Below are 57,671 nucleotides of genomic sequence, written 5' to 3'. Positions count from 1 at the left end.
AGGTGTAATTCCGCCAATTTGTGAAACATGGCACCGAATAAAATCAATTCTACGTTGAATGATCAGCTCTTGCCATTCTAATGGATTATTGAATAGTTCACCGGTCGCTAAAGCAACTGAAGTTTGGTTACGAATTTGCTCCAGCCATTGGTTTTGATTAGGCGGTAAAATATCTTCAATAAAATATGGTTGATATTGCTCAACTTGTTTAGCAAAAGCGACTGCTTGATTAGGAAATAATCTTTCATGTACATCATGCAAAAAATGGATTTTATAACCATATTTTTCTCGTAACTTTTTAAACATCTCTAAAGTATTTTGCATATACTGATCTTGATCAAAGTAAACACCACTACTTGACTGTTGTGGACTATGCAATTCTTCTGGTTTGCCACCGTAAAACCCTAACTGACAACGAATATGGCGATAACCTTGACTAATACATTGGTCAACTTGTTTAAAAAGTTCTGACAATGTTTCACCGGTAGCATGAGTATACACTTCTATCGCATCTTTTGATTTACCACCAAATAATTGATAAAGAGGCATATTCGCTAGTTTGGCTTTAATATCCCATAATGCCATATCAATACCAGCAATAGCATTATTAATGATTGGCCCATTACGCCAATAAGCATTAACCATTAACATCTGCCAAATATCTTCAATATGATTAGCATCTCGGCCAATTAGCAACGGTTTTAAATATTCATCAACAATAGTTTTTACGGCTAATGGGCGCTGTTGAAAAGTTGCACAGCCATAACCAATCACATCTTTATCTGTATAAATAATTACGGTAACAAGATTATGTCTATCAGGTTTAGTAATGATACATTCAATATCAGTGATAAGGGTTGGTAACATAGGGTTAGTATCCTCTTTAAAACTTTTTCTTTTTATATAATTACCGATATTTTTCACATCTGTAAAGAGCAAAATATTAGTGAAAAATTATTGGTTCAAATTTGAATTAAAATTGTCGATAAAAAGCATACCAATTGAAAAATATAGTAAATTTCAGTGTTAAAACCCCTTTTTTTGTGATCTAGATCAAACTTTTCATTCTTGTATTGATAATTTAAAGTTTCTATTATTTTAATTAAACCAATTCTAGGGACTATTGAGGTTCTAATGAGTAAACAAGAAAGTATTAAAAAAATTATCGCTAATATTGGTGGTAAGGAAAACATTAAAAATGCTTGGCATTGTATGACACGTTTACGATTTGATTTAGTTGATCAAACCATGGTCAATTGGGATGAAATTAAAAAAATTACCGGGGTAATTGGTGCTCAATTTCAAAGTGATCAATGCCAAATTGTAGTAGGTACTCAAGTTAAAGTTTATTTTGACATTCTGGCTGATGAAATAGGATTACAAACGCCAGAAAATGATCAAGCTAAACAACTATCCAAAGAATCTGCCAAAGAACGTAAAGGCATTGTTTCTTTGTTTATGGATACGGTGTCTGGTGTTTTTGGTCCTATCGTACCGGCGATTGCTGGCGCGGGGATGATTAAAGGGTTACTTGCTGGTCTCATTGCGTTAAAAGTCGTTCCTAAAACCAGTGATACAGTTATTATTATCGATTTAATCGCTAGTGGTGTGTTTTACTTTTTACCATTTTTTTTGGCGGTTTCGGCAGCAAAAATATTTAAAACTAATGAGTATTTAGCCGCTGCAATCGCCGCTTGTTTGATGTATCCAACTTTAATTGATGCGGCAAAATTACTAGTAACTAATCCTGATGCTGCCAGTTTTTATTATTTTTTGGATATGATACCAATATCGATTTTTAACTATGCTGGTAGTGTTATTCCTATTATCTTCTCTGTACTGGCATTAAGTTATATTTATCGATTCGTTGATAAAATTATGCCTAATGTACTCAAAACAGTTTTCACTCCAACGGTAACTTTATTTATTGCTGGTTTATTGGCTCTTACCGTAATTGGTCCTATAGGTATCTATTTAGGTAAATTGTTAGCACTATTTATCCGGTCGCTATTTGATGTTTCTGCTGTGTTTGCTGGCGCTATTGTTGGCGCAATTCGACCGGTCGCTATTTTGACGGGTATGCATCATGCAATGACCCCTATAGCGTTGCAGAATTTTGCTGAATTAGGCTATGATATGTTGATGCCAATGATGTTTATGGCAAATATGGCCATTGCTGGTGCGACTGCTGCTATGTATTTTAAAGCGAAAAATAAGCAAGAAAAAACGGTTATTGTTTCTGCCGCAGTATCTGCATTATTAGGTATCACCGAGCCAGCTCTATTCGGTGTATTAACCAAGTATAAAAAAGCCTTTATTGCCGCAACTGCCGGTAGTGCGATTGCCTCCGCTTTTATTGCTTTATTTGGTGTAAGGTTATATGGCTATATTCTATCGAGTATCTTTAGTTTACCCGCCTATATTGGTCCATACTTTATCTTTGCAATATTGGGGGTATTAATATCAATTTGCTCATCGTTCATAATGGCTTATATTTTTGTTAGCAAAAAATAGGCCTAATTTTTAAATAACCTCATAACAGCCCGTGATATTACGGGCTTTATCGATCAGGTTATATCAAAAGGATGACTTAATATTGCCACCTTTTCTAAAGGTGGTTAAAGAATTTTAATATATAGCAGATCTCCTCTTCAGGAATGATAATTTTATATTTTTCTTCAAAAACAACCAATTCATCTTTAATAATTGAATATTCATTCCTATATTTACGAATATAATTTTGTTTATCAATAAATTTAACTTTGCTCTGCTCGCCATTAATTATTTGCTCAAGCATACAAGCGATATGCATAACAAGTCCAATCAAAGTGTTATTTGATACTCTAATATTAAATTTACGGGTTATATTTTCATTAAAATGCTTAATATCTGTTAGTAAATCGCGCGGTTCAATATTGGATAAAATATTCGAAAGTGTTTTTTCGATTAAAGAGTAAATGGTTTCAATATCAATTAATTGCTGTAATTTCTTAATATTGTCCGGATAAATTAATGATGTTAAATCGAATTGGCTTATTGAAGTATTAAAGTTAAATGGGCTCACTATAGCAACAATAGTATGACTTTGCTGAATTTCTTCGATTTCTTTAAATAATTTATCATCTTCGTGAGATAAACTAAGTGCAATAATGTCTAAGATATTTTGTCGATATGAAAGTACATTATTTAATAAATCTATGGTGATATTGGTACTTTTATTCGGTACATTAATAATTAAAATAGCTAATTTTTTATTAACTAAACTCTCTTCTTGCGGTGCTGATACTAATGGTGCTTGATTAAGCATATGAATTTGTAACACATTCTCATATACTTCTTCTAAGCAATATCCGTTCATTGCATTTTGAATTGCTTCAATAACATGTAAAGTACTAACCAATTGAATTGTTTTGGTTTTAATACTACATTTTGCCTCTATCTCTTCACCAAAATTTTTCAAAGATCCCATATCAACCAGTAATAGCATGTCTGATTTATTTTTAGTTAATTGAATATGGTTAATAATTTTTTCGAGAATTTTTTGTGGCAATTGATCAAGTGGTACATCAAAAGCAAGTGCATATTCAATATTAAGTAAGTCATGTGCTGTTTTCGTGATTGACGTTGCGGTTTTATCTCCGTGAGCAATAACGACAATTTGCACATTATTTGAAGGTAAAATAGGATTATTAGTACCATATATAAAAAACATGGCCAGATAAGCTGCTTCATCGATGGGCAGTGTCGTATCCATAATGTGTTCAATCATTGTAAGACAATCAAGTGCAGCATTAAATTGATTTGGATAATTCGTTCGGATTTTATTTAATTGCGGATGACTAATCTTTTGATTGCTATTTATTCGCTTTAGTGTCTGTTCGATATGGTTAGCTAAACTATAATAAATACGATTATTAAAGCTACACTGTAAACTGTTTTCAGCCTGTTCAATTAAGGCTTCAGTCAAACGTAATACTTTAGTTGAAATTATATTTTTCAACTTATTCTTATCATATTTTTTAGTATTATTATAAATATAAGTATAAAAATAATCCTGAATTTCTTGTTCAATTTCTTCTTCGAGTTCGAAATTTTCCCTACCTTGAGTTTTTAATTCAGCGATTTTTCGATTTACGATATCGTAAATATCATTCGATTTATTATTTTCATATAGGATCTTATTATTTTCTCCCTGAAATATAATATTTTTTCGATTAATACCAATGATTTTATTCCACGTTTGACGATGTTGTGTTTCAATCAATAATGCTTCACTGATGTGATTTGGTAATAGAGCACTATTAATATAAATATACTCTGAATTACTGTAGGAAATATGTTTGGCATAGGCGGCTGCACAAATAAAACGAATATCAGCTTCAAGTTGCCCTATATTATTGGGGCAGTTATAGCCTAACAAAGCGCGAAGGGCATTACTTGATACGACAATTTTTTCTTTTAATTGTGCAGATTCGGTATTAAAGAAATTTTGAATTAGATTAAACCTTTCCTCAAAAGTTCTTGCTCTTAAAGGCGGAATTGTTAAATTCATAGGAAAGCGACGAGTAAATGTACGCAATAATGCTGAATTAGGATCTTCTGTCGTTGCGGCAATAATACGAACTTGTGCGGTTCGTTCTACGGTATCACCTAGTCGTCTAAAAAGGCCTTTATCAATAAAAGTAAAAAATATTTCTTGGCCTTCTGGAGGTAAACGGTGAACTTCATCTAAAAATAACAGCCCGGTGTGCGCTTTTTCAACTAAACCTTCACGATCATCGATTGCACCACTATAGGCACCTTTTTTACAGCCGAATAATTGGGTTAAAAGTAGTTGTGGATTTGAGGCGTAATCAGCACAATTAAAATGGATAAATGGCGCATCAGGACTAATTTTATTGACACTTTTAGCATAGTTATAAATCAGTTCGGCAAACAGTGATTTGCCAACCCCAGTCTCACCAGTAATTAAAATATTCATACCATGAGGAGGGTAAAATATGGCTGCTTTAGCTTGTTCAATCAAGGTATGCAAACTGGTGCTAGACTCGATGAAATTTTTGAATTCACCAAATTTGAAATTTGGTTTGTTTTCGGTTTTTATCGAAGATTTAGCAATAGAATATTTGACTGGTTTTCCTTTATCTTTAACCACTTTTCCTTGCTTAATAAGCTGATTTAATTCGTGGCTAACATTTGCGCGAGAATAATTCAGTAATGTGGCAAGTTCAGAAGTAGTAACTCCTTCACTGTTTTTTAGCGTTAATTCCTGTAATTTTTGGAAAATAATCTCAATTCTTAACATTTCACATCCTAATGTGTTTTAGCAAATCTATTCTTCAATGTGTATTAAAACACATAAAAACACATTAGCAACTTAAAAAATTACTTATTGATTATTTTTAATTTATTTTGTTTTGGCACGGTTATTGCTGTTATTTATTACATGAAATATATCAAACTGAGGAAAAATTAATGAATGAGTATGAAGAGATTGTAATGCAACTAATTACCAATAGCGGTGATGCAAGAAGTCGCTGCCTAAAAGCAATTAGAGCTGCTCGTAAAGGTAATTTTGAACAAGCCGATAGTTTAATTGAAGAAGTAAAAAAATTTTTAGCCATTGCGCATAAAACACAGACTGAATTAATTCAAAACGAGATTCAGGGTAATCATATTCCAGTTTCGTTACTGATTATTCATGCTCAAGATCACTTAATGAATGCAATTTCAATGCGAGATTTAGCCATTGAAATTATAGAAATATTAAAAGATAAATAATTAAAGGGGTAATTAATATGACTTATAACATTATGCTAGCTTGTATGGGTGGATTCTCTACCAGTATGTTAGTCAAAAAAATGAAAGAGTCTGCGGAAAAGATGGGTATTGATGTCAATATTAATGCAGTAAGCGAAACTGAATTAGATCAATATGATGATCTGGACATTATTATGTTAGGACCGCAAATAGAGTATATCTATGAAAACTTAAAAAAACAGCATGACATTCCAATAGTTGTTATTGATTCTCTGGACTATGGAACGATGAATGGTGAAAAGGTGTTAAAAACTGCCTTAGAAATTTTAGACAATGGAATCAGCTAATAAGAGAGATTTTATTATGATAAATAATAAAGAAACGCTAATGAGTTTTAGAGCAAAATTGCAAAAAGTTATTGGCTCTATTCAATCAAGTTATTCTGTGCAAGCTGTTTCAAGTGGCATGATGATGCTATTACCTGTCATGATGGTAGGCTCAATTGTTGCGGTTTTAAATAGTTTAAATATTGAATCTTATCAGGCAGTATTAGTGGCAACAGGATTGAAATCCGCTTTTAAAGTTGCTTCAGTAGTTACCATGAACGTGATTTCACTCTATGTCGTGATAGCTATTGCCTATAAGATGGCAGAATTACATAAAAAAGATGGTATTTTAGCTGCATTAATGGGGCTAATGGCTTTCCTTTTTATCACTCCAATGAAAACCAACGGTATTGCAGCCATTGATCTCTTGTATGTTGGATCAAGAGGAATGATTGTTGCGATGTTAGTAGGATTATTTGCTACACGTTTTTATATTTTCTTACTTAATCGTAAACTAACGATAAAAATGCCTGAGTCAGTACCTGATTTTGTATCAAAATCTTTTTCGAGTCTTATTCCCGCATTTATTATTGCCGTAGTCTTTGCTCTAATTAATGCGTTAGTTGGTCTTACTGAATTTGATAATGTACATAATTTAATTTATTCCATAATTCAAGTACCGCTTCAAGGCTTAGGTGCAAGTTTAGCAGCAGCGTTATTAATTGTATTTTTAGCGGAATTTTTATGGTTCTTTGGTATTCACGGTTCAATGGCGACTTCGGCTATCTTATATGCCTTATTCTATCCTTTTGATATCGCCAATTTAGAAGCATTTCAAGCAGGTCAGGCGTTACCATTTATTGTCACTATGACATTTATTAATGCACAAAAAGGACCGCGTTATTTGGCATTATCTATTTTATTAGTACGCTGTAAGAGCCAACAAATGAAAAGTTTAGGTAAGATTGGCTTTATACCCGGTTGCTTTGGTATTAGTGAGCCTTACAAATTTGGTTTACCTATGGTATTAAATCCAATTTTATTTTTACCTTTAATTTTTGCTGGAACAATTAATGTCGGCTTATCTTATTTTGCTACATTGATTGGTATTATTCCTCGTGTTAATGGTATGCCTCTACCAACGGCTGGAACGCCTGAAATTATTAAAGGATTTATGATTGGTGGTTGGCAAATGGCAATATGGCATGTGGTATTGTTAGTTGTTGCTATGTTAGTTTACTTTCCATTTGTTCGTTACATGGATAAACAAAAACTTAGTATTGAACAAGCGGCAACGGAGAAATAGTAGATGCACAATAATATTATAGTTAATGCAGTTGAACGATTATCATCAAACCGTGTGCGTCTAAGTTGGCAATCACCACCAAAGTCGCATGAGGTAAAAATTTATTTGAGTGATAGTGCTGATATAAAAAATGCAGAAAAAACTATCCTTACCCAAACAACACAATCAAGCATTGATTTAGATATTCTTGATGATAAACGTTGCTATTTTATCATTGATATTAATGGTCAAAATTATGTGACTGCTGAACGTGTTCTACCATTGGAAGGTGCAAATAATTTTCGTGATATTGGTGGCTATAGAACTGGTGATGGTAAAACTGTTAGATGGGGTAATCTTTATCGTTCAGATCATTTACATAATTTGACAGATAAGGATATCGCATATTTAAATACAGCAAATTTTCATACTATTATTGATTATCGTAATGAAAAGGAATACAGCAAACAGCCCAATCTTTTGTGGAATAATCAACTAAATACACTTCGTTTAATTCCCGATGCATCTTCAGCAGAATTAGCTGCTAAGGCTAGTAATGATCATGAAAAAATACAGGAACTCATTAGTTTAAGCCAAATTAAAAATGGCAAGATGGTTATTGATGGTTCTGGACTAATTATGCAAGAACAAAATCGTGATTTTATCCGTAATCCTGAAACCGCCAAAATATATAGAGAACTTATTGATATTATTTTAGATAGCAGAAACTTAGCGATAGTACAACATTGTCGAGGAGGTAAAGATAGAACTGGTTTCGGTATAGCTATTATATTAGCTATTTTAGGTGTTGATGAACAAACTATATTATTAGATTATGCAATGACTAGTGAATTAAGGTATTCGCGTAATATGCGTAGAATGGAGAAATATAAAAAAGAGACTGATAATGCTGAAATTTTAGCTTTTTTGTATTCTATGATGGAAGCGCGTAGTAGTTACCTTGAAGCTGCATTTGATGAAATGCGTACAAGATTCGGGTCAACTGCAGAATATTTAACTAAAGCGTTAAAAATAACAGAAAGTGAAAGAGAAAAAATAAAACAAAATTATCTCTATTAAAAAAATTAACCCAGTATTAAACTGGGTTAATCTAATTTATACTCTGTAAATTACATTTTAGTAGTAAATGTACGAGCAATAACATCACGTTGTTGTTCAGCAGTTAGTGAGTTAAAACGAACTGCATAACCAGAAACACGAATTGTTAATTGTGGGTATTTTTCTGGATGTTGTACTGCATCTTCTAATGTTTCACGACGAAGTACGTTTACATTTAAATGTTGACCACCTTCAACTTTAATTGTTGGTGCTACATCTAATGGAACTTCACGATATTCGAATTGACCAAGTTCCGCAGTTGGGACGATTTGATCTTCTTTGTAAACTGATTTAGCAGCAACACAACGAGCTTCTTTGGTTGAATCATCTAATAACCAGAAAGAGTTAAGTAGTGCTTGATTGTCTGCTTTAGTAATTTGGATACCTGTAATCATTTTTAAATCCTCCTAATGGATCTGGACCTTATTGTCCTAAACTATTTAGGAGTAATATAGCACTTTCAAAATTTGATTAAAATCAAAAAAAGCTATTAATCTAATAAGTTTTACCGTTGATCTTATAATTTTACTCAATTTTTGCAAATAACTTTATATTTATTAAAAGGTAATCTTTTATTGTCACTTGCAATTTAAGTGATATTTTGATGATCTTATATTAAACAAGTTATTTTTATGCGTCTTTTTATTCGTTGAACGCTTATTTACTGTTGAATGAAGAGTACTTTTCTCATCATTGATTATCAGTAGGTTTATTGGTATTTTTAGGTATAATTAATATCATCAATAAATCCAGTGTTGAACTAGATAAAACAATTGTAAAGGTCAAATATGAGTAATCAATTAACATGGAATGATGTTATTGGCTCTGAAAAAGAGAAGCCCTATTTTCAACATATAATGCAGTTTGTGGCAACGCAGCGTGCGCAAGGTAAAATTATTTACCCACCCCAGCACGATGTATTTAATGCTTTTCGTTTCACTGCATTTAGTGACATTAAAGTAGTGATCCTAGGGCAGGATCCTTATCATGGTCCAAATCAAGCTCATGGCTTATCCTTTTCTGTATTACCCGGAATTAAACCGCCACCCTCGCTTATAAATATCTATAAAGAGTTAGCAACTGATATTGAAGGATTCACGATACCTAATCATGGCTATTTAGGTTATTGGGCTACTCAAGGTGTGTTATTACTCAATAACGTATTAACTGTTGAAGCAGGACAAGCTCACTCGCATGCCAAAATAGGTTGGGAAACCTTCACCGATCATGTTATTGCGGCAATTGATAAATATCTAGAGGGTGTTGTTTTTTTACTTTGGGGGTCACCAGCACAAAAGAAAGGTCAATTTATTGATCGTCAAAAACACCATGTGTTAACGGCGGTACACCCATCGCCATTATCGGCTCATCGTGGATTTTTCGGTTGTAAACACTTCTCAAAAGCCAATAATTTTATTTTACAGCATGGTAAAACACCTATCGATTGGCAACCACGATTACCGGAAAAAAGTAAATGAGTAGTAATAAGAAACGCCGTCCAGGCTTACAGGAAATTGCTAATTTAGTTGGGATCAGCAAAATGACAGTAAGTCGCTTTTTGCGAGATCCTAAGCTTGTATCTGAATCACTTCAATTACAAATATCATCGGCTATTGATAAGCTCGGGTATATTCCTAACAAAGCTCCTGATATGTTATCAAATGCCAAAAGTCATGCTATTGGAGTTGTATTTCCCTCATTAACTAACCAAGTTTTTGCTGATATTTTAAAAGGTATTGAGATGGTTTCCGATGTGCAAGGTTATCAAACCATGATCACTCACACCGGATATAACGCTGATAAAGAAGAGTTACGAGTCCGTTCTTTATTGTCTTATAATATTGATGGATTAATTTTGACGGAAAGGATACATAATCCAGCTACCTTAAAGATGATTGAAATTTCAGGTGTCCCAGTAGTGGAAATTATGGACAGCGTGTCGCCTTGCATTGATATGGCGGTTGGATTTGATAATTTCACAGCTACAAAAAATATGATTCATCGCATGATAAATAAAGGACGACGCCACATAGTTTATTTTAGTGCAAGACAAGATCAACGTAGTATCATTCGGCAACAAGGCTATGAAAAAGCTATGCAAGAGGCAGGATTAACGCCTAAAACATTAGCTACTAAAGAAGCCTCATCTTATGATTTGGGGGCGAGATTTTTACACCAGATATTAAAAGAATATCCATGTGTTGATGGTATTTTTAGTACCAATGATGATTTGGCTTTAGGTGTATTACTTGAATGTCAGCGTATTGGCATTGAAATACCTAAACAAATAGCGATTGTTGGTTTTCATGGTCATAAAATTGGTCAGTATATGAATCCTAAATTAGCTTCCATTCATACGCCAAGAATTGAAATGGGAAAAATTGCTACAGAATTACTCTTGAAACGTATAAATGGTGAAAATATTGCTGAAAAGGTCATCGATTTACCTGTTGAATATCTTGATGGTGAAAGTTTGTAATCAATTTTAAAATATTTTCTAAAATTTATATCATTATCACATTATTGATTAAGTTGGGATGGATTTCAGGTTTTCATGATTTGATATCTATGCTACAATCGCCTCTCAGTGGTTATTTACACCTACTAATTAGATCATCAAAGAATAACACTGAGGCCCCCATGAAAATTGTTGAAGTAAAACACCCTCTAGTTCGCCATAAAATTGGCTTAATGCGTGAACACGATATTAGCACAAAAGATTTCCGAAACCTTGCCAGTGAAGTTGGTAGTTTATTAACTTATGAAGCAACCGCTAACTTACCAACAGAAACCGTAACCATTGAAGGTTGGTGTGGCCCTGTGCAAGTAGAACGTATTAAAGGTAAAAAAATTACTGTTGTTCCTATTCTACGTGCTGGTTTAGGTATGATGGATGGCGTATTAGAACACATACCTAGTGCAAGAATTAGTGTTGTTGGTTTTTATCGTAACGAAGAAACACTTGAACCTGTTCCTTATTTCCAAAAACTCACTTCAGATATCGAAGAACGAATGGCGTTAGTGGTTGATCCGATGCTAGCAACCGGTGGTTCAATGGTAGCAACTATTGATCTACTTAAGAAAGCAGGCTGTAAAAATATCAAAGTGTTAGTTTTAGTTGCTGCGCCAGAAGGTATCAAAGTATTAGAACAAGCACATCCTGATGTTGAACTTTATACGGCATCAATTGATGATCGCCTAAATGATAAAGGCTATATTTTACCTGGGCTAGGTGATGCCGGAGACAAAATATTTGGCACTAAATAAAATCTCAATTTTTAGACCGGTTTATCCGGTTTTTTTATGTCTGCTATTTAATAATTAATTTGCTATTAGCAAAAAGAAGTTTAAGAAGAGAGGAAAACGTGTTTAAAATCAATAATGATGAAATTAAAAAGGATACTTCACCATTAAAACCAGCCTGGCAAGATATTTTTACTGGTGCTCAAATGCTATTTGTCGCTTTTGGTGCTTTAGTCTTAGTGCCACTGTTAACTGGTTTAAATCCAAATGTGGCTTTATTTACTGCCGGTGTCGGTACATTGTTATTTCAACTTGCAACTAAAAATAAAGTACCGGTATTTTTAGCCTCTTCTTTTGCTTTTATTGCACCAATTTCTTTTGGAGTAGCTCAATGGGGAATACCGGCAACTTTAGGTGGATTGGTTGCCGCTGGTTTGGTATTTATGTTTTTTGCTTTTCTGGTCAAAATTAATGGTAACAATGTTATCGATCGGATTTTACCACCGGTAGTTACAGGGCCAATTATTATGGTAATTGGTTTATCATTAGCTCCAGTTGCAGTTGGTATGGCTATGGGTAAAGATAGTGGACTTCAAGCCGAAAACTATCAACTTATCATTATTTCGATGGCTTCTTTGTTAACGACTTTAATTGTTGCTATCTGGGCAAAAGGCTTTTTTAGATTAGTTCCGATTATTGCCGGTATTGTGGTTGGATATGCACTTTCATGTGCTTTTGGTATTATCAATTTTCAACCGGTTATTGATGCACCATGGTTTAAAGTGCCTGATTTCACATTTCCAGAGTTTCAGTGGCAAGCTATTTTATATATGATTCCTATTGTGATTGCTCCAACAATTGAGCATGTGGGTGATATTATGGCAATTGGCTCTGTAACAGGTAAAGATTATACTCGTGAACCAGGTTTACAGAGGACATTATTGGGTGATGGATTGGCTACTACAACAGCAGGATTTTTTGGTGGGCCTCCATGTATTACTTATGCCGAAGTTATTGGTGCGGTAACCTTAACCCGCAATTTTAAAACTCAGGTAATGACTTGGGCTGCATTATGGGCAATCTTAATGTCTTTCATTGGTAAAATAGGGGCATTTTTAAGTTCAATTCCAACTGTCGTAATGGGTGGAATCATGGTGTTGTTATTTGGTTCAATTGCTTCGGTTGGTATTAATATTTTAGTCAAACATAAAGTCGATCTTTCTGTATCACGGAATATGTGTATCGTCTCTTTAGTACTAGTATTTGGTATTGGTGGCATGATCTTCGATTTTGGTTCTTATGCATTACAGGGTATTAGTTTATGTGGGATTTTAGCCATTGTGTTAAATTTAATCTTACCGCAACAAACTAAAACAAATAACTAAGATAAACATTCTGGCCGTTAATTATAAAATCGATTAACGGCTAATCATATTTCCTCTTTTTTTACTACTCTATAAGATCTCTACGTTTTACTTAATAAATAATTATTTTAGTCAGCAAGCACTAACTTTTATAAAAAGTATTCATAAATATAATAAGCCAACTCTGATCCAAAGCGTTGAGGATAACTTAATAACTATTATTTCTGCTCAATAAAATAATAAAACATATTTCATTTATAGTATGTTATTTAGAATAAATAAGTGAGTAATAACTTTTAGATAGTAGAGGTATTTTAAAAAAGTTGCGAGAAATTTTTCTGTCTCTATACTACTTTACTCTTTTAAGTAAAAAATTCCGACTGAATATTTGCAAGTTTGCATATAAATTTAAATAAAAAAATATTAATTGGCGAGATCGTCTAGATGTATTGTAATTTCCAAAAGCCAATATGGGCAACATATATTTTAAATTCGTCAAAGTTGAGCTCCCAATATTCATTTTTTACTATATTTTGTTTTTTATCGAAATCAAGCAGAATTCTGCGTTTTTTTACAATCCTTTTGCCGTTCTTTTTTATCTCGGCGAATTTTATTAGGGTTAATAATGGTTGCTTTTATGCAACTATCCTTTTCTAGTCAAGCATTAACATCTTAAACATCAAATCTTATTCATGGTCATGCGCCTCATTTTACCTTTGATGGAGGAGGGACTCGTGTGACTAACACCGATAGCCTGCTCGGGATAACCCTCTCTAATGGAACTAAATACACTCCTACAACAAATAATTCATTTATTAAGCCAATCGAATTACCAAATTTAGGTGAAACGTTCGCTAATATCGACATGTTAGTGCCAACTGATACTTATTCAATAAATTTAAGTTCACTTGTCGCAGAACCATATAATTATTTTGGAGATGATGATGGCGATGAGAATGTTACCGCTACTGGTTCTTTAACATTATCTATCGTAGATAAAAATAATCAATCGGTTGCACGTAATGCAACATTAGATATCTGTAAAGCGCCATACAAATTAACATTATCAAATACTGATGGCGCCTTAACTACTCGTTATGGCTTTCCAAATAGTAATACTTTTAACGCGAGTAATACAACTTATTATATCAATCCTAAAATATCGCCAAAAGTGTGTTTTGCTAAACCCAATTTATTATATGGTTCAAAAGTAACAAATATGGGGCATTTTGCAGGTCCTCCATCCATTTGGGATCCTGAAAATGGGTTTATTACCCAGTCGTTTGATTCGACCACTTATGGTTTAAACTTCCCAACGACAGGCGACGATGGTTTATATTTTGATTTAATTATAGGTGGTGTTGCTCAACCCTTAAAATGGGAAGAGGTTGAACGCGAAGGTATTAAAGCAGATCCCTCCGGTACAAGTGTTCGAGTTAGTTGGTCGAGACAGTAGTGATAATGAAGTGATTAAATATGGTTTTCAGTTAAAACAATGGTTCGTCAATCGAGAGCCTAAAAACTACAACTATGACCAAATATCATGGTGTGAAAAGATTGGTTATCGTATTACTGAAGTAAAGGATTTAACTAATGCAATTTGCCCATCAAATAATTATAGATGTCAAGGTTTTGTTGGTGCAACTCCTTCATCATCTGATGGTTATTATGAACGTAACATCGGTGCAGGTTTATTTGCAGAGTGGGGATCTATGGGTGATTACAATGCCAACTTTAATGACTTCCAAACCTCCCTTTGGTGGTACTGGACAGATGAGGTTCTCAACCAGGGCAATGATTATGATAAGAATTATCGGTATATAGTTTCTGCGAGATATGGTCATGTAGATTTAACAGGAAATTGGGGTGGCGGTGGAGTTAATCTTGTCTGTGTCTCTCATTAGCGGTTTAGTGGTATTGTAATGCGTAATCCATACGCCTAAAATCAAACAGATTTATTTTTGATAAATAAAAAACTCACTTATTTCTCAATAAGTGAGTTTGGTTTAATAGTAATCAACAACCATTATTTTATTGGACGCATTGTCGGGAATAAAATTACATCGCGAATAGTATGACTGTTGGTAAATAACATTACAGTTCTGTCAATACCGATCCCTAAGCCAGCAGTTGGTGGTAGGCCATGTTCTAATGCGGTGATGTAATCTTCATCATAGAACATTGCTTCATCGTCACCGGCATCCTTTTGTGATACTTGATCGGCAAAACGTTGCGCCTGATCTTCTGCATCATTAAGTTCTGAGAAACCATTACCAATTTCTCGTCCACCGATGAAAAATTCAAAGCGGTCAGTGACAAATGGGTTTTCATCATTACGACGAGCCAGTGGTGATACTTCAGCTGGATATTCGGTGATAAAAGTTGGTTGTATTAAGTTAGCTTCAGCAACTTCTTCGAAAATTTCAGTTACAACTCGACCTAATCCCCAACCTTTTTCTACTTTGATTCCCACATCTTTGGCAATTGCACATGCTTTATCAAAATCATCTAAATCCGCATTATTCGTTTCTGGACGATAATGACAAATTGCTTCACGCATCGTCATTTTGATAAATGGTTTTCCAAAATCAAAAGTATGTTCGCCATACTGTACAACTGCATCACCAGTTACTGCGATAGCTAAACGGCGGAATAATGCTTCGGTTAATACAATTAGGTCTTTATAATCGGCATAAGCCATATACATTTCCATCATTGTAAATTCTGGATTATGTCGTGGTGATACCCCTTCATTACGGAAGTTACGATTAATTTCAAATACTCGTTCAAATCCACCAACAACTAAACGTTTTAAGTAAAGTTCTGGCGCAATCCGTAAGTACATATCTAAATCTAGCGCATTATGATGAGTAATAAATGGTTTTGCTGAAGCTCCACCAGGAATCACTTGCATCATTGGTGTTTCAACTTCCATAAAGTGGTTTTCAAGCATAAAGTTGCGAATTTCAGTCACCACTTTTGAACGAGCAATAAAGGTATCTCGAGATTGTTGATTAGTAATTAAATCAAGATAACGTTGACGATAACGCATTTCTTGATCGGCTAAGCCATGGAACTTATCTGGTAATGGGCGTAGTGCTTTTGTTAATAAGCGAATTTCTTGACAATGGATTGAAAGCTCACCAGTTTTGGTTTTGAACAAATAACCTTTAGCACCAACAATATCACCAAGATCCCATTTTTTAAATTGTTCATTATAGTAATTTTCTGGTAGATCATCACGAGTGACATAAAGTTGGATTTGTCCAGTTACATCTTGTAGTGATACAAATGATGCTTTTCCCATAATACGGCGCATCATCATGCGACCAGCAACAGTAACGATAATTTTATTTTCGATTAGCTCTTCGTTAGTTTTATCATCATACAATTTATGAAGATCGCTTGAGATTGCATCACGACGAAAATCGTTTGGGAAAGCAATGCCTTGTTCGCGAATTGCAGCTAGCTTTTCACGACGTATTGTAAGCTCGTTGTTTAACTCTTCAATATGGTTTTGTTGCTCTTGCTGTGTTGACATAATATTACCTTTTATTTATCACCAAACAGGGTTATAAACCTGCTTTTAAGCTTTCTTCAATAAATTGATCTAAATCACCGTCTAAAACGGCTTGAGTATTACGGGTTTCGACGCCGGTACGTAAATCTTTAATTCTCGAGTCGTCAAGTACATATGAACGGATTTGACTACCCCAACCAATATCGGATTTATTTTCTTCCATCTGCTGTTTTTCGGCATTCTTTTTCTGCATTTCCAGCTCATAAAGTTTCGCTTTGAGCTGTTTCATCGCTTGATCTTTATTACTATGCTGAGAGCGATTGTTTTGACATTGAGTCACAATCCCTGTTGGCACATGGGTAATACGAACAGCAGATTCAGTTTTATTAACGTGCTGACCACCGGCACCAGATGCGCGATAAACATCAATACGTAGATCGGCAGGGTTGATATCAATATCAATATTATCATCAATTTCTGGATAGACAAATACCGATGCAAATGATGTATGACGTCGGTTACCTGAATCAAATGGACTTTTACGAACTAAGCGATGAACGCCAGTTTCGGTACGTAACCAACCATAAGCATAATCACCAGATACCTTAATAGTGGCCGATTTAATGCCTGCTACGTCACCATCTGATACTTCCATCACTTCGGTACTAAATCCTTTTGATTCAGCCCAACGGAGATACATTCTAAGTAGCATTTCCGCCCAATCTTGTGCTTCAGTGCCACCAGATCCAGATTGGATATCTAAATAACAATCAGCACTATCATAATCACCTGAGAACATTCGACGGAACTCTAGGCCAGCTAGTTTTTTTTCTAATTGTTCTAGTTCTAGACTTGCTTCATCGAAAGTATCTTGATCTTCAGCTTCAACAGCAAGTTCAAGCAAGCCTTCAACATCGTCAAGTCCTTGATCTAATGAATTAATGGTATTGATGATCTCTTCAAGCATTACTCGTTCTTTACCTAATGCTTGTGCTTTTTCTGGATCAGCCCAAACTTCCGATTGTTCTAATTCAGCATTGACTTCCTCAAGACGTTCTTTCTTGAGATCGTAGTCAAAGATACCCCCGAATCACATCTGTTCGCTCGGTTAATTCGGCTATTTTCGATTTGATAGGATTAATTTCAAACATATTATGTTGTTTTGTTAATTTTTAAGTTTTTTAATTAATCCTACATTGTAACGGATTTAAGTATAACTTAGCAATTACCAATTTGTTCACATCATTGATAATAATGTAAATGAATAATAAATAAAAAATGACGCATATTGCGTCATTTTTATAATGTGATATTTTTAAATGAGCTTATTTTTTCGCTTCTGCGTATAATTCAGCTACTTTATCCCAGTTAATCACATTCCAAAACGCACCAATATAATCAGCACGACGGTTTTGATATTTTAAATAATAAGCGTGTTCCCAAACATCAAGCGCTAAAATTGGTGTGCCAGAAACGCCTGAGAATTTTTCACCCATAACTGGGGAATCTTGATTAGCAGTTGAAACCACTTCTAGCTTATCATTTTTCAATACTAACCATGCCCAACCAGAACCAAAACGAGTTGCCGCAGCAGCTGAGAATTTTTCTTTAAATGCATCAACTGAACCAAAGTCTTTTTCAATAGCAGCTTTCAGTTCACCTTTAAGTTCAGTTCCAACTTTTAATAATTCCCAGAATAGGGTGTGGTTAACATGACCACCAACATTATTTTTAACACCAGTAACTTTGTCTGCAGGGACTTTGTCTAGATTTTTTAGTAATGTTTCGGGGCAAAAGTCTTTAACTTCAGCAGGTAGAGATTCTAATAATGCATTAGCGTTATTTACATAAGTTTGATGATGTTTGTCATGATGAAGATGCATTGTTTCAGTATCAATATAAGGCTCTAAAGCATCATAAGCATAAGGTAAAGGGGGTAATGTATAAGCCATGAAATTGCTCCTTTCATTTATTAAGTATTTTTAACTCATTTATACTATCGAGTATACGGTCTATCTATATATCCCACAAACTATTGTTTAGATAGTTTATGACTATCTAATTTAATATCATTGCTGTATAATTTTTATACTTCGTTTTGTTGTGTTAAATAAGGTGTATACATCATAATTGCATGATTTTCACTAATGAGTTTTTCCTCTATTTGATTATCGAGCAAATGGGTTTTTCGTTGCCATATCTTATTGTGTCTAGTGTATCCGCCCCACCATTGTTGTTCAATAACGTGATCGGTTTCGAATATTTCATAGTGATAAGATAAAGGTGTATTGGCAAGCAGTTCACCATGTAAATATTCATCATCTAACCAAAGATTAAGTCGGTACGTTGTATTGGTTTTATTGAGTAATTGTAAATCGATATAGTTATAAGAAAGCGTTGCACCACAAGCAAATGGAATAGTACGGTTAACATCCGGAAAAACATCAAAACTATGACGCCATCGTTCAATAATGGTTAAATCTGAATGTAATACCATCCAGTAAATCAAATTGCCAAGTTGGCATAAACCACCACCAATATCTTTGCCGATTTGGCCATTATGTAATGAGAGACCTTCTAAAAAGCCGCGTTTCTTAGATGGTCGACCAACTTTTTGCCAAATTGAAAATCGTTGATTGGGCTTAATTATCGAACCGTCGAGCTGTTCAATTGCTAAGCGAAGGTTAGTAATTTTGTTATATTGCAAATACATATCAACATCTTTCAGTTGCCTTAACAATACCGATTGATGTTTTTTATGAGAATAGTTGCAAGTATTATTATTCTTATCAATTACACTATAGGCGTGACGGTTGCGCCACCAATCTAGTTTACGTTTGAGAATAAAATACTCCTTACCTAATTTTAACCTTAAATTACTGCGTTTTTTAGGTTTATCTACAATAGTGTTTTGCATACAACAACCATCCTAACTACTAAATTGCTTATTTTTTTATAAGTGATAAATAATTAAGGCTTAATTTATCTAAAAAGCCAAACAGTTTCTGATTCATTTCAGAATAATCATGGGAACGAAGTTGGCTAGGTGTATCAACAAAACGATATTTTGCTGCTTGATTAAGATCACTTTCTGAGTGAGCAATCAGTTGTTCAACAACATCTAAAGTTAACTCCATATGACATTGAAAACCATATACTAAAGGACCATAAGCAATGATTTGTCGTGGGCAGCCTTCACTATAGGCAATAATTTGTGCTTCTTGGGTTAAACCTGGCATGTCATTGTGCCAATGGCCGACAGCTAAACCCTTGCCAAAATCAACAAATAAAGGATTATTTTTACCTATTTCAGTTAAGGTGATAGGGAACTTACCGATTTCCTTTTCCGGACTATGACCATGTGGGGCTCCTAAAGCTTCACCAATTAATTGTGAACCAAGACAGACGCCAAGTACGATTTTTTTTGAATTGATAGCCGATAATATTACTGCTTGTTCCGCTAGCGAGTCAAAATGAGGGCACTCTTGTTTGGTTGTTGCTGGTGATTGTGGGCCACCCATAATAATCAACATATCAATATTATCTACATTGTTGGGAAGAGGTTCACCAAGATAAACACGAGAATAACTAATGGTATAACGATGTTCTTTAGCCCATTGCTCATAAGCTCCAGGAGCTTCGAAATCTTCATGAATAATAAAATGCAAATGCATTGGTAAATCTCCTTTAACCTAACTATTATCGATCAGAATACTCAATTGCCATTAGATGTGAATATGGAAAATTAAGCGCGATAATTATTATGAATCTTTTATTAAGAAAGACAATAGTAAAGATATCAATAGGCGATAAACAAATAAGTTATAGAGCAGAAGAATAATAGGCATAAAAAAATCTGCTTGAGCAGATTTCAACATTCGGAAAGTTGGCTCCTCCAACAGGACTTGAACCTGTGACATACGGATTAACAGTCCGCCGTTCTACCGACTGAACTATGGAGGAACCGAAATGTAGCGCGCATATTATAGATTTAATGACGCTATGTCAATAGTTAAATTGTTTAAAATGCGTTTTTTGTAGCAGATTATCTCGATTATTATGCTTCAAGTATTCGGATTGTCTTGAATAATGTCTTTTGTCTGAGTAGTTGTTGTGGATGTGATCCTAGTTCTCCTTCAGGGATTGTTTGATTTAATGCTTGATAATATTTGATCCAATAAGGCAAAATTTGGCCTGTGGCTAAATCGCTAAAGTTCATAGGATAACGTTGGAAATAATCTTCACCAGATGGATACTTGAAAGCATAAGTAATCAGTTCACTACAGTAAAACCCTTTATCATCTTCGCGAAAACTATGGTTATAAGACAACCCTAGACAGGTTTGCACCCGCATTAATGCGTTTTTAATGACGGAATCATCATAAATGGTTGCTACTAGATTATATTGAGCGCTAGCTAAAAAGTTGTTAAGGGGCTGTTGGATTACCCCATGTTTTTGAGTGGCTTCAATGACGATATTATTGCCAATATATAAACCAACATGGCTTATCTGATTGATTATCTCATCCGAGCTAAGCTGTGAACCAGAATGCGTAATCGCTTTATTAAATTCGCTTTCTTCATGCTGGGATTGAAAAATAATATCGCCAGATTGCATTGTTATTGATGTTTTTTCGCGTGATGACGCCATAATGAAAACATGACACAAGTTGCGATGATAAATTTAAGTGCATCCACACCAACAAAAGGTAAATAGCCTACTTGTATCGCTTCGCTAAGGGAAATATGTAAATACCCCATTAAATAGACCACACCAAAGACAAATAACAACTGGTGAGCACAAGCAAAGGCAACTAATCCTAACAGAAAACGACGATCGTAACCTTTTTCTGCTGCATATCCAGCTAAATAAGCACTAAATACATAACCATATAAATAACCAGCAGAAGGAGAAGCAAGCGCCATAATGCCACCGCTACCATTGGCGAATAGTGGTAATCCTAATGCACCTAAAAATAGGTATTGAAGAATTGCTAAAGCACCTAATTTACGCCCCAAACAAGCTCCGATCAGAAGCACGCCTAATGATTGTAGACTGAATGGTACCGGATAGGTTGGAATACTGATATTTGCGGCAACGCCTAGCAGCAATGCGGCACAAGTAACTGCGCACAACTTGCGTTGCCAAGAGGATAAGTTGAATATTGTATTAATATAAGTTGGATAGTACGTTGTTAATTGCTGTTTCATTATTTTCTACCATTAAAAGCTAAATAGTAGCGTCATAATAATACAAAAACAAATTATGTAAACTATTTTCTTGTAAAATGGTTTACATTTGTTTAGGGAATTTTTTTTAAACTAAAAAAGGATTTGTCATTCGTTCATTGCCAAAGCTCGACATCGGACCATGGCCAGAAACAAAGATAAAATCATCACCAAGCGGAAATAGTTTATTTGTGATAGAGGAAATTAAATCGGCATGATTTCCTCGAGGAAAGTCGGTACGGCCAATGCTACTTTTGAATAAGACATCACCGACAAAAGCAATTTTATCTTTGGCATTGATAAATACGATATGGCCAGGAGTATGGCCAGGACAGGACAGAACATCAAGTGTAATGTTACCAACTTTAACTTGTTCCCCTTCAGTTAACCAGCGATCAGGTAAAAAACTATCCGTATAAGGAAAGCCAAATTGCATACATTGTTGCGGTAGTCCAGAGAATAAAAACTCATCTTCTTGACTAGGGCCAATGATCTTAACATTATAGTGATTAGCTAACGCTACGGCAGCGCCAACATGATCTAAATGGCCATGAGTAAGCAAGATTTGCTTGATATTTACGCCTAGTTTTTCCACTGCTTTTCTAAGCAGTTCAGGCTCTCCACCAGGATCAATAAAGGCAGCCTCGTTTGTTTCATCACACCAAATAATGCTACAATTTTCTTGAAAAGCTGTAACTGGAATGATCTGATATTGAAACATATAATTCTCCCTTAATTGCTTAGCGCCGATTCGTTAAATTGTTACCATCTTGTGTGTTTAGTTGCGCAAAAATCATGCTTGATAGCATAGTCACAATACCTAGTATAACAAAGGTTAATTGAAATGCGTGAATAGTAGTTGTTGAATTGCTGAATAATCTTACTAATACCGCACCAAAACCAGTGCCAAAGCTAATGGCTAATTGCTGATTAACCGCCATTAAACTATTACCACTGCTGGTGCTTTCACCTTGTAAATTAGCTAATGTTATACTATTCATTGAGGTAAATTGCATTGAATTGATTCCGCCAATGCAAAATAGCAAAATACTTAATATTATTAATGGTGTCGCTAAGTTTATTAATGACATTAAAAGAATCAAAATTCCAGCTAAGATGGTATTAGCAACCAATACAAAACGGTAACCTAAACGAGCAAGAATTCGCGTAATAAAAAATCTGGTACAAATAGAAGCAATCGCCATGGGGACTAACATCATGCCAGCAAAAATTGCTGAATAACCAAAGCCAACTTGTAGAAATAGTGGAATAAGGAAAGGCACGCCAGAAATGCCCAATCGACAAACTAAATTACCGATAATACCAATTTTAAACGTTCGAATATTAAATAATGATAGTGGAAATAGAGGCCCAGATTTTTTTTGCGCATAGGTTCGATAAATAAATAAAAAAATCAGACTGATGATGGCAAGCGTTATTGGTAAATAATATTGTTGACCTTGATTTAAACATTCGACACTAAGGGTAGCACTGATAAAAGTAATAACGATAAAGAGAAAACCAAAGAAATCAAAAGGCATATGTTTGCCTTTAATGTTAGGCATATACTTTAAGCTAATAAATACCCCTAAAACCCCAATTGGTAAGTTAATCAAAAATACCCAATGCCAACTTACCATATCGACTAGATAACCGCCTAAAACCGGTCCTAGTACTGGTCCGATTAATCCTGGTATTGTTGCGGTATTTAATGCTGCTAAAAACTCGTTACGTTTAAATGCTTTAATCAAAACTAAGCGAGAAACTGGTACCATCATTGAACCACCAATACCTTGAATTACTCTGGATATATCTAAGAAAATTAATGAATTGGATAAAGCACACAGTAATGAACCTATTGTAAAGAGTAATACTGCCAGTACAAAGATATTTCGGGTACCAAATTTATCTGAAAGAAAGCCACTTACAGGAATAAACAGTGCTAATGTTAGTGCATAACAGATTACCGCTGACTGCATGTTCAGGGGGGATTCATTAAGATCTTTGGCCATAGTTGGCAAAGCAGTATTTAGAATTGAGGTATCGAGTGATTGCATAAAAAAAGCAAATGCAGCAATCCAAGGTAATATACGATAGACAAAAGGTGGTAATTGTAGTTCGCTATTCATTTTGTTCAGCCTAAAATTGATTGATATGCTGGAAGCAGAGGAATTTTATTAATCCTAAGATTATACTCTCATACTCATCGGGTATGATTGAGTAAGAGAGCTAATGAATGCTATTTTACAATATTCACTGTTAATTACTGGATTTTTTCTTATTTTTAACGGGTTTTCCTTGCCAATAACCAGCCAATAGTGAACCAGAAATATTGTGCCAAACAGAAAAGACCGCAGCAGGCAGTGCCGATAATGCTGAAAAGTAGGTTGTACCTAATGTTGCAGCTAACGCAGAGTTTTGCATACCTACTTCTAAAGACATAGTTCGACAAGTGGACTCGTCAAAACCAAATAAACGACCGCCCCAATAACCACCAAGTAAACCAACACCATTATGAATAATGACGGCAAAGATAACGGTTATACCTACTTGAGCAATGAGAGCATGACTACCAGCAACAACTATACAAATAATTAATAAAATGCAAAGCATCGACAACAATGGCAAGAAGCGTTCACATTTTTTTACCACAGGATATAAAAAGTGGTGGACAATCAAGCCTAAAAGAATAGGGACGAGCACAATTTGAACAATATGTACCAACATATCCCAAACCGGAACTTCAACGGTAGTACCCACTAACAATAATGTGAGTAATGGGGTGACTACAACGCCAACCAGTGTTGATACCGATGAAATAGTAACTGATAATGCTACATCACCTTTAGCTAGATAAATCATTACATTAGAGGCGGTACCACTAGCAACACTCCCCACAAGAACCATGCCGACTAATAGCTCAGGTCGCATAGTGAATAGTTTAGATAAGATTAACGCAGTCACTGGCATTACAATATAATGCAGTAAAGTACAAATTATGACTGCTTTCGGTTTGGTGACGACGCGTTTAAAATCATCAATACTTAACGTTACCCCCATGGTAAACATGACAAACATTAATAATTGTGATGTATGTGGTCGCATAGGCAGAAAGGTATCAGGTGAAAAATAGGCAGCTATTGCACAAAGAATTGCCCATAAAGGAAATAATCGAGTTAATGAAATAATGGATTGTACAAAAAGTTGACTATAGCGCTGCGACATAAAATATCACCTTTTCTTGATAAATCATTAATAATTAAATGGTTATCTTTTGATTGGATTTGTAATTTCCATTCTATTAATTCTACTAAATAGCGTCAAGGTATTTGTTAAGATAGCGTTAATTATTTGTGAAGGCTGTTCTGTTCGCAATTGACTAAGAATATTAAAAATATCGACAATGTTTTCGGGGCGATTTATTTGTCCTTGGCGACCGCTTAACGGCATATCTGGAGCATCAGTTTCCAACACTAAACTTTCCAGCGGTAATTTTGCAATGGTTTGGCGAGTTTTATTGGCTCTGGTATAACTTATTACTCCACCAACACCAATATAATAGCCTAATTTAATAAATTGCAGTGCTTGTTGATAGCTACCAGAAAAGCCATGGATCACCCCATGACATGGCAAATTAGCTTGATGTAATTCATGATAGATAATGTCGTGTGTTTTGCGTGAATGGATTAAAACGGGTAAATCATAGCGCTTGGCTAATACTAATTGAGCTCGAAAATAATCTAGTTGCTGTTGCCAATCAACAGATTGGTCATAACGGTCTAAGCCAATTTCACCAATGGCAACTAATTTTGTAGGGTGAGTACTAACTATATCTGATAGTTGTTCAAGATCAGCCGGCGAGTGTTGATAGATAGGGTGTAAACCGAGTGCAGCATAAAGTTCACTATATTGCTCGGTGAGTTGTAATATTTGACTAAAATGTGTTGCTGATACAGCAGGAATAATTAAGCTATTAATTTTAGCTTGGCGAATATTATTGATTGAATTCTCGAGATCGGTAACAAAAGCAGGAAAATTGAAATGGCAATGCGTATCGATAAACATAGTGCCTCCTATTCTTCGACTTGATGTAATAATATCGGCAATAAATATCGCTGAGCAAACTGTATTATTTGTTCTATTAGATCATCGGTTAATTCGGGATAAAGCCTTGCGTAATAACTATCACATTCTGCGGTAAGAAATTGGCCACCTTGCCAAGTGGTTAATAATTTGCTTATTGCTTTTTCACTGAGTTCAATTTGTCCAGTTTTTGGATTATATGCAGCAAGCAACCAGCTCCATGCGCTTTGTAATGGCATTAATAGTGGTTGGTTGACACCTTTTATAAAACCTTCAACGAGATCCGTTAATAGGGTTAACGCTTGTGGGGCATCAATGTGTAAAAATCGCCATTGGCTGTCTTCTCGGCCATATAAGCGACTTTGGCTGTCGGTTTTATCCCAATTCAAAATACAATAAATTAAGTGATCAATCCATAATGAAATACCATCACGAATCGAGAGTTTAGCTGGGCGCCAAGTTAAAATACCATCTGCTTGAATGTGGGTTAGCCAACCTTGTAATTGATAATGTTGTTCATCTATTGAAATAGTTAAATTTACCTCTAAGGTTGATAGATTAGTTCTCTCTTCAATGATTTTATTGGCTAAAGGTTGCAGTGCTTCACACAGCTCATCATAAATAATCTCACCAAAGGCACCATCTGGTAATTCACCAGTTAACTTAAGCCGTTGGTAAAAGTTATCACAACCTTGCGAGTCTTTAGCAATCATTTCATTTAAAATTTGTAGATTAATTTGATAGCGTTTTAAGTTATCTAGGCTAAAGTTTTCAGCATCGGGCAAGGTGTCATCTAAATAATTGACGTAAAAATTAAAGCGTTTTTGTAAGAAAAACCGAATAGAGTGTTGATAAAAACGTTTTAATTCATCTAGATTGATATTATCTACAATGACTTTGGTAATATCGCTGATAAATGATTGGGTTTCTCCCGCTTTTAACGCGGCAGGTAACCACTCATCAGCATAACTTTTAGGTTCATTTAAGAAATTTTGTGGATTAAATGGTGTGCGAGTATGCAACGTTCTTAAGTTATCAATTAAAGAATTGTTTTTATCTGAATCTTTATCAGTAGCATCATGATAATACTGCACAATATAATCCCAAAGCTCATCGACTAATACTGATGGATAACGTTCGCTATCATCTTTCATATCTCGACCTATATAACTGATATAGAGTTGATCTTGTGCAGATAAAATAGCTTCTAAAAACAGATAGCGGTCGTCAATACGTCGACTACGATCACCTCGACGCGGGTTTTGAGCAATTAAGTCAAAATCTAGAGGTAAAGATGTTCTTGGATAATCACCATCATTCATGCCTAATAAACATACTAATTTAAAAGGAATCGAGCGCATTGGCATCATAGTACAAAAGTTTATCTTACCGACTAAAAAACGATGGGCTAAGTGATTTTGCTCCAATCGTGATTGCATCGCATCATGTAAAATAGTTATTGAAATTTGATCGGTAAAATTAGCATTTAAACCACTGCTAATCAGTTTTTGCCACTCTTCTTGAATCATTAATAAAATTGATTCACGTGAGTCATTACTAACAAAAAAATCATTAATCAGTTCAATACAGCAGCCTTGCCATTCAGTTAATGGCTTGTCTTCACTGAGAATGGTTAACCATTTACGTACGGATTTTATAAATTCTGCTAACTGACCAATTAATTCAGCATCTAAGCCAGTAGCACCATCATAAGCTAGTATCTGTTGCCAACCACCTTGTTCACTATTCATGGTATAACCAAGTAATAACCGTTCAAGGCCAAATAGCCAGCTGTGAGCATTTTCTAGACCAAAACGAATACCTGATTCAATAATCCAAGTATGTAATAAAGTTAGTTGTGACTCACTTATGGCAAACTTTTCGGCAATGGCTGGAATTTCAAGTAGATTAAATAATTCTTCAGCGGTAAAGCGGCTTTCAGTAAAGTTTAAAATAGCAAAAAATCCTTGCACCATTGGATCAATGTTGCGAGCTTTTTGATCGGAAATTGTGAATGGTAAATAGCGTTGTCCTTCAGCGTTACCGAATACTGATCGAATATAGGGTACATATTTATCAATATCTGAAACCATGATAATACAATCACGTAATTCAAGTGTTGGATCGGCATCAAATGCAGATAATAGATAATCATAAAGTACTTCGACCTCACGCTGTTCGCTATGGCAAGCGTGGAAGGTTACTGATCTATCTGTTTTATCTATAGGTGCTTTTACATCACTGTTTTGATAAAGTTCTAAAATATCTTGCTGAATTGAATCTAATAAACATTTTCGCTCATGATCGACAAAAATATCAATATCTTGTTTATTATTGAATTCCTGCAATAAAAATAGGTTATCTCGTCCTAATTTACCCCAAGATGTTAATAATGGGTTAGGAATATTATCAGGTGTATTTTGGATCTCTGATAGCTGTTTTTCTACAATATCGCCCCAATACCATTTGCAAGGATTATTAAACATTAAATGGACATCAATGTGTTGACCAAGTGCTGATAATAATGATAAATAAATTGGTGGTAGTGAGGTAATACCAAAAATATAGACTCGTTTTGGTAACGATTTTAATCTTGTGCGATCGAAATCATTATCTAACAAAATGTCTAACATTTGCTGATAGATATTGGCACGATGATAAGGTTGACTAATTGCAATTAGTTGTCGCCATAATTCAGATTGCCAGATTTCATCTGGATGATTATTTAGTTCAGCTACCGTTTGCTTGCTTTCCCATTTGGCTAACCAGTCAGGGCGATAAACTAAATATTGGTCAAATAATTGTGCGATTCGAGTCGCTAGTTGATACTGTTTTCGTTCTTCTTTATCAATATTAAGATAATGTTTAATGGTATCAAATTCAGGTCGCTCGATAATTTTTGGCAATAGATAATACAAACGCCAAGTCATTGATTCGACATTATAACTATTTTCCTGAGGTGAATTAGGTAACAGAGTTTGGTATAACTGCCAGATAAATTGGCTTGGAAAAAGAAAATCAACATTAGCAACTATCCCTAGATCATTGGCTAATTCAATTTGTAACCATTGTGCCATACCTTGACTTTGCACCATAACCATATCAGGCATAAAAACCTGTTCTAGCGGATCTCTGCGCATTAATTCGCTAACGAGTGATTTGAGTAAATCGACTTGATTAGAATGATAAATGGTGAACATAGTTACATTAATATTAATAGAATTAATCAGATTATCGCTGATTGCTATTAATAAATCTAGCCATGTTTAAATAGTAACTTTTTATAAGTAAATAACTATATAAAATACCAATGGTTTATAAAAATTTTGAGGAAAGGGGTTTTTTAGAGGTAAAAATTGTGTCTTTTAGATAGTGATAATTTAAATAGTCGTTCAGCAAATAATAAAAAAGGCCACAATTTATTAATTTGTAGCCTTTTATTGCCTAGTTTAGTGATCAATATCTTTATTGACCTAAACGACGAGTTAATTCTATAACTCGTATTTTTGCTAAGGCTTTTGAAAGTTCAGCAGATGCTTGAGCAAAAGACATATCATCGCTAGGATGATTAATGTGTTCTTGCGCTTGTCTTACTGCTTCTTGAGCCCTTGCTTCATCCAAGTCTTCACCACGAATGGCGGTGTCAGCTAAGATTGTTACCATAGTTGGTTGTACTTCTAAAATACCGCCAGATAGATAAATAAACTCTTCTTCACCATCGGCTTTAACAATCCCGACCATTCCCGGCTTAATGGTTGTCAGTAAAGGCGTGTGACCAGGATAAATCCCAAGTTCACCTTCTCGTCCTGTGACTCTGATTCGCTGAACATCACCTGAAAAAAGGTGAGATTCAGCACTAACAACTTCTAATTGATAGGAAGTTAGTGCCATAATGCTCTCTCCGTTCTATAAATCTCTTAGAGAGATTTCGCTTTCTCAATCGCTTCGTCGATTGAACCAACCATATAAAATGCTTGTTCAGGAATATGATCATAATCACCATTCATAATACCTTTAAAAGCGCTAATTGTGTCTTTTAATGGTACATATTTACCTGGTGAACCGGTGAACACTTCCGCAACGAAGAATGGTTGAGATAAGAAACGTTGAATCTTACGTGCACGAGCAACAGTTAATTTATCATCTTCTGATAATTCATCCATACCAAGAATTGCAATGATATCTTTTAATTCTTGATAACGTTGAAGGATTGACTGTACGCCACGAGCACAATCGTAATGTTCTTGACCAACTACAAGTGGATCTAATTGACGACTGGTTGAGTCAAGTGGGTCAACCGCTGGGTAGATACCTAATGATGCGATTTGACGACTTAATACGATTGTTGCATCCAAGTGAGCAAAGGTTGTTGCTGGCGATGGGTCAGTTAAGTCATCGGCAGGTACATATACTGCTTGGATTGAGGTAATTGAACCTGTTTTAGTTGAGGTGATACGTTCTTGTAATAACCCCATTTCTTCTGCTAATGTCGGTTGGTAACCTACCGCAGATGGCATACGACCTAATAGTGCAGATACTTCGGTACCGGCTAAGGTATAACGGTAAATATTATCGATAAATAATAGTACGTCTTTACCTTCATCACGGAATTTTTCTGCCATTGTTAAACCAGTTAACGCTACGCGTAAACGATTTCCTGGTGGCTCATTCATCTGACCATAAACCAATGATACTTTGTCAAGTACGTTTGATTCTTTCATTTCATGATAGAAGTCGTTACCTTCACGAGTACGTTCACCTACACCAGTAAACACTGAGTAGCCTGAGTGCTCGATAGCGATGTTACGAATTAATTCCATCATGTTTACAGTTTTACCAACACCTGCACCACCAAATAGACCAACTTTACCACCTTTTGCAAATGGACAAATTAAGTCGATAACTTTGATACCAGTTTCAAGTAATTCTGTTGAGTTAGCCAACTCTTCGTATGTTGGTGCTGCACGGTGAATTGCCCAACGCTCTTCTTCACCAATTGGACCTGCTTTATCAACAGGATCACCTAGTACGTTCATTATACGGCCAAGTGTTTTTGTTCCTACAGGAACTTCAATGCCGTGACCTGTATTTACTACTTTAAGTCCACGTCTTAAACCATCAGATGAGCCCATTGCGATACAACATACAACGCCACCACCTAATTGTTGCTGAACTTCCAGAACTAATTTATCAGTGCCAGTTTCCACTTCTAATGCATCATATACCTTTGGTACTGCATCTTCTGGGAATTCGACATCAACCACCGCACCGATGATCTGGACAATCTTTCCAGTAGCCATTTTTAATCCTCTACGTCTTTTTCTTAACTATAAGCCAATATTTAGCACTAACCTGAAACAGCAGCTGCACCAGATACAATATCAATTAATTCATTTGTGATCGCACCTTGACGGGCTTTGTTATACACAATTTGTAATTCATTAATTAAATTTGCACCGTTATCGGTTGCTGCTTTCATGGCCACCATTCTTGCTGCTTGTTCACTCGCTAAATTGTCAACCACCGCTTGATAGACTTGTGATTCAATATAACGACGTAAAATCACATCTAATAATGATTTTGCATCAGGCTCATAAATATAATCCCATGATGAAGCTTTAAGTTCTTTATCTTCTGAAGCCGGTAATGGTAATAATTGCTGTATTGTTGGTTTTTGCGACATAGTATTAATAAACTTATTGGTTACAATATATAGTTTATCAATTTTACCGTTGTCATATGCCTCAAGCATTGTTTTTACCGGACCAATTAAATCAGATAAAGTTGGTTCATCACCTAAATTGGTTACTTGGGTTAAAATGTTGGTTTTTACTGAAGAGAAAAACGAAACACCCCGAGAACCAATTAAAGCAACATCTGCTTCAACGCCTTTCTCTTGCCATGCTGACATATCAGCAATAACAGTTTTGAAAAGATTGATATTTAATCCACCACATAAGCCACGATCGGTTGAAATGATAAGATAGCCAACTCGCTTAACATCCCTTTCTTCCAGATAAGGATGCTTAGTGCCTATTTGAGCTAACGCTAAATGTCCAATTACTTCACGAATCATTTCAGCGTATGGACGACTAGCCGCCATTCTATCTTGCGTTTTACGCATTTTAGAATTAGCTACCATTTCCATCGCTTTGGTGATTTTTTGCGTACTTTGGATACTGGCAATTTTCGTTCTAATTTCTTTTGCATTAGCCATTTGTTACCTCACCCTTACCAAGTTTGAGTTGATTTAAAGCTTTCAAGCATTGCTTTTAACTTGTTTTCAATCTCATCATTGTAATTGCCTGTTTCGTCGATTTGCTTAACAAAATCGGCATATTGACTATGGGCATAAGCAAGAAGTGCTGTTTCAAATGATAATACTTTAGCAAGTTCAACATCTTCAAGATAACCACGCTCTGCAGCGTAAAGTACAATTGATTGCTCAGCAACAGTCATTGGCGAGTATTGCTTTTGTTTGAGTAATTCAGTTACTTTTTCACCATGGCTTAATTGATTTCTTGTTGCTTCATCTAAGTCAGAGGCAAATTGTGAGAATGCTGCTAATTCACGATATTGTGCAAGTGCAGTACGAATACCTCCAGATAATTTTTTCATTATCTTAGTTTGTGCAGCACCACCAACACGAGAAACCGAAATACCAGGGTTTACCGCTGGACGAATACCTGAGTTAAATAAACTAGTTTCAAGGAAGATCTGACCATCAGTAATCGAAATTACGTTTGTTGGTACGAACGCCGAAACGTCACCAGCTTGAGTTTCGATAATTGGTAATGCAGTTAATGAACCAGTTTTACCTTTTACTTCACCTTTAGTGAATTCCTCAACATAAGCTTCGTTAACACGAGCTGCACGTTCAAGTAAACGAGAGTGAAGATAGAATACATCACCAGGGTAAGCTTCACGTCCAGGTGGACGACGAAGTAATAATGAAATTTGACGATAAGCAACCGCTTGTTTTGATAAATCATCATAAACAATTAATGCATCTTGACCGCGATCACGGAAGTATTCTCCCATGGCGCAACCAGCGTAAGGTGCTAAGTATTGTAATGCTGCAGATTCAGATGCTGATGCCACAACCACAATTGTGTTTTTAAGTGCACCATGCTCTTCAAGTTTACGCACTACGTTAGCAATAGTTGATTGTTTTTGACCGATTGCAACATAAATACATTTAACACCAGAATCACGTTGATTAATAATGGCGTCAATTGCTAATGCGGTTTTACCTGTTTGACGGTCACCGATGATAAGTTCACGTTGACCACGACCAATTGGAATCATTGAGTCAACCGCTTTATAACCAGTTTGTAATGCTTGGTCAACTGATTGACGGTCGATAACACCTGGAGCAACCACTTCTACTGGTGAAAATCCATCATGTTGAATAGAACCTTTACCATCAATTGGTTCACCGAGGGTATTAATAACACGGCCTAATAAACCATCACCTACTGGTACCTGCAAAATACGGCCAGTACATTGCACTTTCATCCCTTCAGATAAGTCTTCGTATGGTCCCATGACCACAGCACCAACAGAATCTCTTTCAAGGTTTAATGCCATTGCATAACGGTTGCCTGGTAATGCAATCATTTCACCTTGCATTACATCAGTTAATCCGTGGATTCGAAGAATACCATCACTTACAGATATGATAGTTCCTTCATTGTGAGCATCACTCACAATATTGAACTGAGCTATCCGCTCTTTAATTAGTTCACTTATTTCAGTTGAATTTAGCTGCATTATCAGTCCCCTTAAGACTGTAGAGCGTCATTTAGTCGATTTAGACGCCCTCTGATACTACTATCAATAACCATATCGCCCGTACGAATAATAAAACCAGAAATGAGCGATTTATCAATATGACATTTTAGTTTTACTTTTCGTGATAAACGTTTTTCGACTGCGACAGAAATTTTATCAAGTTGTTCACTGGTAAGCTCATTAGCAGAAATAACCTCAACATCTGCTTGTGCTTCTTTGTCTAAACAGTATTGCTCAAACAAACTTAACACTTCAGGAAGAAGAGATAAACGTTTGTTTTCAGCCATAACTTTAATAAAATTAGTGCTAAACTCATCTAATACATCTTTACAGATATTGATGAGTAAGTTAGCCACTGAATCAGTTTTCATGTCAGATGTTAAGATACTTCTTATTTGAGCATCTTTGCTCACTTCAGATGTTAACACCAACATTTTGTGCCATGATTCGATGCTATTTTTTTCAACAGCAAAGTCGAAAGCGGCTTTAGCATAAGGGCGAGCAATCGTAATTAAGTCAGCCATTGCTCTATTCTCCTTATAGTTCAGCTACGAGTTTATCAATGATGTCGCTGTTAGCGGCTTCATTAACAGAACGTTCAATAATTTTTTCTGCACCGGCAATAGCGAGTGTAGCGACTTGTTGTTTAAGCTCTTCTCTAGCGCGTTTGCGCTCAGCTTCAACTTCAGCAAGTCCTTGAGCAACAATCCTTTCTTTTTCACGAGAAGCTTCTTGTTGTGCTTCTTCAAGAATGGCTGCTTTGCGTTTATTCGCTTGCTCAATAATTGCATTAGCCTCAACCTTAGCCTGTTGCATTATGTCAGATGTATTTGCTTTGGCTAATTCCAAATCTTTTTTTGCTGTTTCTGCTGAAGCAAGTCCATCTGCTATCTCTTTTTGGCGTTTTTCAATCGCTCGGATAACGGGTGGCCAAACAAACTTCATACAGAACCAAACAAACAATACAAATGTAATTGCTTGGCCGAGGAGAGTTGCGTTCATATTCATGAGACAATTCCTCTTAAATTATTATTAGCCTGCAACAGCAAAAATGACATATAACGCAATACCTACACAAATCATAGGGATCGCATCAACTAAGCCCATAACGATAAAGAATTGGGTACGTAACATAGGCATTAATTCTGGTTGGCGAGCAGCACCTTCTAAGAATTTACCACCTAATAAACCAATACCAACTGCACCACCGATTGCAGCTAATCCCATCATTAAGCCTGCGGCTACATATAAAATTTCCATTATATACTCCAGTTTATTATCAAAAAAATTTAAAAATTAATGATCTTCTGTTGCCGAAGCCATCGCTAAATAGACAATCGTCAACACCATAAAAATAAATGCTTGTAAGGTAATTATCAGAATATGGAAAATAGCCCATGGTAATGATAATACCCATTGTGACCACCAAGGTAATAGTGCTGCAATTAAGATGAAGATAAGTTCACCTGCATACATGTTACCGAAAAGTCGTAATCCTAATGAGACAGGTTTAGCTAATAAACTAACAAGTTCTAGGACTAAGTTAATTGGTGCAAATGCCCAATGATTAAAAGGATGTAAAGTATATTCTTTAATAAAACCTGTAATCCCTTTATATTTGATTGAATAGAAGATGATAAGTGCAAAGACACCTAAAGACATTGACATGGTAATACTAACGTCAGCTGTCGGTACGACTCTTAAATGTGATAAACCTAAATATTGCCCAGCGTAAGGTAGGAAATCAACGGGGATCAGATCTAGTAAGTTCATTAAAAATACCCAAATAAACACAGTAAGCGCTAAAGGAGCAATAAGTTTATTTTGGCCAGTAAACATGTCTTTGACGGTATTATTGACAAATTCAAAGATCATCTCGACTGCACATTGAAGTTTACCTGGTACGCCACTCGTTGCTTTCCTTGCAACACGATGGAAAATCCATAAAAACAGCACACCAAGTAAAATTGAAAAGAACAATGAATCAAGATTAAAGGTCCAAAAACCAGAACCGACTTGCAAGTTCTCTAGATGGTGTTTTATATAAGCTTGCGGTGAAGCTGGAGAGGAAACTGCCATATAACCCTCTTACCTATTTCTAAAAATAAAAACTACAGCTTGTTATATTTTTTACCTTAAAAGGTATAAACAATTACTGCAATAACCGAAGCTGTTATTTTAAACCTAATTGCCTATATTAAGTCAACAACTGATTAAAAAAATAAAGAATTTAGACACTTTTTACTAATTTTGCGTAAAGAATAACAGCTTTAATAGTCACTTTATTAGAAATAATTTTCACCAATAGCCTAATTAATGAAGAAAAAATAGGCTAATTTGATTGTTTAACCGCATCAGCAATTTTTTCAGCAAGTTGCTGAACTTGTGATTGATTGCTACCTTCAACCATCACTCTAATAAGAGGCTCTGTACCTGACTTACGTATGAGTACTCGTCCATTATTACCGAGTTGTTGTTCTGCCTGTGCAATAGCTGATTTGACCTCAGGGTTCATTAATGGATCATCTTTACCAGAGAAACGGACATTAATTAATATTTGTGGTAGCATTGTCATACCACTACATAAATCAGCTAATGACATATTATTGCGTACCATGGCAGCTAAAACTTGTAAGCCAGCAACAATACCATCACCGGTAGTCGTTTTATCTAGCAGTAGAACATGACCTGAATTTTCAGCGCCTAATCGCCAATTTTTTTCAACTAGCATTTCAAGGACATATCTATCGCCGACTTTTGCTCTTACAAATGGAATTCCAAGATTTTTAAGGGCGATTTCCAGTCCCATATTACTCATTAGCGTACCGACCACACCACCTTTAAGCTGACCCTGTCTTAATGCTTCTCGAGCGATGATATAAATAATTAAGTCACCATCAATTTTATTACCTTTATGGTCAACCATAATAATACGGTCGCCATCGCCATCAAGAGCGAAACCTAAATCGGCTTTTTCATTGATAACTTGCTCAGTTAACGCTTTTACATCAGTGGCACCACAATTTTCATTGATGTTAACGCCATCAGGATCACAGCCAATTTTGATCACTTTGGCGCCAAGCTCACGCAATACTTTCGGGGCAATGTGGTAAGTGGCTCCATTTGCACAATCCACCACAATTTTTAGGCCTGATAAACTTAAATCGTGATCAAAAGTACTTTTACAAAATTCAATATATCGACCAGCAGCATCGGTTATTCGACTGGCTCGACCTAACTGTTTTGATTCGACGCAATCGATCTCTTTTTCTAGTTGTGCTTCGATTTCTAACTCAATTGCATCATCAAGTTTGCGTCCTTCGTTTGAGAAAAATTTAATGCCATTATCATAGAAAGGATTATGTGAGGCAGAAATGACTACACCTGCATCAGCACGAAATGTGCGAGTTAAATAAGCAATCGCTGGTGTTGGCATTGGCCCAGTAAATGCAGCTGCAACACCAGCCGAAGCAAATCCTGCCTCTAATGCTGATTCTAGCATATAGCCTGAAATGCGAGTATCTTTACCGATGATGACTTTTTTTACACCATCTTTAGCCAGTACTCGCCCAGCAGCCCAACCTAATTTGAGAGCAAAATCAGGCGTTATAGGATATTCTCCAACTTTTCCACGAATACCATCTGTCCCAAAATATTTCCGATTAGACATGTTATTTCCTCATACAGAATTTTTATTTAACTCATTGCCAGCGTTATAATGTTAACGTTACTGCTATTTTATAAAAGTGCTTAGCTAAACTATTCTCGATTATCGTTAGCAAACTTCAATAATACTTGGCTTTCTTTAATAAAACGTTCGGCATAATTACCAAACCATTTGGTTACTTCATTAAAATTCTCAATGAATTTTGTTTTATCTCTTTGTTCGATTAATTCAACCATTTGCCCAAAACATTGATAGTAGCGTTTAATTAATTCAATGTTGGCATCTGACGCCATGATGATATCGGCATAAAGCACTGGATCTTGAGCAAATAATCGGCCTACCATCATTAACTCAAGTCGATAAATAGGTGATGATAGGGTAACTAATTGCTCTAAATCAGCGTGTTCTCGTTGTAAATTTACACCATATGAGAATGAAGTAAAATGACGCAATGCTTGAATAAATGACATGCATTTATCATGTTCTTTAGCATCAATTGCACATAAATTTGCTCCCCAAATCCGCATTTGTTCAATTAACCATTGGTATTGTTCTGGGTAACGTCCTTGACAGTAAACAATAACTTGTTTAGCTAAATTAGGTACATCAGGGCCGAACATAGGATGTAAGCCAACTACAGGGCCAGCATGTTTAGTTAACATCGCTTGTAATGGTTTGACTTTGATTGAAGTAAAATCAGTTAAAATGCAATCTTTAGGTAGTGGTGGTAATTGTTCAATTATTTCACAAGTTTTGTTGATAGGCACTGTCACAATAACTGCAGCTGCATCAGCGACTACTTCTGCAGCTTGATGCATCGTTTTTGAGCCTAGTGTTTTGACTTGGTAACCAGATAAGGTAAATAATCTGGCGAATAGTCGGCCCATTTGGCCATTACCGCCAATAATAACAATTGATCCTTTACCGGAGTAAACTTTTTTAAATCCTTTATCATTTTCACTAATATAAGACTCACGCATTAAACGACGTAAAATATCTTCAATTAGCGCAGGCGATATACCTAAATCTTCGGCTTCTTGTTTCCGTTTAGCTAACATATCCGCTTCACGTTTTGGATCGTAAATTGGAATTCCATGCTCGCTTTTCACCTCACCAACTTCGGCAACTAATGCTAGTCGCTGACTAATTAAAGATAAAATCGATTTATCTACTTCATCAATTTTATTGCGCAATGCAAGTAATTCCTTTGACATATTTGCTGGATCCTTTATCACAAGTTATAGCTTTTACTGTAATTGCTTAACAGTATAACGTATTTTTGGTAGCATGGGTTAATAGCAAAATTAAATCAAATACAATAAATTTATGATTAAAGTTATCTCATTTAACATTAATAGCCTTCGGGCAAGAATTCACCAATTAGCTGCGATTATTGATAAACATCAGCCTGATATCATTGGCTTGCAAGAGACCAAAGTTCATAACGATCAATTTCCAATTGAGGAACTAGCACAGTTCGGTTATCACTTACATTTTCATGGTCAAAAAGGGCATTATGGCGTGGCATTATTGACTAAGCAAAAACCATTATCAGTTCAATGTGGTTTTCCAACTGATGAGGAAGGTGCTCAATGTCGATTAATTATGGCTGAATTACCGACTAGCCAAGGTAATTTAATCGTTATCAATGGCTATTTTCCTCAGGGAGAAAGTTTACACCATGAAATCAAATACCCTGCTAAACGTAAATTTTATCAGGATTTAAATCAGTACATACAAAGCCAGCAACTTAATAGTCAATTATCCTTAATTATGGGGGATATGAATATTTGTCCAACTGATTTAGATATCGGTATTTCTGATGAAAGTCGTAAACGATGGCTGCGTACTGGTAAATGTTCTTTTTTGCCTGAAGAGCGTGAATGGATAAATAATTTAATGTCTCTTGGTTATACTGATACTTATCGTCATGCTAATCCTGAATCGCAACGATATTCATGGTTTGATTATCGCTCTAAAGGGTTTGATAGTGAAACAGGATTAAGAATTGATTTAATATTAGCCAGCGAAAAGTTACAGCAATATTGTCAGCAAACCGGTATCGATTATGATATTCGCGGCATGGAAAAGCCATCTGACCATGCACCGATCTGGGCACAATTTGATTTAGATTAAACTTCAACCATAAGGATAATAGTATGCAAAGCAGTTCGATTTTATCGGTCAAAGATCTTAACCAAATGGTTAAAGATCTGCTTTCTGATGCTATTGGACAAATTTGGTTAGTGGGGGAAATTTCTAATTTTTCTCGCCCTTCTTCTGGCCATTGGTATTTCACACTAAAAGATGAAGTTGCTCAAGTGCGTTGTGCTATGTTTCGTAATAGTAATTTTCGCACCGGATTTACTCCACAAAATGGTCAACAAGTGTTGGTAAATGCTTCGGTAACGCTTTATGAAGCACGTGGCGAATATCAATTGGTCATTAATAAAATGCAACCCGCGGGTGCCGGATTGTTACAACAAAAGTTTGAGCAGTTAAAACAAAAACTGTCAGAAGAAGGATTGTTTGATCCTATTTATAAACAAACATTACCCGATAATATTCGTACGGTTGGAATTATTACTTCAGCAACTGGAGCTGCGTTGCATGATATTTGTCAGATATTAAATCGACGCGATCCTAGTTTGCATTTGATTATCTATCCAACTCAGGTACAAGGTAATGAAGCGGCTGCCCAAATAGCAAGGATGATTGAAATTGCCAATGTACGCCAAGAATGTGATGTGCTAATAGTTGGGCGGGGCGGGGGCTCACTTGAGGATCTTTGGGCATTTAATGAAGAAGTGGTTGCAAGAGCAATTTTTGCTAGCCGAATACCGATTGTCAGTGCTGTTGGTCATGAAGTCGATTTTACGATTGCCGATTTTGTTGCTGATGTTCGTGCAGCAACGCCATCCGCAGCGGCCGAGCTGGTAAGTCGAGACAAACTAGAGCAAATTAAGCGTTTGCAAGTTCAAGAACAATATTTATGCATGGCGATGGATTACTATTTAATGCGCCGACGAGAACGCTTAAATAAATGGCGCCATCAATTACAAACACAGCACCCTCAAGCAAAATTATCGAAACAATTAAATCGTTTATTAACTGGCCGTCATGCCTTGTTTGAAAATATGCAGCAATATTTATTAAGGCAATCTTATCGCCATAACCTACTTGATAAACGTTTAGTTCGTGTTTCACCACAACATAAAATTCTTTATTATGGGCAAAGCCTTGAGCAAAAACAGCAACAAATCATTAATTTGATTCAAAACAAGCTGACAGATGCTAAGCATCAGTTTGTATTACAAACATCTCAGCTGAATAGTGTTAGTCCACTAGCAACCCTAGAACGAGGTTATTCAGTAACAACTAATCAGCAACACAAAGTGATACGCTCAGTTGAACAAGTCGTTATTGGAGAAATTATTGAAACACAGTTAAAAAGTGGCAAAGTAACTAGTCAAATTATTGAGATTAATAAAAAATCTAATTCACAATAGTTTTGTTAAGATTTGAAAAATTAACTTATTATAGCTTAATTGAAAATTAACTTTTTATTTAGCTATTTTGTTTTTATTAATAGTCTATCTTATTTAATAAATTTAATGTGCGAAATTGGATAAAATTGTATCTTAAATAGTATTAAGGATATAATATTCAGCAAATTTATTAAAAAATACTAAGAGAATAAAGTGGTTATGCATCCTCCAATAGGTATTGATTTAGGTACTACCAATAGTTTGATTTGTGTTTGGCAAAATGGTCAATCAACGCTTATTCCCAACGCTATCGGCGAAGTTGTTACGCCATCGGTGGTCAGCATTGATGAAGATAACTCTATTTTAGTTGGTCATGCTGCTTTATCACGTTTAACCACTCATCCTAGCCGTAGTGCTGCGGCATTCAAACGTTTTTTAGGCTCAAGTAAAGTTTTTGAATTAGGTGAGCAAAAATTCACTCCAACTGAACTTTCCGCATTGGTTTTAAAATCATTAAAAGCCGATGCTGAAGCTTTTTTAAAACAAGAGATTCGTGATGTAGTAATATCTGTACCTGCTTATTTTAATGATGAACAGCGTAAACAGACTCGCTTTGCTGCTGAGCTAGCTGGCTTAAATGCTGTGCGTTTAATTAATGAACCTACAGCTGCCGCCATGGCGTATGGATTACATGAAGAACAATCTGGAAATACCTTAGTTTTTGATTTAGGTGGTGGTACATTTGATGTTACTGTGTTGGAATATAGCATGCCAATCATTGAGGTTCATGCTTCAGCTGGTGATAATTACTTAGGTGGTGAAGATTTTACTCATGAACTTGTTAAAGCTTGTTTAAGCGAATGGGAAATCAAACAAGCCGACATACCTATTGATGATTATGCTCGTTTGCTAGATTTAGCCGAACAACTAAAATGTAAACTAAGTGGTGAACAAATACATAATTTGACTTGGTCGTGGCAAGATAAGTTGTGGCAATTTTCATTAAATGAAGTAAGAGCTAAATCAATTTGGTTACCTTTACTTAATCGCTTACGAGCACCTGTTGAACAGGCTCTAAGTGATGCTCGCTTAAAACCTAATGAACTTGAGCATATTGTCTTAGTTGGTGGTTCATCACAGTTAGGTGTAGTGCGAGAGTTAGTAACCAAATTATTTGCCAAATTACCTTACCGACACATTAATCCAACGACTATTGTTGCACAAGGGGCAGCAGTGCAAGCGGCATGTCGTTTACGTGATGTTGATGTTGAAGAAGTGATTCTTACCGATGTGTGCCCATATACGCTAGGCATTGAAAGTAGCTCTGGTAATATAAATGGTTTATTTACGCCGATTATTGAACGTAATACAATTGTTCCAACGTCAAAAGTAAAAACCTTTTCTACGACACACCCACAACAAAAAAGCATTATGCTTTCAGTTTATCAAGGTGAAAACCCTCGGGTAGAAAATAATGTTCTAATTGATGAATTTGAAGTTCCTTTAAAGCCAATGGAAAAAATACAAGGGATTGATGTTCGTTTTAGTTATGATTTAAATGGTTTGCTCGAAGTTGATGTAGTATTGCTTGAAACTGGCGTATTGCATGGCAAAGTGATTGATCATAGTCCAATAGGATTAACAGATAAGCAAAAACAAGAGAGCCATGAACGTCTGGCTGCCCTTAAGATTCATCCGCGTGATGAAATGCCAAATCGTACTTTATTAGCGCGACTAGAACGAGCATGGGCACAGTCATTGGGTGATGAACGAATATTAATTGGAGCATATATTGAAGCTTTTATGCAAGTACTTGATCAGCAGAATCCTGAAGAAATCGAGCAAGTACGCAGTGAGATCGAGGTAAATCTTAGCGAGCTTAATCGATAATCATTACCTTTTATAAAATTCCCCCCTTTGCTAATCAGAAAATAGTCTTTCAAAGGGAGGGATATTCAGATGATTTATTTTTGAGGTTATTCTTCTATTGGTGGTCCGTAGCGGTTGGTCTCATTAACAGTTGAAAGCCAACACGGCAATAATAGCAATGGTAATAAAATTGTGGCTGATACAAAATAATAGATACCTCCATTAGAATAACAGTCATTTAAGCGTCGTTTTATTGCCAAAATACTATTGATTGTTGCTAATCCGCATAATACAAGCATAATAGGATGATCTAAATTAGTTTTTTTTGCTGCCTCAATTATTAATAAAAATAAAGGTAAACTAAAAAAGCCTATTTGTTTTAAGAAACCAATTAAATTGGTTCGGCCTCTCCAACGCCAAATTTGCCACCATTCATTTGGTGGAAATGATTTTGATTGAAGCTTTTTCTGGTGATCCATATTTTTGGCTAATAGCAATGCTGAGGATAATTTAATTATGCTATTATTATCATTATTTTGTCCAATTTCTTCTAGTACTTCGATATCCTCTTCTTCGCATAGCGAATCATCTTTGTTTAACTTTTTATTTATAGCATATAATTTATCTATGTTTTGCAATTCATCATTATGTTTTTTAAGGGATGATGGAATAGATAATTTGTCACAAAATGCGTTAGCAAGTTTTTTTAACTGTAGATCATCGCCAGCAAGTTTTTGTAGTATTTGGTGTAGTTTTGTTTTTTGATTTGGTTTATCAAAAACAATCATATACAGTAACATTAAACAACTTACTGATTTGTTGGCTAGTTTATGTGCCCATCTTTGTTCAACTATTTGTTCAATTTCATCCCAATTAACCTCTTCTGGCGAGTCGGTAAACGCCTCAATCGAATTGGGATAATTAACCAACATACTGCCAATCAACTGGTTATCAGTATCGATTAAATTATATAATTCTGTATCATTTTGCCATTCGTTAGACTTAAAGGTATTGATCAGCGGCACTAGCGGATCATTTTCTGGAAGTAAAAATAAGTTATCTTTTTCACGAATAAAGTCCGCGGCTTTAATTGGTGAATTGGCAATAGTAATGGCTAATAAACAGTAACGATACCATTGCCAATAAGCATTTTTATCAGCCTCAATAATTGATTGTTCAGGTGATTTAGGTAAATTATTAACCCCCCTAAATTGATAATATATCGGCCAATCAAACATTTCCATATTTCGATAAGTTACATTGCGGTATAAATGTAATTTGGCGACAAACGGGATATCATCAAATCTATCTAACCATAATCGACCATATAAAAACTGATTGCCTTTTTCGTTATCTGGATCAAATTTAGTCGGGATAGTTGCATTTTCATCACTTTGGTACAACCATTGTTTAAACTCCTGAACAGGTGGCAAATTAGTGAGCCATTCAAGGTGTTGTCTAGCTTGACGCTGTAAATTTTGTAAAATAAATTGTTCAAACTCATCTTCACTTGAGTCAGCTAAGATTTCTTGCAAAAGAGTTTTATTACCGTGTCGTAGCATGATTGCATGTCGGTATAAACGATATAACCGATTGTTTCCATCATCGCATAATAAAGTGTGTAGAACTTGACGATAATTCCAATGATTATCCAGAGCCCAGGTTATAACAGCCGCAATTTCATTGCTGTAGTTTTGTTTCCTAAATTTCAGTAGTCGGGAAATTGTTGATGGCGTAAATTGCGGAATACTATATATATAAGTTTCCTGATCTTCTGCCGTTAAACAATAAGATTTGTTTAATGCCAGAATTAATAATGGTAGATAATCAAACAGATTCTTGGAACACCATAACATTAACCAGCTGGTGGCCTTTTCTTGATATTGTGGTAAACGATAAAGTTCTAACCAAAGTGATAAGGCGTTTTGTTCGTCTTCAAGCAGTGAATACTGCATTGCGGCGACAGATTTCCATTGTTCCTGAATTTGCTGTTCTTGATTAGGATCGGCAATACAAGTTAAGGCATAGTCTAATAATCCTCTATTTGGCGATTTAGCAAAATAATACCAATCGGCTAATTCTTGCATGAACTCTGGATTATCAGGTAGGTAAACTACAGTATGAATAGATAAATATTCTGCTAACTCTACTGCTGGTTTTTCCCAGAAAAGCCATCTAGCACAACGAGCATAGTCGATGGTTACATTTTGTATGGCTTTGTTCGTTCTTGGTAAGCTGTCGTAATCAAAAAAATCACCACGATCAATATGATCAAAAAAGTTCTCATACATATCAGCGTCGTTGGGCGAATAACTTTTTATTTGCTGACGCCAGCGTAGATTATCAGCTAATATTTTCACACATGATAGTGATATCGTCACAGTGTCATAACTGATATCTAACAGTTTCCATTTAGCAATTTCCAGTATAGACATTGGGTAATCATAAAATGAAGCAACAAATTTATGCCACTCATTCACATCATGGCATCGAGCCGGATCCTCGAGTAATGCTTGATAGTTATCACTGATTTCTTTGATTTGTCGCTCTTCTTCGGTGAGGGGTTTAATGACCTCTTCAGCGAGATTTTCTTGATTTAATTCTTCAGTTATTGATTCTGGTGATTTTGCATACTGCATTGCTAATTCATAGGCTTCGCGTAGCGCTTTAAAACCATCAGGATCTGTTTCAGGATGATATTCAGGTAGTTTTGCCCGATATGCTTGTCGAATCACGGCGATATCGGTAGTTTTATCAATTGCTAATAATTGCCAAAAATTGTTATTCATGACCAAGCATACTCCATTAATGATTCAGATTTTTCCAATTCTTCTATCTCAATATGCCAAGGCAGGTGATGATAAGGGGAATCTTCGTCGGTATATAATTTAGTCATGGTCCATGTTTGGGATGAACGGCATAAGTCACAACGTAATCTTTCTAAATCTTCTTTATTAGTCAATGATTCCCAATATTGATAACCGACAAACCAACCAGAAAAATAACTTTGCCATGATGAATAATAATATTGTGCTCGCAGTCCAATTCTATACAAAATCCAAAGGGCTTCTTCTTCAGTAATAAATTTATTGGTGATGCCATTACGTAATATATAACCCATACGTGCGTAATCCCAACTACGGATGCCTCCAGTACCACATTCAGAATAAGTCTGTTCAACAAATTCGAGCAAAACTTTATCATAATCGCTCTGTTTCTCGGTGTAATTTAACCAATCTAATGCCGATAGACGAGGATACATAAAGTAATGTTTAGATAAGGCTGTTGCATGACCATCATCGACCATATTAAAAACCATTGCTAATAGTGTTTCTCGAGAGTGGATGCCCCAGTCTTTTTGCATATCAATATATTCATAACCTGGGAAAAAAAATGGTGAGGTATAACTTGCACCACTCTCTTTATTTAAGGCAACCATTGGTGCTGATAGACCATATAACCAATCGATATAATCTTGATTCATCGCTTTATTCCATTAATTTTTTATACAACCTTTTTATAAACGATAACAGATTTTATAAAAAAATAAATGTTTGTTATAACAATTAAATTAATTCCTTTTTTGCTATAGATTAGCTAAAAAAATCGAAAGATTTTATTTTTTAGAACAATAAAATTATTTTGCAAAACTATATCTACAAGGCATAATAAAAGCTATTCATCAGTATTTGAATTCTACTGAGTAGTAAATAAAAGGAGTGATAATGAAAAAATTTTTCTTAGTAACAGCATTAGTAACGAGCGCATTAATGCTACAAGGTTGTGTTGCTGCTGTTATTGGCGTCGGTGCTGGAGCTACCGCAAAAGTGGCTACTGATCCACGTACCACCGGAACACAAGTTGATGATACGACCCTGAACACTCGAATGAATAATAAGTTAAGTGAAAATGGGCCTTTCTTTATTGGTTCACGTATCTCTTCAAGTACTTATGATGGCAATATTGTTTTGACAGGCCAAGCCAATGCTGAACAAATTGAAAAAGCTGAACGTTTAGCTTATCAAGTTGAAGGTGTAAAAAAAGTTTATAACCAAATTCGCGCAGGAGAGCCAGTTGGGGCAGGAACTATTACCAATGATATGTGGATAACCACCAAAGTTAAATCTCAACTTGTAATGAATTCTAAAACCAAAGCACGTAATATCAAAGTTGTTACTGAAAATGGCGAGGTATTTTTAATCGGTATTGTCAGCAACGAAGAGGGAAAACAAGCCGCTACCATTGCTAGTAAAGTTGCTGGTGTGAGAAAGGTGGTTACATTATTTACCCTTCGTTAATTACGAATGTAAAAGCTAAAAGGCTTCAAAAAGGGAGAAATTATTCTCCCCTTTTTTAGTTAACAACCTGCTAATTTAATACGTTCAATTATTTTTTCAATCCCTTGTAGCCGAGACAGGCTTAATTCATCAGTAATTTTTAATTGCTTTAATATTGCAAGGAAATCGATGGCTTTGATTTGTTCTGCTGTTTTATGATTGGCAATAATGATTAAAATAGCTAGCAAGCCTTTTACGATTCTACCTTCACTATCACCTTGAAAGGTAAAAGTATTATCTAATTGTTTTTCATTAGTTAACCATACCCGATTTTCACAACCATAAATTTGGTTGGATTCTATTTTTTTTAAATCCGGAAAATCAGGTAATTGTTTTGCTAAGGCAATTAATTGTCTATAACGATCTTGCCAGTTATGTTGTTTAGAAAATAATTCAAATAAAGTTTGTTGTGATAGCATAATTAAAACCGATTAGTAATTGAACAAGTCATTAACGTTTCTTTGATTAACTACATATATAGCTTAAGTGAGTAATTCAATGGCATTTTGTAATGCTGTAATAAAATGATCAATATCGTGCTGATTATTATATGGCATAAGTGAAATACGAATAACACCATGACAACCAAGTTTATCCATAAGTGGTTTAGCACACAATTCACCGGTTCGGATGGCAATATTTTGTTCGCTTAATAAAATAGCGATATCATTATGATGAATGTTTTGTATATTAAAGCTAATGATAGGGCTATTGCTAACGCTATAAAATTGTATATTAGTTAACTGGCTTAATTTTGATTCAGTATAGCTTGCTAATTGTTTTATATAATTTTCTAATTGTGCTTCATTCCACTTTGTTAACCAGTCTAAGGTTGCTTTAAAACCAATAATGCCCGCTATATTTTGTGTACCAGCTTCAAATTTATAGGGAAGATCTTCAACTGTAAATCCGGTAAATGAAGCCGCTTTTAACATTTTACCGCCGCCATGCCAAACATCCATTTGATTGAGTAAATGTTGTTTTCCATATAGTATCCCCAATCCAGTTGGGCCATATAACTTATGAGCAGAAAAGGCATAAAAATCAATATTTAATTTTTCAACATCAATCGGATGATGTACAACGCCTTGAGCGCCATCCACGACTAATACCGCATTGGTTTGATGAACTAGTTGACTAATTTGGGCTAAATCTGGACAAAAACCAGTAACGTTAGACATTTGAGTTATGGCAACAATTTTGGTTTTCGCTGAGAGTAATCTTGAAAGCTCATCAATATCTGCTGACCACTTAATGATCTTTGCGCCAGTTTGTTTCGCTACAATAAGCCAAGGTAACAAGTTGCTGTGATGTTCTAACTCACTAACAATGATCTCATCACCTATATGTAATTGTGCTCTAGCATAACTTTGAGCAATTAGGTTGATTGATTCGGTTGTGCCACGAGTCCAAATTATTTCACAATTTGACTTAGCATGAAGTAGATCAGCAATATTTTGCCTAGTTTGATCAATCGTTGCGGTGACTTGTAGCGCATCTTGATGCAAACTACGTTGCGCTGTTGCAGTGTTATGCCCGTAATACTCAACGGTTGCATCGATCATGGCTTGCGGTTTCAGCGCGGTAGCAGCTGAATCAAGATACACATTATGGCTAGTTAGGGCAGGGAAATCTGCCCTAAATTTTTCGAGTAGTAGCATATTATTGTGTAAGTTCAAGTCCTGCAATTCCATTCCAATAACCGTTACAGTCTCGTTTATGTTCAATGTGTAAAGGATTTAGTCCTTCTTCATTAGCTCTAAATTGCTTAACTACCTCGAGTGTTTCAATTCCAAGCGGAGAAATACGCACGATATCAACTAATCCTTTCATCTCTTTTAGATTATTACCTAAGTTATAACAATAACCACTTTGTGTTTGAATACCGTTAAGAACAAATACTTTTTGTTGTTCTTGAGAAAATACTTCTCGACCAACGGGATATTTAATACAGCAAGTCTCACATTTATCTTTTGGTTTATCTTCCGATCTAGCAGTAAAACAGCGGGCGGAATAGGCTAATGGTAAATAACCATAACTAAATACTTCAACTTCAAAATTGCGCTCAATTTTCAATGCATCAAATTGTTTTAAAACATTGCTTAACCAATCGCGAGAAAGTTCAACTGGCATACACCAACGCACCATACCTTGTTTTTGTAATAATTTTAGGGTTAATGCGTTATAACAGTTAATAGCCGGACCAGCGACAAAAGGTAAATTATTGTCATGAGCGACATTAATTGCTGCTAAATCATTAGCTTCAATTAAAAAATCACCATTATTAACTAGTTGTTTTAAATCAATTAGTTCTGATGGAGCTTCAAGCAGTGCTAGGGTAGAAAGTACGACTTGTTTACCAGATTTGGCAATTTCTTTGGCTAAATCTAACCAATTAGGTACTTTCATTTCCCGACGCTTGGTGCATACCGTTTCGCCCATATAAATAATATCTGCGTCACTATCTTTTGCTGCTTGGTAAAAAGCTTCGGTTTCAATTTTAGGCCAATAATAAAGCACAGGGCCTAACGCATATTTCATAGTCTTGCTCACTATATCTGTATTTAATTATTTTAAATAGTCAATGTTTGATAGCTATTTTCTAGCGCTAATATCAAAAGTCATCTAGATTAGTATCATATTTATTTTATTGGTAAATATGAGTAAATATGTTTACGCTTTATTGCCATTTACGATGGTAAGCACCTAATGTTGTTTGTGTGCCTTCTGATACTGATCCTAATGTATCCATCCAGTTCTTTTCTGCTTGGAATGTTTGAGGATTAGCTTTATAACGATCAATAGCTTGTCGCCAAACTTTGGTTACTTGTTCCACATAAGCTGGACTACGCTGCCGACCCTCAATTTTTACTGAGGCAATATTAGCAGCAAATAGTTCTGGTAACAGTTCAATGGTATTTAAACTTGTTGGTTCTTCAATCGGGTGATACAGTTCATCGCCAACAAAATAGCGTCCTTTACATAAGGTTGGGTAACCCGCATTTTCACCTTTCTTATGGCAATCGATTAATACATTATTCAATCTAGATTCAAGCCCTTTATCGGTCTCTTCCCAACGGACAAATTTTGCTGGTGAACAAGCTCCTACTGTATTGGGGGATTCGCCGGTTAAATATGAAGATAAATAACAGCGACCTTCTGCCATAATACATAAACTACCGAATGCAAATACTTCCAATGGTACTGGAGAGACTTGTGATAACTGTTTTACTTGATGCATGGATAACACTCGCGGTAAAACAATACGATGTACCTGAAAGTTATTATGATAAAACTTAATTGATTCTTCATTGGTTGATGATGCTTGAACCGAGACATGGCGCTCAAGATTAGGATGTTTTTCAGCTGCATAATCAAGCATGGCTAAATCAGCAATGATTAGGGCATCGGCGCCAATATTCGCCGCTGTATCGACTGCATATTGCCAGCGTTCAAAGTTTTCCGGATGAGCGAAGGTATTAATTGCGATGTGTAACTTTTTACCATGCTTATGTACATATTCAGATGCTTCAATTAAACGCTTTTCATTAAAATTTAATCCCGCAAAATGGCGAGCATTGGTATCATCTTTCAAACCAATATAAACGGCATCAGCACCGTTATCGATTGCTATTTTTAATGATGGTAACGAGCCAGCAGGGCAAAGAAGTTCCATATTTATACCTTTAGATTCTGCATTTTATTCGCCGTGTATTATGCAATAATTCTGGCTGTAATGCGAATAGAAAGCAGGCAAAGTCACTAAAATCATAACAAATGATAGCTCAATAGTGTCATGTAAAAAGACTAAAAAAGATAATTAATGGTGAAATTGTTTCTGATATCAACTACCTAGGCATAATCTTTGCTATACCTAGGTAAAAGTTAGTGACTTGCGCATGCGACTTAGAAATGTTTATTTTATATTATTCCCCAATAAAATATAGCAACATGATTAATTCACCATTGCTTATTGTTGAATGAATGATATTCGATACTTCATCGTTGTGGTAATAAACGAGGTTATCCACCAATCGGTGAAAAACTGTCATTACCAGTAACAGTTCTAATTGGTGATTATATTTTTTAGATTATGGTTATTTTGGGATGATTTATTGAGTTTGGCTTTGTAAAAATAATTGAGAAGTGTATACCGTCTTATTGATATTAGGATATGAATGAAATGGTAGAGTTTGCGAGAATTATGTGTAATAGAGCTAACTATGTCTAAAGTATATTCTAAGCTAAAATAAACCATATGCAAAGAATCGACACCGCTACCCACCGAGCGGTTTTATACTATTGGTTACACACCTAACGGCGGATTTAGCAACCCCCAGCCGCAGCTCACTATTAAGGAGCGCTGGCTTGAGCAGATAGGCTTCTTTGCTGGGCACCCGGTCATCATTAAGGTTGAGCAGGATAAGTTAATTATTGAACTTGCTATGCAGATCTAGAAATGGATAAAAATAAGATCCCCACAGCGTGGGGATCTTATTTTTATAGGGTTTATCGGGTCAATCTAAGAGCATTAAATGCCCCGCACTTGTTACATAACATCTGACGCTCAATTTCAGAAGGATTATTTTCATTTGAAATATCCGTTACCTGCAAATAAGTTTTTTGGCACACAGGGCAAAGTACTTTTATTGTTGGATCTGTAGCAATACTTTTTCCTGCTTCAATCCATTTCATAACTGTTTCACTACTCATATTATTTGTTCCCTAAAATATTTGATGCTTTTTCTGCAAAATCAAATGCAGCTTTTGCTTCTTGTGCTGCTAGCTCCAGATACGCCACCTGCGGAGGATGATGTATATAAGCGATGTAATTCATGCAATATTGTTTTTTGTAATTCAGCTTGTGACTTAAACGCTGCTTTACCAATTAGAAAACCATTTTCACCAAACATTGTCATTCCAGAAGCTGGTAGATTCGGTTCGTATTGTATGGTTCTACCATTAATAACAACTGTAACGGGTTGACCAGTTACATGAGCTTGCTGGATTTGAGTCATCGCTTTTGAATCTAAAATACCTTGAGCCTCATTAATAATCTTGGTCTCTGTTTGATTAAATCCCTTGATTACATTATCAGTTTGTCCACTCATCCCTTTTCCAGCAGTATTACTAGCTTTATTTAGTGAGCTTACGTCAAGAGCGTTTAGTTTATTCTGAGCTTCTTTAACCAACTGACTAGCTTTTTTTGTATCGCCTACTTTTAATGCCGCTTTTGCTTCTTTTAAGAGCTTACCAACTTCATCACCTATTATTGGAGTAAAATCAAGGAGTGTATTTTCTATATCAGCTAAAAGTTCACCGGCCTCTTTATAGAGCTCTATAATTTCTTTCTGAATTTCAGCTGATTGCTCAAGTTTAGCGAGTTCACGTGTATTGTCATCTAAATTATTACAAACATCATCTGTATAGCAATTGTATTCAGCTATCTTTTTTGATTCTGTGAAAAAGAAATCAAAAACACGATTCTCTTCATTATTCTCAACCGCATTTTTACTACTAATAGCTGCACTGGCATCACCAAAATTACCTCCTGTAGCGGCAGTAGCAAGACCTGCTGCTAACTGCGATAGTGCACTGATGGTTTCTTTATTTAATTGGGTTCCCTAGTAAGCTAATTATTTTATTTTTATCATAAGATAAATCTATTCCTGAAGGTAATTCACTAATATAAGGAGAATAATTAGGTTGATTATTAGTTAAATACAAATGTATTCGTTTTAAATTATTGTTGATTAATATAAGTCCAATTCCCTAGCGTAAGAATTTATAATATTTGAATTTTTCATGGCCGCTATATTCTTTAGAATCTTCTGATATCACTAGTTTTTCTCCTATAGAATTCATCAAAACAACAAATTTATCGGGTGTTTCGGATGTACTTAAAGCTTCAATAAACTCTTTCCATTCTAACATAATGAATAAATCCCCTTTTCTTTGTTACGTGTTTTTATCTTATTAATACAGCCAATGTTATCAAACAAAGAGTCCCATTTTTATTAAACTCAAAATGTAATGAATAATGTGTCATATGATATAATATCCAACGATTCACATATCCCAAAAAAGGACTTTGTTCATTTCCACCCACTTTTAATGGTTTCCCTAATAACTCAATGACCATTTTTTCAGTATATTGAAAATCGATCCCATTCAATAATTTTCCATGATATATAGAATAATTATCCTTTTCCTTACAAAAGAATTGAATATGATTCAGATATTTTTTTCGAAAACCGATAAGCATACCTGTTTGAAAAAACTCATAATATTTAGTTCTATCAGGATCATTATATTCAATAAGATCTTCTGATATTTCAGGATTTTCACCAATTTCATCTTTTAGCGTATAAAACTCTGAAGAATTTTCAGATTTACCTAATACATTAACTAATTGCTGCCATTTAATCATGATCAATAGATCCCCTTTTCTTTGTTACGTGTTTTTATCTTATTTATGGCATCTTCTATTAATTTCGGATCATACCCTTTTTCAATCATATTTTTTCGTAATGCGTCTGTATCTCTTTTAACTGCTTCATAAAGGTTTTCTGCATCTTTCATGATTTGTTCTGCAGTGTTTTTACCTCCATATGTTGGTCCTGCTTGATGAACATCTCTAGGAACTTCAACAGCTGTTGCTTCTGCATATAGTTTTTTCGTTTCTGTTGGAGTTAAAGGTCGTCCAAGCCTGGTTTCTTCAGCCTTTTTTAATGCAGCAAATGATGGAATATGATCATGCTCTAGTCCATCACCAACTTTTGCCTTTGCTTTAAGTTCCCTAAAAGTGCCGACATCAAGAGCTTTTACTTTATCCTGAGCTTCTTGAACCAACTCACTGGCTTTTTTTGTATCGCCTAATTTTAATGCGGCTTTTGCTTCTTTTAATACCTTACCAACAGCATCACCTAAACCAGGTATTAATCCAACTGTTGCAATGGCATAATCAATACTATCTTCAGCTTCTGCATAAGCTTTAACATCCCCAACCACTGGCGTAAAATCAACAATTAAACCACCTATCGTTTTCAAATTCTCAATAACTAGTTCTTGTCTTTTCTGAGTACAAGCTGCATCATCAACTCCACCACAATGATTATTGATAAATCCTTGTTTTATCCTTTCTGAAGCTTCTTTTTTCTCTTGTTCTGTCCAATATGGATCTTTATTCAACAAGTTATTCTCAACCGCATTTTTACTGCTACTAATAGCCGCGCTAGCATCACCAAAATTACCTCCTGTAGCGGCAGCAGCAAGACCCGTCGCTAATTGAGATAAAGCACTAACGGTTTGCTTTTCCTCTTCGCTTAACTCACTTATTTTTTTATCACCGTAAAGTATACCAATAATTGCTTTATTTGCTAGTTCACCAGCTACCGCTCCAGCACCACCGGCTAACCCCGAATTACCTTGCAGTTCAGCTACTACCGCGCCAAGTATTGCATGAGAGATTAAGTTACCGGCAAGGTTATCAGTGACCCATTCACCATCCTTGTCTAGGTGCCCAGTGTGCAGTTTTATCTGTTCAGCAAGCCATGGTGCACTGGCGCCAGCAAGGCCACCAGCAATATCGCCAGTGATAATGCTGGTAATAATTGCCACCGCTGAGTCAACGCCTTTACTAAAGTCATTGCCCATTTTACCATCTTTTGAGTCTTTACCGGCATCTTTATGAATGGTGCGCTCAAGCTCTTTAACCTGTGACGCTAACTCTTGTAAGCTAGTGACAATGTTTAATCTGGTCTGCTCATCCTCGTTATTCAAGATAGAAAACTTGATGACTTCCTTCTAAACTATTATAGAGATCAACCGCCTCTTGCCCTTCGGCAATAAACTCTACATCTATCGGAGCGGGTGGATTATTAGGATCTTCATAGTTCCCTTCTAAAAAGGCTTTATATTGTTCCAGAATATATAAAAGCTGTTCCCTAGTAAGGAGCACCTGTTGCTCTTCAACATATTCAGTACCAATAAAAACGTAATCACCGGTAATTAATACCCAATGAGCATTACCAACACCAAACATGCCGTCCGGTGCTCGACTATTCGCTAAATCGGTTAGATTATTAATCCAGATATTGACTGAGTTAACTGAGTATTGGATTTCATCTGATAGAAAACATGCAATCTCACATACACCGTAACCTTGTTTAGGTGTATATCGAATATTTTCCTCAGGCAACATTCCTGATGGACAGAATTCATCATAAAAATCCGTCCAATATAAATATATTTTTCTATTTTTCATACATTATTTACCTTTATTATAAATCGGCCACGCTGTTGCGCCTGTACCACCAGGTTTTTTATAGAAACCTTGCATTTTTATTCCACTTGAAGATATTCCTATCCACCTGTCTTTATTATTAGGATCTGGTTTTGAATTTTCAAAAGCACTTTTTATTTCCATTTCCGTTTGACGTTTAGACCAATGCTTAGGGAAGAATGTGGTTTCACCCTGCTTTTCATACCACTTACCTGTAGCAGGATCTCTGACCGATATATACCCTTTCGTGACACCATTTGCATCGGCTTCACCTGTCCACTTATCTACTTTAATATTTGGATCTTTTAAATAATGTCCTCCTGTACCAACCTTTTTGCCGTTTTTATAAGTCTTAATCTCACCATTTAAAATGTGATCGGTATTGATTGTTACCTGAGTACCTTTACCTGCTTGTTGTTGAACTAACTCGGTCGGTGTTGGTGATGGTTTAAAGTCTTCGAGATACTCTCCTACTTTACTTTCTGTACTCGTCGTGCCTTTTCCAGCATTCTCCAAGCCTTTCTCATTTACTACAACCTTATTTGTAGCGGAAGATCCTTTGGTGACAATATTTGTTTCAGGTGTTTTATTAAGAAACTCTTTTAGTTTTTTAGCTAGTCCAGGCGTAAGTTCTCCACTTTTTTCCATTGCCATTAACGCTGATAGTTCTTTTAATTGCGCTTTAGATAATGACTTAGCCAATTCAGCCGCACTCATTCCTAACCCTGCAGCAGGCATTGCTTCTGCGCCAATAGTTTCCATCACCCAAATTGCTACTTGATTTGCGCATAATACTGGATTAACGGAACAAGCAGCCATTCCCGCTTCTGCTGCTGCAATAGCGGCTGGAGCGACAATAAGCGTTCCCAAAACTATTACTTGTAGCGTACCACCTTCTATTATCATTTCATTATAACTATCTATTCCCTCCTTGATAACCTGCTGTTCACAGGCTTTATCTCCGTTACATACCGCTTCTGCGGCTTTAACCATAGCTAAACCAACATTAACGTAATTATTCTCAACTGCATTTTTACTGCTGCTAATAGCTGCACTAGCATCGCCAATATTACCACCTCCGGCAGCTACCGCAAGGCCGGAGGTTAGTTGAGATAGTGCACTTATGGTTTCTTTTTCCTCTTCGGTTAATTCTTTGACGTCTTTGCCATACAGCTGTTTTCGGATGATATCTGCTGCTATTTCTCCGACCACAGCACCAGCTCCACCGGCAAGTCCTGAGTTACCTTGTAGTTCCGCAACCACTGCGCCGAGTATGGAATGCGCAATTAACCTTGCAGCTTCATTATCGCCTGTATGCAGTTTTATCTGCTCAGCCAGCCATGGAGCGTTGGCGCCGGCTAGGCCGCCGGTGAACTTACGAAGTAAATTGTAGATATAAAAAATCCCAGTTTTTTGGCTGGGACAATATTAATACTAGCAATTATTTCTTTCTTCATATCTTAATCTGATATTAGTAGATGATAAAAGTTCATTTACTTTGTCTAGAAAATTGTTACATTCTTGTGGTATTTTATACTGGAAAAAAATTTCTATCAGAAAATCAATTTTTCCTTTAGCTGCAGGGAAACTTTCATATATTTCACCACTTTCAATGAATCTTAAATAACTATTTATCTTTTCTTGTAATAAAAATAAATGATTATTTATTTCATCATTCCATGATAAATGATCTGTTATACCCAAACTAATTACTGATTCATTGTTCTTGAGTATCCCAATCATATCAATTTTATTTGTATCTTCTATTGACATATTATTGATTGCCTTTTATTCATTTGGTCTTATTATTTCAACTTTTGTTGGTGGAATTATTGTTCCACCTTCAAACCCCGGTTTACCTTCTCCAACGATTACTCCTCCACTTTTTTCTAATTCAGGAAAACCTACTTTCTGATTCTTAGTTAATGGAGCTGTTTGTGAACTTTTGCATTCAATACATATTATATTTCCTTGTTCATCTTTTAACATTATATCGACTCTAAATGAGGTGTCACTTTCAGTTTTAACTGTTATTTCTCTAGCTGATTCAGTGGTTCTATCCGTTTTATATTCATTGTAAATAGTCTGTTCAAATTCTTTTCCATTTTGATAATTTTGTTGTATTTGAGAACCAGTGTTTGTATTTGGTGAGGTTGTTTTCGTTTTTACCCCATTTTCAAAAGTATAATAACTCCCATTGTTGCTATAAACAGCGTTCCCCGCAGCATCAACTTGACCTGTATTTGTATAAACGCCACCTCTAGGTCCAACTATATTATCGCCTTGTTTGCTATAACCAGTAG

Annotated in this window: 55 protein-coding genes, 1 tRNA gene and 2 pseudogenes (1 of these 58 running past the window's edge); 16 read left to right on the top strand and 42 right to left on the bottom strand. The window is 35.5% G+C overall.

Annotated features, from left to right (window positions below; genetic code table 11):
* A protein-coding gene (locus H3T80_RS11860) for an enolase C-terminal domain-like protein (protein ID WP_110446913.1) crosses the window boundary here: on the bottom strand, nucleotides 1-867 show its 5' portion. Its footprint begins 333 nt before the window's first position; the window shows 867 of its 1,200 coding nt (coding positions 1-867); it begins with the start codon at nucleotides 865-867; its stop codon lies off the left edge, out of view.
* A 267-nt stretch (nucleotides 868-1,134) separates the two neighbouring features.
* Here H3T80_RS11860 and H3T80_RS11855 point away from each other — a divergent pair, with 267 nt between their 5' ends.
* Nucleotides 1,135-2,514, top strand: coding sequence for a PTS transporter subunit EIIC (locus H3T80_RS11855; protein ID WP_198201820.1), 1,380 nt, complete (start codon nucleotides 1,135-1,137; stop codon nucleotides 2,512-2,514).
* A gap of 94 nt (nucleotides 2,515-2,608) precedes the next feature.
* On the opposite strand, the gene H3T80_RS11850 is transcribed toward H3T80_RS11855, so the two are convergent.
* On the bottom strand, nucleotides 2,609-5,305 hold the full coding sequence (locus H3T80_RS11850) for a sigma 54-interacting transcriptional regulator (RefSeq protein ID WP_198201819.1): 2,697 nt from the start codon (nucleotides 5,303-5,305) through the stop codon (nucleotides 2,609-2,611).
* A gap of 170 nt (nucleotides 5,306-5,475) precedes the next feature.
* Between H3T80_RS11850 and H3T80_RS11845 the strand changes: the two genes are divergently transcribed.
* The 4 genes from H3T80_RS11845 to H3T80_RS11830 are packed head-to-tail and all read left to right on the top strand — an operon-like array spanning nucleotide 5,476 to nucleotide 8,451.
* On the top strand, nucleotides 5,476-5,781 hold the full coding sequence (locus H3T80_RS11845; RefSeq protein ID WP_034902898.1) for a PTS lactose/cellobiose transporter subunit IIA: 306 nt from the start codon (nucleotides 5,476-5,478) through the stop codon (nucleotides 5,779-5,781).
* Between the two features lie 17 nt (nucleotides 5,782-5,798).
* Complete coding sequence (locus tag H3T80_RS11840; protein ID WP_110446916.1) at nucleotides 5,799-6,107, top strand: PTS sugar transporter subunit IIB; 309 nt, start codon at nucleotides 5,799-5,801, stop codon at nucleotides 6,105-6,107.
* A gap of 16 nt (nucleotides 6,108-6,123) precedes the next feature.
* Nucleotides 6,124-7,392, top strand: a complete 1,269-nt coding sequence (locus tag H3T80_RS11835) for a PTS sugar transporter subunit IIC (RefSeq protein ID WP_198201818.1) — start codon at nucleotides 6,124-6,126, stop codon at nucleotides 7,390-7,392.
* A 3-nt stretch (nucleotides 7,393-7,395) separates the two neighbouring features.
* The gene (locus H3T80_RS11830; RefSeq protein WP_198201817.1) at nucleotides 7,396-8,451 is read left to right on the top strand and encodes a tyrosine-protein phosphatase; all 1,056 of its coding nucleotides are present in this window, start codon (nucleotides 7,396-7,398) and stop codon (nucleotides 8,449-8,451) included.
* Between the two features lie 50 nt (nucleotides 8,452-8,501).
* Here H3T80_RS11830 and grcA read toward each other — a convergent pair whose 3' ends face one another.
* Nucleotides 8,502-8,885, bottom strand: a complete 384-nt coding sequence (gene grcA, locus H3T80_RS11825) for an autonomous glycyl radical cofactor GrcA (RefSeq protein ID WP_034902904.1) — start codon at nucleotides 8,883-8,885, stop codon at nucleotides 8,502-8,504.
* A gap of 393 nt (nucleotides 8,886-9,278) precedes the next feature.
* Here grcA and ung point away from each other — a divergent pair, with 393 nt between their 5' ends.
* The 6 genes from ung (at nucleotide 9,279) to H3T80_RS11795 (ending at nucleotide 15,001) form a co-directional block, all read left to right on the top strand.
* Complete coding sequence (gene ung / locus H3T80_RS11820) at nucleotides 9,279-9,968, top strand: uracil-DNA glycosylase (RefSeq protein WP_198201816.1); 690 nt, start codon at nucleotides 9,279-9,281, stop codon at nucleotides 9,966-9,968.
* The gene (gntR, locus tag H3T80_RS11815) at nucleotides 9,965-10,969 is read left to right on the top strand and encodes a gluconate operon transcriptional repressor GntR (RefSeq protein WP_086363211.1); all 1,005 of its coding nucleotides are present in this window, start codon (nucleotides 9,965-9,967) and stop codon (nucleotides 10,967-10,969) included. Before ung ends, gntR begins: the two co-directional genes overlap by 4 nt.
* A 161-nt stretch (nucleotides 10,970-11,130) precedes the next feature.
* Nucleotides 11,131-11,757 carry a uracil phosphoribosyltransferase gene (gene upp / locus H3T80_RS11810; protein WP_086363210.1) on the top strand — a complete coding sequence of 209 codons (627 nt, stop codon included), beginning with the start codon at nucleotides 11,131-11,133 and terminating at the stop codon, nucleotides 11,755-11,757.
* A 107-nt stretch (nucleotides 11,758-11,864) separates the two neighbouring features.
* The gene (locus H3T80_RS11805; protein WP_370527379.1) at nucleotides 11,865-13,118 is read left to right on the top strand and encodes a uracil-xanthine permease family protein; all 1,254 of its coding nucleotides are present in this window, start codon (nucleotides 11,865-11,867) and stop codon (nucleotides 13,116-13,118) included.
* A gap of 715 nt (nucleotides 13,119-13,833) precedes the next feature.
* Entirely contained in the window at nucleotides 13,834-14,553 is a 720-nt protein-coding gene (locus H3T80_RS11800; RefSeq protein ID WP_198201814.1) for a hypothetical protein, read from the top strand.
* Complete coding sequence (locus tag H3T80_RS11795) at nucleotides 14,525-15,001, top strand: hypothetical protein (protein WP_198201813.1); 477 nt, start codon at nucleotides 14,525-14,527, stop codon at nucleotides 14,999-15,001. The genes H3T80_RS11800 and H3T80_RS11795 overlap by 29 nt, the downstream gene beginning before the upstream one ends.
* Nucleotides 15,002-15,123: 122 nt before the next feature.
* On the opposite strand, the gene lysS is transcribed toward H3T80_RS11795, so the two are convergent.
* The 23 genes from lysS to tyrA form a co-directional block, all read right to left on the bottom strand.
* A complete protein-coding gene (lysS, locus tag H3T80_RS11790; RefSeq protein WP_086353725.1) occupies nucleotides 15,124-16,638 on the bottom strand; it encodes a lysine--tRNA ligase in 1,515 nt (504 codons plus the stop codon).
* 31 nt (nucleotides 16,639-16,669) lie between these two features.
* Nucleotides 16,670-17,768, bottom strand: a protein-coding gene (gene prfB, locus H3T80_RS11785; protein WP_108720836.1) for a peptide chain release factor 2 whose coding sequence is annotated in 2 segments (ribosomal slippage) — nucleotides 16,670-17,692 and nucleotides 17,694-17,768 — 1,098 coding nt in all. Because the reading frame shifts where the segments join, the coding sequence is not laid out codon by codon here.
* Between the two features lie 174 nt (nucleotides 17,769-17,942).
* Complete coding sequence (locus H3T80_RS11780; RefSeq protein WP_198201812.1) at nucleotides 17,943-18,569, bottom strand: Fe-Mn family superoxide dismutase; 627 nt, start codon at nucleotides 18,567-18,569, stop codon at nucleotides 17,943-17,945.
* A gap of 134 nt (nucleotides 18,570-18,703) precedes the next feature.
* Complete coding sequence (locus H3T80_RS11775; RefSeq protein ID WP_198201811.1) at nucleotides 18,704-19,534, bottom strand: VanW family protein; 831 nt, start codon at nucleotides 19,532-19,534, stop codon at nucleotides 18,704-18,706.
* A gap of 28 nt (nucleotides 19,535-19,562) precedes the next feature.
* Nucleotides 19,563-20,291: a type 1 glutamine amidotransferase gene (locus H3T80_RS11770; RefSeq protein WP_086359650.1), complete on the bottom strand. Its 729-nt coding sequence runs from the start codon at nucleotides 20,289-20,291 to the stop codon at nucleotides 19,563-19,565.
* Between the two features lie 213 nt (nucleotides 20,292-20,504).
* A tRNA-Asn gene (locus tag H3T80_RS11765) sits at nucleotides 20,505-20,580 on the bottom strand.
* Nucleotides 20,581-20,674: 94 nt separating this feature from the next.
* The gene (locus tag H3T80_RS11760; protein WP_198201810.1) at nucleotides 20,675-21,268 is read right to left on the bottom strand and encodes a YiiX/YebB-like N1pC/P60 family cysteine hydrolase; all 594 of its coding nucleotides are present in this window, start codon (nucleotides 21,266-21,268) and stop codon (nucleotides 20,675-20,677) included.
* Nucleotides 21,238-21,828 (bottom strand): biotin transporter BioY, encoded by a 591-nt coding sequence (locus tag H3T80_RS11755; protein ID WP_198201809.1) that lies wholly within the window; start codon nucleotides 21,826-21,828, stop codon nucleotides 21,238-21,240. Before H3T80_RS11755 ends, H3T80_RS11760 begins: the two co-directional genes overlap by 31 nt.
* A 106-nt stretch (nucleotides 21,829-21,934) precedes the next feature.
* A complete protein-coding gene (locus tag H3T80_RS11750; RefSeq protein WP_198201808.1) occupies nucleotides 21,935-22,567 on the bottom strand; it encodes an MBL fold metallo-hydrolase in 633 nt (210 codons plus the stop codon).
* Between the two features lie 19 nt (nucleotides 22,568-22,586).
* Nucleotides 22,587-23,975 (bottom strand): MFS transporter, encoded by a 1,389-nt coding sequence (locus H3T80_RS11745; RefSeq protein WP_198201807.1) that lies wholly within the window; start codon nucleotides 23,973-23,975, stop codon nucleotides 22,587-22,589.
* Nucleotides 23,976-24,105: 130 nt separating this feature from the next.
* Nucleotides 24,106-25,071 carry a bile acid:sodium symporter family protein gene (locus tag H3T80_RS11740; RefSeq protein ID WP_198201806.1) on the bottom strand — a complete coding sequence of 322 codons (966 nt, stop codon included), beginning with the start codon at nucleotides 25,069-25,071 and terminating at the stop codon, nucleotides 24,106-24,108.
* A gap of 42 nt (nucleotides 25,072-25,113) precedes the next feature.
* The gene (locus H3T80_RS11735) at nucleotides 25,114-25,911 is read right to left on the bottom strand and encodes a TatD family hydrolase (protein ID WP_198201805.1); all 798 of its coding nucleotides are present in this window, start codon (nucleotides 25,909-25,911) and stop codon (nucleotides 25,114-25,116) included.
* A gap of 8 nt (nucleotides 25,912-25,919) precedes the next feature.
* Nucleotides 25,920-29,129 (bottom strand): exodeoxyribonuclease V subunit gamma, encoded by a 3,210-nt coding sequence (gene recC, locus H3T80_RS11730; protein WP_198201804.1) that lies wholly within the window; start codon nucleotides 29,127-29,129, stop codon nucleotides 25,920-25,922.
* Nucleotides 29,130-29,394: 265 nt separating this feature from the next.
* Entirely contained in the window at nucleotides 29,395-29,820 is a 426-nt protein-coding gene (locus H3T80_RS11725; protein WP_034901523.1) for a F0F1 ATP synthase subunit epsilon, read from the bottom strand.
* Nucleotides 29,821-29,846: 26 nt separating this feature from the next.
* Nucleotides 29,847-31,229: a F0F1 ATP synthase subunit beta gene (atpD, locus tag H3T80_RS11720; protein ID WP_034901521.1), complete on the bottom strand. Its 1,383-nt coding sequence runs from the start codon at nucleotides 31,227-31,229 to the stop codon at nucleotides 29,847-29,849.
* 47 nt (nucleotides 31,230-31,276) lie between these two features.
* Entirely contained in the window at nucleotides 31,277-32,146 is an 870-nt protein-coding gene (gene atpG, locus H3T80_RS11715) for a F0F1 ATP synthase subunit gamma (protein WP_065614742.1), read from the bottom strand.
* Between the two features lie 14 nt (nucleotides 32,147-32,160).
* Nucleotides 32,161-33,702, bottom strand: a complete 1,542-nt coding sequence (gene atpA, locus H3T80_RS11710; protein WP_034901516.1) for a F0F1 ATP synthase subunit alpha — start codon at nucleotides 33,700-33,702, stop codon at nucleotides 32,161-32,163.
* An 11-nt stretch (nucleotides 33,703-33,713) separates the two neighbouring features.
* Nucleotides 33,714-34,247, bottom strand: a complete 534-nt coding sequence (atpH, locus tag H3T80_RS11705) for a F0F1 ATP synthase subunit delta (RefSeq protein ID WP_065614741.1) — start codon at nucleotides 34,245-34,247, stop codon at nucleotides 33,714-33,716.
* A gap of 13 nt (nucleotides 34,248-34,260) precedes the next feature.
* Complete coding sequence (atpF, locus tag H3T80_RS11700; RefSeq protein WP_034901512.1) at nucleotides 34,261-34,731, bottom strand: F0F1 ATP synthase subunit B; 471 nt, start codon at nucleotides 34,729-34,731, stop codon at nucleotides 34,261-34,263.
* Nucleotides 34,732-34,755: 24 nt separating this feature from the next.
* Complete coding sequence (atpE, locus tag H3T80_RS11695) at nucleotides 34,756-34,983, bottom strand: F0F1 ATP synthase subunit C (RefSeq protein ID WP_370527378.1); 228 nt, start codon at nucleotides 34,981-34,983, stop codon at nucleotides 34,756-34,758.
* 36 nt (nucleotides 34,984-35,019) lie between these two features.
* The gene (gene atpB, locus H3T80_RS11690) at nucleotides 35,020-35,802 is read right to left on the bottom strand and encodes a F0F1 ATP synthase subunit A (RefSeq protein ID WP_110446932.1); all 783 of its coding nucleotides are present in this window, start codon (nucleotides 35,800-35,802) and stop codon (nucleotides 35,020-35,022) included.
* A gap of 253 nt (nucleotides 35,803-36,055) precedes the next feature.
* Nucleotides 36,056-37,393 (bottom strand): phosphoglucosamine mutase, encoded by a 1,338-nt coding sequence (glmM, locus tag H3T80_RS11685; protein ID WP_198201803.1) that lies wholly within the window; start codon nucleotides 37,391-37,393, stop codon nucleotides 36,056-36,058.
* Nucleotides 37,394-37,482: 89 nt separating this feature from the next.
* Nucleotides 37,483-38,604 carry a bifunctional chorismate mutase/prephenate dehydrogenase gene (gene tyrA, locus H3T80_RS11680; protein WP_110446934.1) on the bottom strand — a complete coding sequence of 374 codons (1,122 nt, stop codon included), beginning with the start codon at nucleotides 38,602-38,604 and terminating at the stop codon, nucleotides 37,483-37,485.
* A gap of 115 nt (nucleotides 38,605-38,719) precedes the next feature.
* On the opposite strand from tyrA, the gene xthA reads away from it, so the two are divergent.
* From xthA to H3T80_RS11665, 3 genes are all read left to right on the top strand, one after another.
* Entirely contained in the window at nucleotides 38,720-39,526 is an 807-nt protein-coding gene (gene xthA, locus H3T80_RS11675) for an exodeoxyribonuclease III (RefSeq protein WP_110446946.1), read from the top strand.
* Nucleotides 39,527-39,549: 23 nt separating this feature from the next.
* Nucleotides 39,550-40,899 (top strand): exodeoxyribonuclease VII large subunit, encoded by a 1,350-nt coding sequence (gene xseA / locus H3T80_RS11670; RefSeq protein ID WP_198201802.1) that lies wholly within the window; start codon nucleotides 39,550-39,552, stop codon nucleotides 40,897-40,899.
* Between the two features lie 198 nt (nucleotides 40,900-41,097).
* Nucleotides 41,098-42,768, top strand: a complete 1,671-nt coding sequence (locus H3T80_RS11665; protein WP_232350203.1) for a molecular chaperone HscC — start codon at nucleotides 41,098-41,100, stop codon at nucleotides 42,766-42,768.
* 86 nt (nucleotides 42,769-42,854) lie between these two features.
* Here the strand turns inward: H3T80_RS11665 and H3T80_RS11660 are convergent, their stop codons facing one another.
* Nucleotides 42,855-45,536, bottom strand: coding sequence for a J domain-containing protein (locus H3T80_RS11660; RefSeq protein ID WP_198201800.1), 2,682 nt, complete (start codon nucleotides 45,534-45,536; stop codon nucleotides 42,855-42,857).
* A complete protein-coding gene (locus H3T80_RS11655) occupies nucleotides 45,533-46,231 on the bottom strand; it encodes a DUF1266 domain-containing protein (protein WP_198201799.1) in 699 nt (232 codons plus the stop codon). Before H3T80_RS11655 ends, H3T80_RS11660 begins: the two co-directional genes overlap by 4 nt.
* 241 nt (nucleotides 46,232-46,472) lie before the next feature.
* Here H3T80_RS11655 and dolP point away from each other — a divergent pair, with 241 nt between their 5' ends.
* Entirely contained in the window at nucleotides 46,473-47,045 is a 573-nt protein-coding gene (gene dolP, locus H3T80_RS11650) for a division/outer membrane stress-associated lipid-binding lipoprotein (protein WP_110446938.1), read from the top strand.
* A gap of 59 nt (nucleotides 47,046-47,104) precedes the next feature.
* Here dolP and csdE read toward each other — a convergent pair whose 3' ends face one another.
* From csdE to H3T80_RS11630, 4 genes are all read right to left on the bottom strand, one after another.
* On the bottom strand, nucleotides 47,105-47,503 hold the full coding sequence (csdE, locus tag H3T80_RS11645) for a cysteine desulfurase sulfur acceptor subunit CsdE (protein WP_110446939.1): 399 nt from the start codon (nucleotides 47,501-47,503) through the stop codon (nucleotides 47,105-47,107).
* A 63-nt stretch (nucleotides 47,504-47,566) separates the two neighbouring features.
* On the bottom strand, nucleotides 47,567-48,778 hold the full coding sequence (csdA, locus tag H3T80_RS11640; RefSeq protein ID WP_198201798.1) for a cysteine desulfurase CsdA: 1,212 nt from the start codon (nucleotides 48,776-48,778) through the stop codon (nucleotides 47,567-47,569).
* The gene (locus H3T80_RS11635) at nucleotides 48,747-49,625 is read right to left on the bottom strand and encodes a U32 family peptidase (RefSeq protein ID WP_086362690.1); all 879 of its coding nucleotides are present in this window, start codon (nucleotides 49,623-49,625) and stop codon (nucleotides 48,747-48,749) included. Before H3T80_RS11635 ends, csdA begins: the two co-directional genes overlap by 32 nt.
* Nucleotides 49,626-49,764: 139 nt before the next feature.
* Nucleotides 49,765-50,760 (bottom strand): peptidase U32 family protein, encoded by a 996-nt coding sequence (locus H3T80_RS11630; RefSeq protein WP_065651370.1) that lies wholly within the window; start codon nucleotides 50,758-50,760, stop codon nucleotides 49,765-49,767.
* A 580-nt stretch (nucleotides 50,761-51,340) separates the two neighbouring features.
* Here H3T80_RS11630 and H3T80_RS12450 point away from each other — a divergent pair.
* Complete coding sequence (locus H3T80_RS12450; RefSeq protein WP_198201843.1) at nucleotides 51,341-51,541, top strand: SymE family type I addiction module toxin; 201 nt, start codon at nucleotides 51,341-51,343, stop codon at nucleotides 51,539-51,541.
* 52 nt (nucleotides 51,542-51,593) lie between these two features.
* Here H3T80_RS12450 and H3T80_RS11620 read toward each other — a convergent pair whose 3' ends face one another.
* The 10 genes and pseudogenes from H3T80_RS11620 to H3T80_RS11580 form a co-directional block, all read right to left on the bottom strand.
* On the bottom strand, nucleotides 51,594-51,797 hold the full coding sequence (locus H3T80_RS11620) for a hypothetical protein (protein ID WP_110446942.1): 204 nt from the start codon (nucleotides 51,795-51,797) through the stop codon (nucleotides 51,594-51,596).
* Nucleotides 51,798-51,838: 41 nt separating this feature from the next.
* Nucleotides 51,839-52,195, bottom strand: coding sequence for a hypothetical protein (locus H3T80_RS12180; RefSeq protein ID WP_232350201.1), 357 nt, complete (start codon nucleotides 52,193-52,195; stop codon nucleotides 51,839-51,841).
* 438 nt (nucleotides 52,196-52,633) lie between these two features.
* A pseudogene (locus tag H3T80_RS12445) lies at nucleotides 52,634-52,684 on the bottom strand (hypothetical protein); the annotation flags it as partial.
* Between the two features lie 172 nt (nucleotides 52,685-52,856).
* On the bottom strand, nucleotides 52,857-53,018 hold the full coding sequence (locus tag H3T80_RS11610; protein WP_158092504.1) for a hypothetical protein: 162 nt from the start codon (nucleotides 53,016-53,018) through the stop codon (nucleotides 52,857-52,859).
* 34 nt (nucleotides 53,019-53,052) lie between these two features.
* Complete coding sequence (locus H3T80_RS11605) at nucleotides 53,053-53,514, bottom strand: hypothetical protein (protein ID WP_086362884.1); 462 nt, start codon at nucleotides 53,512-53,514, stop codon at nucleotides 53,053-53,055.
* A 2-nt stretch (nucleotides 53,515-53,516) separates the two neighbouring features.
* Nucleotides 53,517-54,866, bottom strand: coding sequence for a VENN motif pre-toxin domain-containing protein (locus tag H3T80_RS11600; protein WP_198201797.1), 1,350 nt, complete (start codon nucleotides 54,864-54,866; stop codon nucleotides 53,517-53,519).
* Nucleotides 54,859-55,350 (bottom strand): DUF5376 family protein, encoded by a 492-nt coding sequence (locus H3T80_RS11595; RefSeq protein ID WP_198201796.1) that lies wholly within the window; start codon nucleotides 55,348-55,350, stop codon nucleotides 54,859-54,861. The genes H3T80_RS11600 and H3T80_RS11595 overlap by 8 nt, the downstream gene beginning before the upstream one ends.
* Before the next feature lie 3 nt (nucleotides 55,351-55,353).
* Nucleotides 55,354-56,631, bottom strand: coding sequence for an EndoU domain-containing protein (locus tag H3T80_RS11590; protein ID WP_198201795.1), 1,278 nt, complete (start codon nucleotides 56,629-56,631; stop codon nucleotides 55,354-55,356).
* Nucleotides 56,632-56,802: 171 nt separating this feature from the next.
* A complete protein-coding gene (locus H3T80_RS11585; protein WP_198201794.1) occupies nucleotides 56,803-57,141 on the bottom strand; it encodes a DUF6572 domain-containing protein in 339 nt (112 codons plus the stop codon).
* A 15-nt stretch (nucleotides 57,142-57,156) separates the two neighbouring features.
* Nucleotides 57,157-57,671: pseudogene (locus H3T80_RS11580) on the bottom strand (hypothetical protein); the annotation flags it as partial.

The organism is Gilliamella sp. W8145, from assembly GCF_016101145.1.
GTDB lineage: Bacteria > Pseudomonadota > Gammaproteobacteria > Enterobacterales > Orbaceae > Gilliamella > Gilliamella apis_A.
The sequence above is the reverse complement of the archived record's forward strand: the minus strand, read 5'-3'. Positions and strand labels throughout refer to the sequence as shown.

Excerpts from the sequence above, each read along its gene's own strand:
- H3T80_RS11760 (WP_198201810.1), bottom strand. The coding sequence starts at position 21,268 with ATGGCGTCATCACGCGAAAAAACATCAATAACAATGCAATCTGGCGAT.
- atpB (WP_110446932.1), bottom strand. The coding sequence starts at position 35,802 with ATGGCAGTTTCCTCTCCAGCTTCACCGCAAGCTTATATAAAACACCAT.
- xseA (WP_198201802.1), top strand. The coding sequence starts at position 39,550 with ATGCAAAGCAGTTCGATTTTATCGGTCAAAGATCTTAACCAAATGGTT.
- csdE (WP_110446939.1), bottom strand. The coding sequence starts at position 47,503 with ATGCTATCACAACAAACTTTATTTGAATTATTTTCTAAACAACATAAC.
- H3T80_RS11745 (WP_198201807.1), bottom strand. The coding sequence starts at position 23,975 with ATGAATAGCGAACTACAATTACCACCTTTTGTCTATCGTATATTACCT.
- H3T80_RS11610 (WP_158092504.1), bottom strand. The coding sequence starts at position 53,018 with ATGTTAGAATGGAAAGAGTTTATTGAAGCTTTAAGTACATCCGAAACA.
- H3T80_RS11585 (WP_198201794.1), bottom strand. The coding sequence starts at position 57,141 with ATGTCAATAGAAGATACAAATAAAATTGATATGATTGGGATACTCAAG.
- csdA (WP_198201798.1), bottom strand. The coding sequence starts at position 48,778 with ATGGAATTGCAGGACTTGAACTTACACAATAATATGCTACTACTCGAA.
- H3T80_RS11845 (WP_034902898.1), top strand. The coding sequence starts at position 5,476 with ATGAATGAGTATGAAGAGATTGTAATGCAACTAATTACCAATAGCGGT.
- H3T80_RS11770 (WP_086359650.1), bottom strand. The coding sequence starts at position 20,291 with ATGCATTTGCATTTTATTATTCATGAAGATTTCGAAGCTCCTGGAGCT.
- atpE (WP_370527378.1), bottom strand. The coding sequence starts at position 34,983 with ATGGAAATTTTATATGTAGCCGCAGGCTTAATGATGGGATTAGCTGCA.
- H3T80_RS11855 (WP_198201820.1), top strand. The coding sequence starts at position 1,135 with ATGAGTAAACAAGAAAGTATTAAAAAAATTATCGCTAATATTGGTGGT.
- dolP (WP_110446938.1), top strand. The coding sequence starts at position 46,473 with ATGAAAAAATTTTTCTTAGTAACAGCATTAGTAACGAGCGCATTAATG.
- H3T80_RS11850 (WP_198201819.1), bottom strand. The coding sequence starts at position 5,305 with ATGTTAAGAATTGAGATTATTTTCCAAAAATTACAGGAATTAACGCTA.
- H3T80_RS11840 (WP_110446916.1), top strand. The coding sequence starts at position 5,799 with ATGACTTATAACATTATGCTAGCTTGTATGGGTGGATTCTCTACCAGT.
- atpD (WP_034901521.1), bottom strand. The coding sequence starts at position 31,229 with ATGGCTACTGGAAAGATTGTCCAGATCATCGGTGCGGTGGTTGATGTC.
- H3T80_RS11735 (WP_198201805.1), bottom strand. The coding sequence starts at position 25,911 with ATGTTTATCGATACGCATTGCCATTTCAATTTTCCTGCTTTTGTTACC.
- H3T80_RS11620 (WP_110446942.1), bottom strand. The coding sequence starts at position 51,797 with ATGAGTAGTGAAACAGTTATGAAATGGATTGAAGCAGGAAAAAGTATT.
- atpG (WP_065614742.1), bottom strand. The coding sequence starts at position 32,146 with ATGGCTAATGCAAAAGAAATTAGAACGAAAATTGCCAGTATCCAAAGT.
- glmM (WP_198201803.1), bottom strand. The coding sequence starts at position 37,393 with ATGTCTAATCGGAAATATTTTGGGACAGATGGTATTCGTGGAAAAGTT.
- atpA (WP_034901516.1), bottom strand. The coding sequence starts at position 33,702 with ATGCAGCTAAATTCAACTGAAATAAGTGAACTAATTAAAGAGCGGATA.
- tyrA (WP_110446934.1), bottom strand. The coding sequence starts at position 38,604 with ATGTCAAAGGAATTACTTGCATTGCGCAATAAAATTGATGAAGTAGAT.
- H3T80_RS11635 (WP_086362690.1), bottom strand. The coding sequence starts at position 49,625 with ATGAAATATGCGTTAGGCCCTGTGCTTTATTATTGGCCTAAAATTGAA.
- atpF (WP_034901512.1), bottom strand. The coding sequence starts at position 34,731 with ATGAATATGAACGCAACTCTCCTCGGCCAAGCAATTACATTTGTATTG.
- recC (WP_198201804.1), bottom strand. The coding sequence starts at position 29,129 with ATGTTCACCATTTATCATTCTAATCAAGTCGATTTACTCAAATCACTC.
- H3T80_RS11725 (WP_034901523.1), bottom strand. The coding sequence starts at position 29,820 with ATGGCACTAACTTCCTATCAATTAGAAGTTGTTAGTGCTGAATCTCAC.
- H3T80_RS11605 (WP_086362884.1), bottom strand. The coding sequence starts at position 53,514 with ATGATTAAATGGCAGCAATTAGTTAATGTATTAGGTAAATCTGAAAAT.
- upp (WP_086363210.1), top strand. The coding sequence starts at position 11,131 with ATGAAAATTGTTGAAGTAAAACACCCTCTAGTTCGCCATAAAATTGGC.
- H3T80_RS11835 (WP_198201818.1), top strand. The coding sequence starts at position 6,124 with ATGATAAATAATAAAGAAACGCTAATGAGTTTTAGAGCAAAATTGCAA.
- ung (WP_198201816.1), top strand. The coding sequence starts at position 9,279 with ATGAGTAATCAATTAACATGGAATGATGTTATTGGCTCTGAAAAAGAG.
- H3T80_RS11655 (WP_198201799.1), bottom strand. The coding sequence starts at position 46,231 with ATGAATCAAGATTATATCGATTGGTTATATGGTCTATCAGCACCAATG.
- atpH (WP_065614741.1), bottom strand. The coding sequence starts at position 34,247 with ATGGCTGACTTAATTACGATTGCTCGCCCTTATGCTAAAGCCGCTTTC.
- H3T80_RS11665 (WP_232350203.1), top strand. The coding sequence starts at position 41,098 with ATGCATCCTCCAATAGGTATTGATTTAGGTACTACCAATAGTTTGATT.
- H3T80_RS11660 (WP_198201800.1), bottom strand. The coding sequence starts at position 45,536 with ATGAATAACAATTTTTGGCAATTATTAGCAATTGATAAAACTACCGAT.
- H3T80_RS11740 (WP_198201806.1), bottom strand. The coding sequence starts at position 25,071 with ATGTCGCAGCGCTATAGTCAACTTTTTGTACAATCCATTATTTCATTA.
- H3T80_RS11750 (WP_198201808.1), bottom strand. The coding sequence starts at position 22,567 with ATGTTTCAATATCAGATCATTCCAGTTACAGCTTTTCAAGAAAATTGT.
- H3T80_RS11780 (WP_198201812.1), bottom strand. The coding sequence starts at position 18,569 with ATGGCTTATACATTACCCCCTTTACCTTATGCTTATGATGCTTTAGAG.
- H3T80_RS11630 (WP_065651370.1), bottom strand. The coding sequence starts at position 50,760 with ATGGAACTTCTTTGCCCTGCTGGCTCGTTACCATCATTAAAAATAGCA.
- lysS (WP_086353725.1), bottom strand. The coding sequence starts at position 16,638 with ATGTCAACACAGCAAGAGCAACAAAACCATATTGAAGAGTTAAACAAC.
- grcA (WP_034902904.1), bottom strand. The coding sequence starts at position 8,885 with ATGATTACAGGTATCCAAATTACTAAAGCAGACAATCAAGCACTACTT.
- H3T80_RS11830 (WP_198201817.1), top strand. The coding sequence starts at position 7,396 with ATGCACAATAATATTATAGTTAATGCAGTTGAACGATTATCATCAAAC.
- gntR (WP_086363211.1), top strand. The coding sequence starts at position 9,965 with ATGAGTAGTAATAAGAAACGCCGTCCAGGCTTACAGGAAATTGCTAAT.
- H3T80_RS12180 (WP_232350201.1), bottom strand. The coding sequence starts at position 52,195 with ATGAGTGGACAAACTGATAATGTAATCAAGGGATTTAATCAAACAGAG.
- H3T80_RS11755 (WP_198201809.1), bottom strand. The coding sequence starts at position 21,828 with ATGAAACAGCAATTAACAACGTACTATCCAACTTATATTAATACAATA.
- H3T80_RS11775 (WP_198201811.1), bottom strand. The coding sequence starts at position 19,534 with ATGCAAAACACTATTGTAGATAAACCTAAAAAACGCAGTAATTTAAGG.
- H3T80_RS11595 (WP_198201796.1), bottom strand. The coding sequence starts at position 55,350 with ATGAAAAATAGAAAAATATATTTATATTGGACGGATTTTTATGATGAA.